The following is a 41894-nucleotide window of genomic DNA, read 5'->3' on the forward strand; positions in this document are numbered from 1 at the left end:
TTTTTACGTAGCAGGGCTTTCCCCGAATGATCCTGACAATGGACATGAAAGGAATGCTTGCCGAGATCGATACCAATCAGTGCGATAGTGTTCATGATGATAACCGCTTAAAAAAATAAATCACACGCTGTCAATATATCGCAAACAGGGTGAGGGCGACCATCTTGTATTTATAGATTACTTTCATCGTTTTCTTGATGCCAAAGAGTCTGCGGAATCATTTTTGAACACATTTAAAATATAAATAAGATTTCATAATACCGATACAGTAGGTCTATTCGATTGATTATCTCAAAAGGGCCACTCTGACGTCTGATGAACCGCTTTGTGCTATGCATACCGCAACCCTTACTGTGTAAGGTGTTGGCAAGGTGTATCACTATTTTGAAAAGTTATTTATCAGCCAGTAAAAATAGTAATCTCCGATTTACCGTGGTTTATCGATGATAAAAATCGCCCTCTTGAGCAATACGATGCTTTAAGCCCAGATGATCCGCCATTCTGGTTACGTTAAAAAAGATCCCGGCCAGTGTGAACTGACCTCATAAAGTTGGATAGGTTACATTTAGCGACTAATCATACCTGAGTCCAGAACTACCGGATTCAAGCCATTTAACCTTGGACGCATTAGCCGCAGAACTGGCGGCGCTAACAGTGGAGCTAATGTCTGGGAAATCGTGATCCTCTTCAATTACCTGCATTCCATGAGTGTTTGCAATCTGACCAGAGGGCTTCAAGAAGCCAATAAGCCGGGCACCTCTACCGAAGCCATCTGGAACAAATACGGGGCACTGAGCGCTGTACAACGGGCAGAAATGTTGTCTGACTGTGCCGGGAGTGGTGGGTTATGTACGCTAACCTACCAAGCTGAAATGGAAGGGGGGATAAAAACAGCCGATGCCGTTAGTGGCCTGAGATGGATGTTTAGCTTGTCGGAAGAAGATGCTCATCGTCTTAGCCAGTTTGTGACGACAGAAAACCAGAACGATTTAGGGCTGTTATATAATTCATTGCCCGCCTGGGAAAAAGGTGCCCTGATAGCCAAAGAAGCGGTAGAATCTGCCGGTATTGTTGGTGCAGTTGGTAGTAAGGTTTCAGTTGCTTCGATTGTTGAAAGGAATAAGTCAACTACTAACATAGGGAAAGGAAATAATGTACGCATTAATAATGAATCATCTGTAAGATCAAATAATCAAGTCACTATTTCTGAGTCTCGAGTTGGACATATTTTCCGCAAAGCGGAAGGGCATATTGCTGATACTTCTGAAAATAGAAAATTAATATTGGATGTTGCAAATGATAAAGCGGCTATTTTAGGTGGTGATCGTTATGGTAACAGCTGGTCTGCACGTATGTTACCGGATGGAACTCAAGCTTGGGTTCAAACTCGTGGGGATACAGTGATAAATGCTGGGATAAATAACCCACCTAAATCATATGATCCTCAGACGGGATTATCTTCACTGAAGCCAAGAGGTGATAAAAATGGAAAATAAGATGATTACAATAGAACAAGCTTACAAAGCTATGTTTTATTTTTTGGAGCATGAATACGAACTGACAAAGTCGGATGATATAGGTTGCTTATTGGGATCAATGGATTGGACGATCTGGGATGATTTATCCGGCCCAGCAGATCCAGCTATGTGGGAAGATTGGCTGATCGCTGTCAAACGGACTTTATAATAGATTAGATCCCGACCAGAAAGTCGGGATTTCCCCCTTTGGCTGTCAGTTCATCTCAGCCAGTTTGTGACGACAGAAAACCAGAACGATTTAGGACTGTTATATAACGCCCTGACCGCCTTGGAAAAAGGTGCACTGATAGCCAAAGAAGAGGTAGAATCTGCCGGTATTGGTGGTAAAGTTTCGGTTGCTTCGATTGTTGGGAAGTATTCATCGACGACGTTATCCTTCGCTTATTTTACATTTACCTGTCCTGCCATAACCATTTAAAAGCACAAAAACAGATGTATTAAAGATTTTATATAAAAGACGGATTTAACTATAAGTACAGTTTTCTAGATGACATTAGCCATTAACAGAAAACTTAAAATAAATCAGCGAGAAAAAGAATATTATCTGAAAAAACATAATGGGGTATCTTTATACTACCAAGCTATTTACGAGTTTATTTATGAAGATAAAACAGAGGATGGTAACTTATAAAAGCTGATCAGAATTGCCAGTAAAACAGCTTCAATAAAGATAAAGCGAATATGGTTAACATTGATTAAACGTAAAAAACAATATACCATAATGATTAAACTTAATAAAAAACAAGTGTTAAAAACAGTAAAAACAACGGTTAAAACCTTATTACACCAATTAAAACCAGAGGTTAAAAACCTACTCATCATAAATCTATCAGTGAAAACGAGGAAAATCATTATATTTATTAATGCTTATATACCCTGCAAAAAGACACATAAGAATATATAATGGGTTATTCAGACAATATATTTAAAAAAGAACCGGATTTAATCACGCTTTCAATCTTAAAATTGATTATTTATCAAAAAGTTATATAATTATTCGTAAAAAATAAGAATAACAAAATCCTAAAATAAATGATTTAATCGAATCCGCCTTGCATTTATTGTGTGAATCCGTCCACTTTAAAAATCCTTAATAAATTATTTTTACCTTTAATGATTAAAGTTTTCACCTGTTTTTTTCATGATGCGCTTGCCATTTTTTTCAGATTTTAAAACCACGCTGACAGACAAAACAATAGCTTTTCTTAACGGCTATTTTATCACTTTCAGATAAAGCGTATTTAATCTTACCTTACTAAATACTCAGCAGTGATAGTCGAGGTGCTAAAAGGTCAGCAATCTGAGATACAGAGCAATGCTGTGTTTGCTAATTTCATATGTTATCCTACAGTTATTCACTAACTCACACTGAATAATACCCATGTTTGCCAAGTTACTGCGTTCTGCTTTTTTGGGATTACTTGTAGCTGTAATTTTGCTGATTACCGTTCCATCGCTGCGCCCTAACGGGCTGGTATCTGCAATAATCAGCAACAATAATGATGAAATTCCATTCAGCTTTAATCAAGGTGTCCGCAAAGCAGCACCCGCAGTGGTTAACGTCTATAGCAGTAACATGGGTAGTTTTTCTCATGAAGGCAGAGAAAATCATACCCTCGGTTCCGGTGTCATCATGAGTGATAAGGGTTATATTCTCACCAATAAACATGTCATCAACAATGCAGGACAAATTATTGTTGCACTGCAAAATGGTCATTTTTATGAAGCCCTGGTTATCGGCTCTGATAGCTTAACGGATCTTGCTGTCCTGAAAATTGATGCCGAGAACCTGCCTGTCATTACTATTAACCCAAATAGAGTTGCTCATGTGGGAGATGTCGTTCTCGCCATTGGTAACCCTTACAATTTAGGGCAAACCATTACCCAAGGGATTATTAGCGCTACTGGTCGCGTTGGATTAAGCCCCACCCGACGCCAAAACTTTCTCCAGACCGATGCTTCGATTAATCAAGGTAATTCTGGCGGGGCGTTGATTAATACCCTTGGTGAACTGATAGGTATCAACACATTATCATTTGATAAAAGTGAAAACGGTGAAACACCAGAAGGGCTGGGTTTTGCTATTCCTACCGAACTCGCCACAAAGATTATGCAGAAACTTATTCGTGACGGACGGGTTATCCGGGGCTTTATCGGCATAACATCACAGGAACTTCCACATATTCGCTCTTATAACGGCAATATTAATCAAATTCAGGGGTTACGGATATTCCAAGTTACTCCAAATGGGCCCGCTCAAAAAGCCGGTATTAAGATCGATGATATCATTATCAGTGTAAATAATAAGCCGGCTATTTCTGCGGCTGAAACAATGGATCAAGTGGCTGAAATACGCCCCGGCAGCGTTGTTCCTATCACTTTATTGCGCAATGGGAAAATATTATCACTGCAAGTGACCGTTGAAGAGTTTGAAAGTTAACAGTAATCTATAATGCTTCAGTGAATTACCATTCAATTAAAGAAAATGTTTGTGGACCATATCCAGGTGAAGTTATAGATGGAAAGCTTTCAACCAGTTTATCTTGCTGGATAAAATTGTGAGTGGTGGGAGCAAGTCACATGAGAATTATTTTTAGCGCGCGGGCAAATATGTGTCAAAAACATCCGCATTTGACACTGTATATAGGAACGTCTTTAGCATTAAAGGAAATAAGAAAATTGGCGATTACCGCAGCTACTCGATCACAACCTCTATTTCTTATTTCCAAATTAAGAAAGCAAAATCACTTTTCCGCTTATTTCACGCGTTCAATATCCGCACCAAGCCCACGCAGTTTATCTTCAATATGCTCATAACCACGGTCAATATGATAGATGCGGTCAACAACAGTCACACCTTCCGCAATACAACCCGCCAGAACCAAGCTTGCTGATGCGCGTAAATCAGTCGCCATGACCTGAGCACCAGAAAGCTTTTTAACACCGTGACAAAGCACCGTATTGCTTTCAATTTCAGCATGAGCACCCATACGAATTAATTCAGGGATATGCATGAAACGGTTTTCGAAAATAGTTTCGGTGATCATCCCAACCCCTTCTGCAACCAAATTCAGTAAACTGAACTGTGCTTGCATATCTGTCGGGAAACCGGGATGTGGCGCAGTACGCAATGTCACAGCCTTGGGTCGTTTACCGTGCATATCAAGGCTTATCCAGTCTTTACCAATTTCAATATCAGCCCCCGCCTCACGCAATTTAGCCAATACGGCATCCAGTGTATCCGGTTGAGCATGACGGCAAACAACCTTACCACCGGATATCGCAGCCGCAACAAGAAAGGTACCTGTCTCAATCCGATCGGGTAATACCCGGTATACACCACCACCAAGGCGTTCTACGCCTTCAATGATGATATGGTCAGTACCTGCACCTGTAATTTTTGCGCCCAGAGTATTGAGAAAATTGGCGGTATCTTCAATTTCAGGTTCGCGTGCCGCATTCTCAATAACCGTTGTCCCTTCAGCCAGTGTTGCCGCAGTCATAATCGTGACTGTCGCCCCAACGCTGACTTTATCCATCACAATGCAAGCCCCTTTCAGACGCCCATTAACGGAAGCTTTAACGTAGCCCTCTTCCAGCACAATTTCAGCCCCTAACTGTTCCAGGCCACTGATATGCAGATCAACCGGACGTGCGCCAATCGCACAACCACCCGGTAAAGAAACTTGCCCCTGACCAAAACGCGCGACCAGCGGACCTAACGCCCAAATAGAGGCACGCATCGTTTTTACCAGATCGTAAGGCGCACAATATTGATTTACACCGCGGGCATCTACAAAGACAGAACCATTACGCTCAATTTTGGTGCCAAGGCGATTCAATAATTTGATAGTGGTATCAATGTCTTTCAGTTCTGGAACATTTTGCAACTCAACAGGCTCTTCAGCCAACAACGCGGCGAACAGGATTGGCAGTGCAGCATTTTTTGCCCCGGAAATAGAAACCTCACCCGACAGACGAGTTGGCCCCTTCACACGAAATTTATCCATCTGTGATGACTCTCTTTATATAATTTGCTGTTCGCGGCGAGGCAAACAGCATTAAAAACCGTTGAGTTTACGATCCCGTTTCCAATCATCCGGTGTATAGGCTTTGATTGATAAGGCATGAATACGATTGTCAGCAATGTATTCCATCAAAGGCGCATAAACGGCTTGCTGCTGTTTTACCCGGCTCATGCCAGCAAACACTTCACCAACCACAATAACCTGGAAATGGCTGCCATCTCCGTTAACGATGACTTCATCCAGTGCTAATTTATCCATCAGCACTTGTTTAATCTCATTGGTATCCATAATTGCTCAATTCTGTAGTTAGAAATAATAGACCATCGTCTATCCTAATAGAATCCGACTGACTCTTAAACGATGAAAACGCCCTTGTCACATTTCTGCTTACAAGGGCGCTGATTATACAGATAATTACTGAGATTATCGGCTAGCTATCAATGATAATTTCTTGCAGATCGTAAAGCGTAATCAAGGTGCCAAGCCGTTCACTGACGCCGGAAAAGAGCAGTTTAACCCCTTCTTTTCGCATATGATGTTTAAAACGGATTAAAAGAGCCAACCCAGTAGAATCCACATGCTCAAGCTGTGACACATTGACGCCGTTGATACCGGCCAGTAATTTTTCTTTTTGCTGCCAGAGAGGCCGCAAAGTGTCACGATCCAAAATACCTTTGAGGATCAATATTTGCCCTGTTTTTTCCCAGCTCAGTCTCTCATTCATGTTACTTTTTCTCTTCCAGAGTAATGGGCTGCCGGGCACTGATTTCAAGTTGTTTAGTCAAACCATCAATACCTTGCCGACGTAAGATAGAAGCCCATTCACTCTGCTTAGTTGTAATCATACTGACGCCTTCAGCAATCATATCGTATGCCTGCCAATGACCCGTTTTGCTGTTTTTACGCCACTGAAAATCAAGGCGAACTGGCGGGCGACCATTCGAATCAATGATAGTGACACGAATCGCAACAATATCGTTGTCTCCCAATGGTTTTTCAGGATCAATTTGATAAGTTTGATCGTGATACATTGCCAGAGCCTGCCCATAAACCTGCTCAAGGTAAGATTCAAATGCAGTAAAATAAGCCTCGCGTTGTGCTGGCGTCGAATCTTTATAATAGCTCCCCAGAACTAATGCCCCAGCATATTTGATATGTACATAGGGCAGTAATTCTTCTTTCACCACCTGGCGCAAATAATCTGGATTTTGACTAATCTGTGCCTGACTATTCTTCAAGCGGGTAAACGTCTTTTCTGCCGCATCCTGCATCAATTTGTAAGGGTTCGTCTGATCAACTGCGCTAGCAAATGGCGCAACCACCAACAGCGCCACCATTAATAATCTCTTCAACATAATTGGTTCCTCTTAATGATATTCAATTGTGGGTTGGTGCTGGAGTCTGTTCTGCCCCACTCTGGGCGTTATCGCCCCCCTTATACAAGAATTGACCAATCAGATCCTCAAGTACCATCGCTGATTTGGTATCCTGCACACGGTCTCCCTCTTTCAAGATACGGGTTCCCATATCGGGATCTTCAAACCCCATATTCAGAGCAATATATTGTTCACCCAATAGACCAGAAGTGCGGATGGAAAGAGAACTGGTATCAGGAATGCGGTCATATTGCTCCATGATATCCAGTGCCACCTGGGGTGTATAAGTTTTTTCATCAAGAGAGATAGTTGCAACACGACCAATCACCACACCCCCAATTTTTACCGGTGAGCGCACTTTAAGACCGCCGATATTGTCAAAAGTTGCGTATAAACGGTAAGTCGGTTGGTTACCAACCGATTTAATATCTGCCACTTTCAGGCATAAAAAGACGATTGCAGCCAGTGCAATCAAGACAAAAAACCCAACCCAAATTTCAATTTTCTTGCTTTGCATTGACTTAATTCCCAAACATGAGTGCTGTCAGCACAAAATCCAAACCTAAAACGGCTAACGACGCATGAACTACCGTTCTGGTCGTTGCTCGACTGATCCCTTCTGAGGTGGGGATCGCATCATAACCATTAAATAAAGCAATCCAGGTCACAGTAATGGCAAAAACGACACTTTTAATAAAACAATTAAGTAAATCTTTCTGCCACTCGATAGCAGACTGCATTGCAGACCAGAAGAAACCGCTGTCGATCCCCTTCCAATCAACACCAACCACTGCGCCACCCCAAATGCCTACAGCTACAAAAATCAAGGATAATAACGGCATACTGATAAACCCGGCCCAGAAACGAGGTGCTATCACACGTCGTAATGGATCTACCGCCATCATCTCCAGACTGGAAATTTGTTCCGTGGCTTTCATCAAACCGATTTCTGCGGTTAGCGCTGATCCTGCACGGCCAGCAAACAGCAATGCAGTGACAACCGGCCCCAGCTCACGTAGCAGAGACAGCGCCACCATCATACCAAGGCTGGCTTCTGCGCTGTATGTTGTCAGTATCAGATACCCCTGTAAGCCAAGTACCATGCCAATAAATAACCCTGAAACCATGATAATCAACAATGACCGAACACCTACGCTGTAAAGCTGTTGTCGAAGTAATGGCCATTGTCTGGCAGGTTCTGGCTTGCCAATTATCGCGCTAAACAGCATAAGACCTGCACGGCCAAAAGAGGCGAATACCTCAATAGCTCGCCTGCCAAGCGCCACCAGCGCCTGTGTTAATATCAACATTCCACTATCCTAATAACTCAGTTTTATAATCCCCTGCCGGGAAACGGAAAGGTACCGGCCCGTCAGCAATGCCATCAAGAAATTGCCGTACCCGCTGATCAGCATTAGACTGCAACTGTTGAGCGGTACCCTCGGCAATAATCTGTTGTTCAGCCATAATATAAGCATAATCTGCAATGCTCAGAACTTCCGGCACATCGTGGGAAACAACCACACAGGTCACACCAAGCGCCTTATTCAGTTCGTCAATGAGTTTCACCAAAACCCCCATCGTAATCGGGTCCTGACCAACAAAAGGCTCATCAAACATAATCAGATCAGGATCAAGGGCAATGGCGCGAGCCAGAGCAGCACGCCTTGCCATACCACCGGAAAGTTCAGAAGGCATCAAATTCGCAGCACCACGTAACCCAACAGCTTCCAATTTCATCATGACAGTCGTCTGTATAATTTCTTCAGGCAGATTCGTATGTTCACGCAACGGAAAAGCGATGTTCTCAAAGACATTTAGATCAGTGAATAATGCCCCAGACTGAAACAACATACTCATCTTCTTACGGGCAGCATACAAGCGAGAACGGGATAAAGCAGGAATATTATCACCATCAAACCAGATTTCTCCCTGTTCAGGACGCAACTGCCCGCCAATCAACCGTAATAGTGTTGTTTTCCCTATCCCAGAAGGCCCCATGATTGCAGTGACTTTTCCTTTGGGCACCGCCAGATTAATATCAGCAAAAATCGGACGGTTACCACGGGTAAAATACATGCCACGGATCTCGATGAGATTTGCTGTTTGTTGACTCATTATTGATAGACCTTAACGGTTAATAAATTGGCTTTATATTTGGTTCATATATTAATCATACATACTACAAAAAAGCGGGAGAATTTTCGCCACTAAAGTTGTGACAAATTTTACTTTTCCATCCTCCGCCGTCAGAATATACCCCATCTCACTGAACAAACAATTTTTGTTTAAGAAATCAACCAACGTTAATATTAAATTCGGAATATACCTTACAAGGGACGCTCCATGCTTCTGACCTTTTTACTCTTAATTACCGGGTTGATTTTACTGGTATATGGTTCCGATAGATTAGTATATGGTGCTGCAATTTTTGCCCGTACTCTGGGACTGCCTCCCTTTATTATTGGCACTACCATTGTTGGCATCGGAACGTCTCTGCCCGAATTAATGGTTTCAGCTACTGCCATGCTAGACGGCCAACCTGATATGGCTGTCGGTAATGTTATTGGCTCCAACATTACCAATCTGCTGCTGATAACCGGCGCTGCTGCACTTATTCGCCCACTGGAAGTAAAATCAGAAATGCTGCGGCAAGAACTGCCTTTAATGCTGCTGATCACTGCTTTCTGTGGTTATTTGATGAGTGATAACTATCTCAGCCGGATGGACGGGTTAGTATTACTGGTTTCTGGCATTGCGTATATATTACTGATGATAAAAATGGCTGCTCTGCCACGCTGTGCCGAAGCTGATATTTACACACAAGAGCAGGTTTCTGAATTACCGCTGGAAGGCAATAAACGCATTGCCCTGCTTTGGATACTCTTAGGGTTGATTATTTTACCTATGGCAACCCGTATGGTTATTGATAATGCAACGGTTATTGCCCGCATTTATGGTATTAGTGAATTAGTTATCGGGCTTACTGTGCTTGCAGTCGGCACCAGTCTGCCAGAATTAGCGACCTCTATTGCAGCCGCGTTCAAAGGGGAAGATGATATTGCATTCGGGAATATTATAGGGTCGAATATATTCAATATATCAATTGTTTTGGGCCTTCCCGCATTACTCTCACCAGCAACCATTTCACCTGAATCTTTCCACCGTGATTTTTGGGTGATGATGGTAGCCAGCACAATATTTGCTGCATTTTGTCTGGGTCGTAAACACCGGTTAAACCGATTTAAAGGTGTCCTGTTATTAAGCTGCTTTATCGCTTATTTTATCGTGCTGTTTATTTGCAATTACAGTACTGAATAAACACAAATTAGTAGGAAAAAGAAATGCCTAAGATTGATTTTCAGCAAGCGGGTAAGAAAGTTTTACAGGTAGAACGTGATGGGTTGGCAGAACTTGAACAATATATCAATGAAGATTTTGCCCGCACCTGTGAACTGATATTCAACTGTGAAGGTAAGGTTATTGTCATGGGGATGGGCAAATCCGGCCACATCGGGTGTAAAATTGCCGCAACTTTCGCCAGTACGGGTACACCCTCCTTTTTCGTTCATCCGGGAGAAGCCAGTCACGGTGATCTCGGTATGGTTACACCTAAAGATATCGTTTTGGCCATCTCAAATTCGGGTGAATCCAATGAAATTCTGTCATTGATCCCCGCATTGAAACGCCAAAAAATTCCGCTTATCTGCATGACTAACAATTACAACAGCAATATGGGAAAAGCGGCGGATATCCACCTGTGTATCAAAGTCCCACAGGAAGCCTGTCCGTTAGGTTTAGCGCCAACAACCAGCACAACAGCAACATTGGTTATGGGTGATGCTTTAGCGGTTGCATTGCTCCAGGCTCGCGGCTTCACTGCTGAAGACTTCGCACTATCACACCCAGGCGGTACACTTGGACGCAAACTTCTGCTGTTGGTGAGTGATTTAATGAATACAGGTGATGATATCCCAAGAGTGAATCGCGATGCCTCTTTACGTGAAGCACTGGTCGAAATCACCCGCCAAAAACTGGGTATGACCGTCGTTTGCGATGAAAATATGTATATTGATGGTATTTTTACCGATGGTGACTTGCGGCGAGTGTTTGATATGGGAATTGATTTGTACAATGTCAAAATTTCAGCTGTTATGACCGCTGGCGGTATCCGTATCAAACCAAATGCCCTTGCCGTTGATGCATTAAACTTAATGCAGTCACACCATATCACTTCCTTACTGGTTACCGAGGAAAATAAATTACTTGGTGTATTACATATGCATGACCTGTTACAAGCTGGCGTAGTTTAACCCGAGAGAACATCTTAATGAGCCAATTAGTTTATCTGGATACCTGTTATGGTCCAGTTAATAAAGACATTATTGAAAAAGCCGGTAGAATCCGTCTGCTGATTTGCGACGTTGACGGTGTGATGTCTGATGGCCTGATATATATGGGCAATAACGGCGAAGAATTGAAAACGTTTAACGTTCGTGATGGTTACGGGATTCGCTGCTTGATTACTTCAGGAATCGAAGTCGCTATTATTACCGGCCGTAAGGCAAAATTGCTGGAAGATCGAGCAAACACACTGGGCATTACACATCTTTACCAAGGACAAAGTGATAAGGTTTTGGCGTATAGAGAACTGTTAGATAAACTGGGGCTAACACCAGAACAAGTTGCTTACATCGGTGATGATCTGATTGACTGGCCAGTCATGGAACAAGTGGGCTTATCTGTCGCTGTGGCAGACGCGCATCCACTGCTATTACCAAAAGCACATTATGTCACCCGGATTGCTGGGGGTCGCGGTGCGGTAAGAGAGCTTTGTGATTTGGTGCTTTTCGCTCAGAATAAGCTGGAAGAAGCCAAAGGATTATCAATATAGTAGGTTGAAACGAAACGAGAATGGATAAAATCAAATCCTGGCTGGTCATAATACTGGCGTTAATCACCCTGGCGTTAATTGGCTGGAACTTATCTGATTCAGACGAGACTAACTCATCTTCTGTTACAGATAACAGTCAGCCAACATACCAAAGTCAGGAAACCATAACCTTTGTTTATGATCCTACGGGTAAGCTGACGTATAAACTGGTCGCTGATGACGTCCAGAATTATGCTGAGTCAAAACTTACCTGGTTTACCAAGCCGGTATTAACGACATATGACTCAAACGCCATTGCTACATGGACAGTTCGTGCGAACAAAGCCAAACTGACCAACGACAAAATGCTCTATCTTTACGGAGATGTGCAGGTTGACAGCCTGACTGATACGGCACAATTACAGCGTATTACCACAGAAAATGCTATCGTCAATCTGGTAACTCAGGATGTTTCATCCGACGATCAAGTCACACTGATTGGCGTAGGATTGAAGTCCGTCGGTATGAAAATGCGTGGCAATCTGCGGAACAAAACCGCTGAACTGATTGAAAAGGTTAACACCTACTATGAGATCCAACATGAACAACAAAATCCGTAATGCTGTTATTGCCAGTGCCATTTTCACTGCCAGCCTTCCCGCTCTGGCGCTGAAAGATGATACACAGAAACCGATTTCTATTGCTTCTGTTAAACAATCTCTTGACATAACAAGGAACACTTCTACATTTACCGAAAATGTGATCATTAAACAGGGTTCTATTGATATCCACGCTGACAAAGTTGTTGTAACCCAACCAGACGGTGATTCGAAGAAAATGATTGTTGAGGCATTTGGTAATCCGGTAACTTTCTATCAGCTACAAGATAACGGTAAACCAATCAAAGGCCACGGTTCTAAAATGCGTTACGAAATGGATAAAGAGTTGGTTACACTGACCGGCAACGCTTACCTTGAACAGTTAGACAGCAATATAAAAGCCGACCGTATCACCTATCTGGTCCCAACCCAGCAAATGGAAGCGTTCAGTGACAAAGGTAAACGAGTGACAACCATTCTGTTACCTTCTCAGTTACAACAAGAAGAAGACCCTGCGGTTAACAACAAGAGTAAATAACGAGATATGGCAATACTAAACGCAGAAAATCTGGCAAAAACTTATAAAGGCCGTAAGGTCGTTGAAAATGTCAGCTTAAACGTGAACTCCGGTGAAATTGTTGGCCTGCTTGGCCCTAACGGTGCAGGGAAAACCACGACTTTTTATATGGTCGTAGGCATTGTTTCACGGGATGCCGGGACTATTACCATTGATGGCGAAGATATCAGTCTGCTGCCACTTCACGAACGGGCGCGCCGTGGTATTGGCTACTTGCCTCAGGAAGCTTCTATTTTCCGCCGTCTGAGCGTCTTCGACAATCTGATGGCCGTATTGGAGATCCGTCAGGATCTGACTCAGGAGCAACGGAAGGAACGTGCCGAAGAGCTGATGGAGGAGTTCCATATCAGCCACCTGCGAGACAATCTCGGTCAATCACTTTCCGGTGGTGAGCGTCGCCGCGTAGAGATTGCCCGTGCGCTGGCAGCCAACCCTAAATTTATTTTGCTGGATGAACCTTTCGCCGGCGTAGATCCAATCTCAGTTATCGATATCAAAAAGATTATTCAACATTTGAGAGATTATGGGTTAGGCGTCCTGATCACAGATCATAACGTCCGTGAAACATTGGATGTATGTGAGCGTGCTTATATTGTCAGCCAAGGGCAGCTGATTGCTCATGGCACACCGAATGATATCCTTAATAATGAACAGGTTAAACGCGTTTATTTAGGCGAAGGTTTCCGGCTCTAATTCAGCCAGGAGAATTGATTTAACGCTATGAAGCAAAGTTTGCAACTCAGGCTCAGTCAGCAACTGGCTATGACACCACAGCTCCAACAAGCCATTCGTTTGTTGCAACTTTCTACGCTTGAACTTCAACAGGAAATACAACAAGCGTTAGAAATGAACCCTTTGCTTGAGCAGGATGAAGATCATCAAGAAATTAATAATCAGGAATCTCCTGACAACGAAACTGACGTTATGGATACACTTGATGCCCTGCAACAAAAGGATATGCCAGATGAGTTGCCACTGGATGCCAGCTGGGATGAAATTTATACAGCGGGTACACCTTCCGGTACACGTAATGACTATAGTGATGACGACCTGCCGCTTTACCAAGGTGAAACAGTCCAAACCCTGCAAGACTATTTGATGTGGCAGGCAGGACTGACCCCTTTCACAGAAACAGACGCGGCAATTGCCACATCAATCATTGATGCCGTAGATGATACAGGCTACCTTACTGTACCACTAGAGGATATCCTTGCCAGTATTGGCGACGATCAACTGACTCTGACAGAAGTGGAAACCGTGCTCAAACGAGTGCAACATTTCGATCCTATCGGTGTCGCTGCCCGTAATCTGAAAGATTGTCTACTGATCCAGCTATCAATGTTCCCACCGGAAACACCTTATCTGAAAGAGGCGAAACTGATCGTCTGCGAACATCTGGAGTTACTGGGTAATCGGGATTTCCGCAATTTAATCCGCTTAAGTCGCTTAAAAGAAGATACACTGAAAGAGGTAATTGATTTAATTCAGTCACTTGAACCAAGACCTGGCTTGGCGGTAAACACAGGTGAATCAGAGTATGTCATCCCTGATGTGCTGGTTCGAAAAGAGAGTGAGCACTGGCAAGTAGAATTGAATACAGATAGTATTCCGCGTTTACACATTAATCAGCATTATGCAGAACTTGGGCAACATACACACAATGAAAGTGACAGCCAGTTTATCCGCAATAACCTACAGGAAGCTAAGTGGCTTATCAAAAGCCTGAAAAGCCGAAATGACACTCTGCTGAAAGTGACGCGCTGCATTGTAGAACAGCAACAGGAATTTTTTGAACATGGTGAAGAATATATGAAGCCCATGGTTTTGGCAGACATTGCCTTCCAGGTTGATATGCATGAATCTACCATTTCCAGGGTGACTACCCAGAAATTCCTACACAGCCCACGTGGCATTTTTGAATTGAAGTATTTTTTCTCCAGCCATGTTAATACAGAAAGTGGAGGCGAAGCCTCTTCAACTGCAATACGGGCTTTGGTGAAAAAACTGGTAGCAGCGGAGAACTCCGCCAAACCATTAAGTGACAGCAAACTGACGAGCATGCTAGCCGATCAAGGCATTATGGTTGCCCGACGGACTGTCGCAAAATATCGAGAGTCGTTATCCATTCCGCCATCAAACCAACGTAAGCGTCTGGTTTGAAATGAACAGAGAAGGAAGACAATATGCAACTCAAAATAACTGGCCACAATATTGAAATTACTGATGCATTACGCGACATTATCACTGCAAAATGCAGCAAGCTGGATCAATATTTCGATAGGATCAACCTGACTCAGGTAATCCTCCGTGTGGAAAAGGTACAACAAATCGCCGAAGCCACGGTACATATTAACGGAGGCGAGTTGCACGCATCCTCAGAACATGAAGATATGTATGCAGCAATTGATGGACTGGTCGATAAACTGGCTCGTCAGTTAACCAAACATAAAGATAAACTGAGACAACATTAACAGTTATTTAACAATGGCTGTAGTAAAAACAGCGGAGTTTTGCTGTAAAACAGTGCACAAATACCGGATGCCACAGCTAACCTATGACATCCGGTATCAATTAAGCACCTAAGCGAATAGAAGAATGAATAACCAAGCAGATTTACTACTAAGCTCTGTACTTTCCCTCGAGTGTACGCGCAATAATGTACATTGCTCGAGCAAAAAACGGGCTTTAGAGATTATCAGTGAGCTGGCATCTAAACGGCTTAAATTACCCGAGAATATCGTATTCGAAGCAATATTGACCCGAGAAAAAGTAGGCACTACTGGAATTGGCAGTGGTATTGCTATCCCTCACGGTAAGCTGGATGAAGAAAGCTCAGATCAAGCTGTTGGCGTTTTCCTCAATCTGGAACAACCCATTGCTTTCGATGCCATTGATAATCAACCAGTTGATTTGCTGTTTGCTTTACTGGTTCCAAACGATCAATGCCAGACACACTTACACACATTGTCATTAATTGCCAAACGCCTTGCAGACAAAAATCTCTGCCGTCGTTTAAGATCGGCACAAAGTGATGAAGAACTTTATGCAATTATCACTGAATAGCTGTTGCAATGAATGGAGAGCAACAGATAACAGTGGCTCATAATAATAACCACTGAGAAATTAAGGGGAGTCGTCTCATGGTGCTGATGATAGTCAGTGGCCGTTCCGGTTCGGGTAAATCCGTTGCCTTACGCGCACTGGAAGATATGGGTTTTTATTGTGTAGACAACTTGCCGGTAGTGTTGCTGCCGGAATTAGCCAATACGCTGGCTGACCGAGATATTTCCGCTGCTGTCAGTATTGATGTAAGAAACATGCCGGAATCCCCCGAAGTTTTCGAAGAAGCCCTGACTAAACTACCAGCCAGTTTCTCACCGCAATTACTGTTTCTTGATGCTGACCGTAATACACTAATCCGCCGTTATAGTGATACCCGCCGTCTGCATCCACTATCAAGCAAAAACCTTTCTCTGGAAAGCGCGATTGATCAAGAAAGCGATCTGCTGGAGCCACTTCGTTCAAGAGCTGATCTAATTATCGACACTTCCGAAATGTCAGTCCATGAACTGGCTGAGATGCTAAGGACCCGTCTGCTGGGCAAACGGGAACGTGAGCTGACAATGGTCTTTGAATCTTTCGGCTTCAAGCATGGCATTCCAATTGATGCCGACTATGTTTTTGATGTACGTTTCCTGCCAAACCCACACTGGGACCCAAAGCTGCGGCCAATGACGGGTCTTGATCGTCCCGTAGCCGCTTTTCTCGACCGCCATACAGAAGTGCATAACTTCATCTATCAGACCCGCAGTTATCTTGAACTTTGGCTGCCCATGCTTGAAACCAATAACCGCAGTTATCTGACCGTGGCTATTGGCTGCACCGGCGGTAAACACCGTTCTGTTTATGTGGCAGAGCAGCTGGCTGACTATTTCCGCTCCCGTGGCAAAAACGTACAGTCACGCCACCGTACTCTTGAAAAGCGGAAATAATGACTGTCAAGCAGAAACTTGAAATCAAAAACCGGCTGGGAATGCACGCCCGGCCAGCAATGAAGCTGTATGATCTGGTACAGCTCTTTGAATCTCATGTTGTCTTGCGCAATGATAGCCATGTTGAAGCTGAAGCCAGCAGCGTGATTGCCATGCTGATGCTGGATTCGGAAAAAGGCAGCTATATTGAAGTTGAAGTCAGTGGCCCAGATGAAGCACAGGCTCTTGCCGCTATCATTAATCTATTTGATGCAGGATTTGACGAAGAATAACCTCCCCCTCCCCTCTGGCTTATCATGTTCTTAACTGCTTTCATTAGCAACACAAAACAGTTCGTGATCATGATCTCTTTCTTTTCCAGTAAGAACAGCCTACTATCAGGTTAATCATTTTAAATAACACCCCCCTCCTCACGGTGCGGGGTGTTATTTTGTGTTGGATTCCATTTGGAGTGTGGTATGACTAAACCAGCAATTATCATCAACGAATTAGACGCAGAACGTTTAGATTCCCTGTTGGAACAGCCAGCGTTTGCAGATACTAGTATCGCTGACGCTTTGAATGAGGAGCTGGATCGTGCAGAGATTGTACCTCCAGCAGAAATTCCATCAGATGTTGTGACTATGAATAGCCGGGTTCGCTTCCTTGATCTGACAAGCAGTGAAGAGCGGGTGCGCACTCTGGTTTACCCTGCGTCACTGCAAGACAGTTCAGACCAGCTTTCTGTTATGGCGCCTCTGGGAGCAGCATTATTGGGCCTTCGTATTGGCGACGAAATCAGTTGGAAATTGCCAAACGGCGAAGAAACCCGGGTCAAAGTATTAGAATTACTTTACCAACCAGAAGCTGCCGGTGAGCTCCACCGTTAATTCAGCCAGCCCATTTCAACAGGGCTGGCCACGGTAACCGAATCTGAGTATCCCTTATTGACCAGCGATACTCATTTCCGGCAGTAATACTGAACCACATTGGATATTACTGCGAGTTTCAATATCATTCCCAATAGTGACCATATTGGCCCACATATCTTTCAGATTACCCGCAATAGTAATCTCACTGACAGGATACTGAATCTCACCATTTTCTACCCAAAAACCGGCGGCACCACGGGAATAGTCACCCGTTATTACACTGACTCCCTGCCCCATCAGTTCAGTAACCACTAATCCCGTTCCCATCTGACGCAGTAAACCAGCAAAATCTTCACCTTGCCCTGCAATGCACCAGTTATGGATCCCACCAGCATGGCCTGTACTTGCCATTCCCAATTTACGGGCAGAATAATTTGTCAAAAGCCAAGTCTGTAATACGCCATCTTTAATAATATCCCTGTCACTAGTGCACACACCTTCGCTATCAAATGGAGAGGATGCCAGCCCTGCCAACAAATGTGGACGCTCTTCAATCGTCAGCCATGATGGCAGGATTTGTTTGCCCAGATGATCAAGCAGGAAAGAGGACTTACGGTAAATACTGCTACCACTAATAGCACCAACCAAATGACCGAAAAGACCCGTTGCAACTTCCGCAGCAAACAGCACAGGTGCTCTCATAGTCGGTAATTTACGTGGAGATAAACGGGATAACACACGGCGAGCACACTCATGCCCAACCCACTCCGGCGATTTTAAATCTTCAATACGACGACTAATGGTATACGCATAATCCCGTTCCATATCGCCATTAAATTCAGCAATCACACAACTCGACATCGAATGACGGCTAGAGCAATAGCTTTGCAACATACCGTGACTGTTGCCAAACACCCGGATACCATAATGGCTATTAAAACTACCGCCCTCAGTATTGGTAATACGTTTATCTACCTGTAATGCTGTTTGTTCCGCGCGGGCAGCCAGTTCAATTGCTTTATCAGTATCCAATTCTGTTGGGTGGAACAAATCAAGATCTGGCGCATCAAACGCCAGTAACTCTTTATCCGCCGGACCAGCACAGGGATCCTGAGAAGTATAACGGGCAATATCAATCGCAGCCTGAACAGTACGGGCAATAGCATCCGAACTTAAATCTGTTGATGATGCACTGCCTTTACGTTGCTGATGATATACAGTGATCCCTAGCGCACCATCACTATTAAATTCTACATTTTCTATTTCGCCAAAGCGGGTACTGACACCAATACCCGTTGTTTTATTAACAGCAACTTCCGCAGCATCACAACCCGCTGTTGCCAGTTCTAATGCCTGTGAAACTGCATTTTCCAGTTGTTTGCGTTGTTCCGCGATTTGATCAGTGATTTTCATTAATTACCCGTAATTTGATGAATAAAGGGAAAATCTGTCAGGAAAACAGAACCATTTTATCTACACAGTCAATGCCGAGTGGTAATCAGGTGTTTTTCCCAGTTACAATACCCAATATTAGGATGTTAACACCCACCGGGCTACAGGTCATGCTCCAAAAATCAACCTGCCAGATCCGGCCTTTTTAAAAGGAAAACCACCATGGCAAAGCAGCCTGAAGATTGGCTCAATGATTATCCTGCTGAAGAGGAAGAAGAAGAAATAATTTGGGTCAGTAAAAGCGAAATTAAACGTGATGCCGAGGCATTGAAAAAGCTAGGTGCAGAATTGGTTGATCTCAGCAAAAATGCGCTTGAACGCATTCCGTTGGATGAAGATCTGCTGGCAGCCATTGAACTTGCACAGAAGATAAAAAGAGAAGGGCGCCGTCGCCAATTACAATTAATTGGTAAAATGCTGCGTGCCCGGGATGTCGAACCAATTACCATTGCACTCGATAAACTGAAAAATCGTCACAATCAGCAAACCGCTCTGTTCCATAAGTTGGAAGAATTACGTAATAAATTGATTGATGGCAATGATGATGTTATTGATGAAGTTGTGGAATTATTCCCACAAACCGATCGCCAGCAATTGCGTACGCTGATCCGCAATGCTAAAAAAGAAAAGGCGGCTAATAAGCCACCTAAATCTTATCGTCAGATTTTCCAGTATCTTAAAGATATGGCCGAATCAGCCTAACTACCTAAAACATACAAGACGCTCATTCTGTTAGGGGAAAATATTAACGCCAAGTTCCCCTTCCAGTTACTCTTCTGCGTCTTCAAACAAGAGTATTAATCAGCCAAAAATCAGGCAGTTCCTCCAACGGTCAAGTTGTTCAGCTTCAAAGTAGGCTGACCAACACCAACAGGAACGCTCTGGCCCTCTTTGCCACAAACCCCAACACCTTTATCCAGTTCAAGATCGTTTCCTACCATAGAGATCTGCTTCATCGCCTCAATACCGGAACCGATAAGGGTCGCACCTTTCACTGGCTTGGTAATCTTGCCGTTCTCAATCAGATAAGCTTCAGATGTCGAGAACACGAATTTACCGGAAGTAATATCCACTTGGCCGCCACCAAAATTTGGCGCATATAAACCATTTTCTACACTAGCGATGATCTCTTCCGGTGTGGAATGACCCGCCAGTAAATAGGTGTTAGTCATACGAGGCATAGGCAGATGGGCATACGATTCACGGCGGCCATTGCCCGTCGGCGCAACCCCCATCAAACGTGCATTCATTTTGTCCTGCATGTAACCTTTAAGAATGCCATTCTCAATCAATACATTGTATTGCCCAGGAACACCTTCATCATCAATTGCCAATGAGCCACGACGACCTTTTATCGTGCCATCGTCAACCACCGTACAAAGTTCAGAAGCCACTTTCTCACCAATCTGCCCCGAGAATACGGAGGTACCACGGCGGTTAAAATCGCCTTCCAGCCCATGACCAACAGCTTCATGCAGTAGTACTCCCGGCCAGCCAGCTCCCAGAACAACTGGCATTGTACCCGCCGGTGCGGCAACAGCGGAAAGGTTCACCAGCGCCATACGAACCGCTTCACGCGCAAATTGTTCTGCGCGGATCTGACCATTCATCATGTCCAGAAAATATTCATAACCGTAACGACCACCACCACCGCTAGTACCGTGTTCACGTTTACCGTTATCTTCCACCAATACAGAAACAGATAAGCGCACCAGCGGACGAATATCGGCAGCCAAGGTGCCATCAGTTGCTGCAACCAATACCCGCTCGTAGACCCCTGTCAGGCTGGCATTGACTTCTTGCACTCTTGGATCTTCAGCACGAGCGACCTGATCCACACGATGCAATAACGCAATCTTTTCTTCACGGGAAAAACTTTGCAACGGATCAATTGCCGCATAAAGTTGGGAATAGGCCACTTCTCCAAGAGTATGGACTTTGCCACTTCCTTTTTCATGGACGATGCTACGGGCAGCTTGTGCGCTTTGTTGCAACGCATTCAATGTGATCTGGTCTGCATAAGCAAACCCCGTTTTCTCACCACTGATGGCCCTAACGCCAACACCCTGATCAATATTATAGGAACCATCCTTAATAATCCGATCTTCCAGCACCCAAGATTCATGATAGCTGGACTGAAAATAGAGATCGGCATAATCCAGCCGACGTTCAGCCAGTTGACCAAGTACTGAAAACAGATCTTGATGGCTTAATTTATTTGCAACCAGTAAATGCTCACTGACAGAAGTTAAACTCATAATTGATACTCTTTAATTTGCTGTATTCTTTTCAATCAGGGAAGTCAATTGCGGCCGGAAGCGATTATGTTTCACCACTCTCATCTGCTCACGCATAATCTTCAGGCTATCCACCCTGACATTCAGTTGTAATGCACTGACTGCATCTGGGTTTTTCTTAATGACTTTCCCCCAGCCGTCTACCACCATTGAGTGGCCCCATGTCTGACGGGTTCCGTGGACACCAACCTGAGCAGGTGCCAACAGAATACACTGGTTTTCAATAGCGCGGGCCCGTAACAATGGCTCCCAATGTGCTCTTCCTGTTAAACGGGTAAATGCGGCAGGAACAGATATCAACTCAGCACCTTGCTCACGCAAAGCCTGAAACAACCCGGGGAAACGCAGATCATAGCATATGGTCATACCAAGACGACCAACCGGTGTATCCACGACAGTAATACGTTCTCCGCGCTGGAAAATAGACGATTCGTTATATGAGCCATGTTCATCATCAATATTGACGTCAAACATGTGGATTTTGTCGTAACGAGCACGGATTTCACCCTGATCATCAAACAACAGACTGCTACTGGTGATCCGTTCAGGATTTTCACGACTGATAAGCGGCATAGAACCGATCAATAACCAGACACCATAACGACATGCAATCTCACTGACGGCCTGCTGCAAAGGCCCTTTTCCTTGCTGTTCTGCATGATGACGATAGCTGGCAGCATTCGCAAACAACAATGCGTTTTCCGGGGTCATCACAAGCTTAATAGTATCCGGCAACGGCTTAATTTGTTGTTCAATTTGCGCCAAATTATGTTTGATATTCTCACCGCTACATAACTGCAAGAGTGCAACATTGACGTTTCTCATGTTCCTCTATTCTCCTTAAGCTGACGCAGGACTTCATCAATTTTCGGTTGTTCAAGATTACCCGTAATCCGGTAACGAATAACCGATATCTTATGCCATAACGGCCCCAAAACCTTAGTTGCTGCGAATAATGCAGCACCGGCTACCGGATTGATAACAAAAGCCGTTGCTACACCGACAGTAGCAGAAATTTCTGGCGTGACGATGGCTTCTATATTGATCTGTTGGCGAACAAGATCAATCTCTCCTTTCGTTATCACATCAGCAATCAGTCCATCGATCCGTAAATTTTTAGTCTTGAGTATCCCATTATTTACTGAAATATCACCACGGAGTGAATCAAATTCAAAATCCTGGCTAAAAGTATCACTAAAATCGAGCTGCAATTTACGCAACAAAGCATCAAAACTGACCAATTTTAGTAACTGACCAGCACTTCCTCCTCCCAGTTTCTCAATAGCACCTTTACCTAAATCGCTTTTAAGATGGCCATTCAGTGTCTGTAAATCGGGTTTCCACGGTGTATCCCGCCAGTTAAAATCAAAACGGAAAGTAAACGGTGACTTCACAATCGGCACGACGATACCAAGGTAAGATGCCATCTCATCAAATTTTTCACCGGAGAATTGCCCCATAAGATGAGTATTACTCCCTACAGCACTTTCTTGCCAACGACCGGCCAAATTCAGTTTACTGGCGCTGTTTTCCACCATTCCATCTCTTAATATAAGCGAATTACCTTCGGGTATCAGGGAACCAGACACTTTCCCAAGTTTCAACCCCATAATCCAACACTCAGAGCAGACAATATCTAATGAAGGCCATTGGTTCAGCGAATAACGCTGAGTTGTACCTGTTTGAGATTGCTTAGATAAATCTGATTCAGGTTGCTGAGGGCTATATTGCAGAGGGTTATAGTAAAGATGGCTCAAATTCAGCTGCCACGGGCCACTATTACGCATATTAAGCTTACCGTTGATTTCCTGACCATCAGCACTAACCTGTGTTCCCCAGGGCTGTTGTTCTATATCTAACGATAACTGATTCCAACGCTGTCCCCCCACATCCAATGACGGAAGCGACACACGCAGATGTTGTGGCAATATTGCCCTTCCTGCAAATGAAGAACTTGAAGTCAGAGGCGCAATTAGCCCTAACCACTCTTCACCCTCAATTGCCGGAAGATTCAATGCCAATAACGATTTTTCAGGTAAGTCAGGAATTTTGTCACTGTTACTTTGTAAAATTCCCCGTGACAGTTGAGTACTTTTCTCTGCCAAACTCCATTGAGTATTAAACGCATACTGCTTACCTAACGTCCCTTTTACCCGCAGCTGAGCCATATCACCATCAGCCAGAATATGAAGCACTTTCAGTTTACGCAGTTCATCTGCTCTCAAGACAGATAAATAGCTATCTACTTGTGACAAATCAGCATCGATTTTCACATCATATTGGACCTTACCCTGAAACGGTAAACTAACGCCTACTTTCCCGACCCAGTCAACGGAACCAGAAAGCGTTTTAGCAACTGCTGGTGGTAGTTCAGGTAATTTTGCCACAGCCCAATGGGCATTCAGACCAACATTTACCCGATAATTTTTTGATAAGTTCCCAGTAGAAAAATCAACAATAACAGGCTGTCCAAACCATTGCACTGATAATTTGTCACTTTGTAAATTACCATTATCAAAGCGGAACCGGCCACTGACATTTTTCATTTCACTGCCCAGCGGCTTAATCAACAAATGGTTATCTTTTAAAGTGACCTCACCACTGGCATTCACATTGCCACCATTGAGTGGAATATCCAAATGCAAATTACCCGCAACCTGACCACCAATCTGTAATGTATTAAGCGTTTCACCAACAGAATCCGCTAACGGGCTACGGGTAAAATATTCATGAATATCTTTACCATCCCCCAGAATATCGGCATCGATTAACAATTTCTTTCTACTATAATCAGAAATTACCGCTGAAACATTATTGGCTTTCACTTTACCAAGCGCAGTTTGCGCAGCCAGCATCCACAAACCGTTATTATGGAAATTAAGATCAATATTAAGATCCAGCAGCGCAGGCCAATTTGGTTGATATTGGAAAGTAGCATGACGCAGGGGAGCAAAAACCTGAAACTGACCATCATTCTTTACAAATGGGAAACCTTTGGGATTACCTTGAAAAACAAAAGTTGCGTTTTCTATTTGCCCTTTAATAATTGAAGCGGTCAGATAGTCAGTCAGAGATGTCCCCATCAAAGGCTCAGGAAAATATCTCCAGGCATCACCCGCATCATAAACCCGTACTCCCGCCAGAATACTCAGCGCCGGAGGCTGCTCTTTTGGTTGTTGATAACGAAAATCACCACTGACCCACAATGATTTCGCCTGCAAATCCAACCCCTGACTCCAAAGCTGTAAACCTCGCTTATCCTGCCGCCAAAATATTTCTCCATGACTTTGGGATATCTCAAACGGTGCCAGGAACACATCGCGATAATCAGCTACGCTATCTTTCAAAGCAAAGTTAAGTTCGCCTTGCTGCAAGCTACCGTTGAGAGAACCAGAGAAATTATCAATAGAAGGCAGCCCCTGCCAGCGCTGCCAACTCACATCCTGCCATTGCATACTCATTTGGAAATCATCTGCAATTTCCGGTGTTATATCGAGAGCGAGATGATTTACCAATCCTTGCGGCTGGCGACGCTCCCAATCTCTGACAACATCAGGGGTCAAAAAAGAGAAAGTGGGTAAAATGTTGCTCAACCGTTCAAGTTGAATATTTTCTGCCCGGATACGCCAATGATCTTTACCATCGTATTTCTTGGTTTCTGGCAAATAGAGCACAGATGCCTTGCCTGATGGCCATTGCTGACCGTCAGTAGCCAGGCTTGCCAATTCAGGTGCATCAAACAACCAACCATCATCCTGGCGGCGCATCCGTAACACCAGATCACTGACAGAAAGACGGTGAAATTTGTCAGCAACCTTCCAGTTAGCTTCTCCCTGCCGTAGTTGCAGTTGACCACCATCAATTCGCCCATCTTTGAGCGTAATCCAGCTAGATAAACTAAATTCAGCATCTTTCAGCCCAGTATTATCCTGCAACCAATGGCTCAACCACGGATGCATATCAACATTATCGGCCTGTAAATAAATAGTACCGTTATCCAATACGCCATGAGTGTCACGTAAATCAAATTTAACCTGTACATTTCCATGCTGATTATTAATAGAAGAAAGGCTAATTTCCCCTTGAGCACGGTGGCGGTTATTTTTATTCAGCCAGGTTAATTGTGGTAATAGCAGATCAGCCCGTTCACCGGAGGGGGTAAGAAAAGTAATGCGGCTATCTTGCAGATTAAAATGATCAAATTGTTCGAGAAACAGATTAGAAAACGTATCTGATTGGGAAAACATATTACCGCGTTGATCATCAAGCAACGGTTGATGGTAATCCACCTGTAATTGATAAAAAGTCAGATCGCGAAAATTCCAGCGCATTCTCAACAAAGATAACCAGATATCCAATGCCACCGTGATTTTTTTTGCCTTCACATCTGCACTGGCCGTTTTCACATCGATATCACGTAATTCAAGAACAGGCCCAAAAGATTCCCATTTTCCTGCAATATATCCAACATCAACAGGTACACCGACAATTGACTCAACTGTAGCAAGCAATTGCGGACGATAACCATTAATATGCGGCAGCAGAAAACGTAACCCACTAACAAGCAAAGCCATAATAATAATGACTATTGCGGCTGTCGCTAATAATACTCCCGGCAGTCGCCTCACACGCATCTCCTTGGTTGCCAACGCTGTTATATGCCAGCAAACCAGACAATTACATCATAACTACGTCAAACTGCTCCTGACTGTAGAGCTGTTCTGTCTGAACTTTTACCTGCTTACCAACAAAAATTTCCACTTCCGCCAGTGCATGAGATTCCTCCCCTTTCAGCGCTTCAACCACTGCCGGTGAAGCATAAATAAGGAAACGATCTGCATCAACTGCCCGGTGAACACGCACAATTTCACGCATAATTTCATAACAGACAGTTTCAACAGATTTTACCGTCCCCCTTCCATGGCAGGTAGGACAGTCGTCGCAGAGTATATGCTCAATACTTTCACGGGTCCGCTTACGCGTCATTTCCACCAGCCCGAGTTGTGAAAAACCATTAATCGTTGTTTTAACACGATCTTTACTCAGAGCCTGTTCAAGAGAAGCTAATACCCGTCGGCGATGATCTTCACTATTCATATCGATAAAATCAATAATGATAATACCACCCAAATTACGCAGCCTTAATTGCCTGGCAATAGCCTGCGTCGCTTCAATATTAGTATTAAAGATAGTTTCTTCCAGATTACGGTGCCCGACAAATGCGCCAGTATTAATATCAATTGTGGTCATCGCTTCTGTTTGGTCAATAATCAGATAACCACCTGATTTCAATTCAACTTTACGATCGAGTGCCCGTTGGATCTCATTTTCTACATCAAACAGATCGAAAATAGGTTGATTACCACTATAAAGTTCCAATCTGGCTGTCATTTTAGGAATATATTCACTAATAAATTCCTGTAACTGATTAAACGTCAGACGAGAATCCACACGAATACGATCAAGGGCTGCTCCGGCGAAATCGCGCAAAATACGATGGGCCAGAGCCAATTCGCCATAAAGTTTATTTTTAGTGATATTACGCTTTTTACGCTCTATCACCTTACTCCACAATCGTTTCAAGAAAGCCGCATCCTGAGCTAACTCTTCGTCGCCAACTCCCTCGGCAGCAGTTCTGATAATAAAACCACCATGCTCATCACAATAGTCAGCAACAATATTTTTCAGGCGATTACGCTCTTCTTCACTTTCGATACGTTGTGAAACCCCAACATGAGAAGCGCCGGGCATAAATACCAGATAGCGGGAAGGTAAGGTAATATCCGTAGTTAACCGGGCTCCTTTGGTGCCAAGTGGATCTTTCACCACCTGAACCATCAAATCCTGCCCCTGGCGAACCAATTCAGCAATATCTCTGACATGGAAGTTCTTGCGTTCTTCGCCGGCAATACATTCCGTGTGGGGCATAATGTCTGAAGCGTGAAGAAAAGCCGCTTTTTCCAGCCCAATATCAACAAAGGCCGCCTGCATCCCGGGTAACACCCGGCTGACACGACCTTTGTAAATATTGCCGACAATGCCCCTTTTGGCTTCCCTTTCGACATGGATTTCCTGCAAAATCCCACCATCAATGTAGGCAACGCGCGTTTCTGATGGTGTTATATTGACTAATAACTCTGCTGTCATGTGTTCCTCTTTCCATCAACCAACGCGAAAAACTTTGTGATTAATTCATGCGTTTCCACTAATGGCAAACCAACAACTGAGTGATAACTACCCTTCAGCGTTTTGACAAAGCAACCTGCTTTTCCCTGAATACCATAAGCACCCGCTTTATCCATTGGCTCACCAGTCGCTACATAATCCAAAATTTCCTGCGTGGATAATTGGCGAAAGGTCACATCTGTAACGACTATATCACTTAAAGTACTCTGACTATCTGATAAAGCAATAGCTGTAATTACCTGATGACACTGACCGGAAAGTGCGTTGAGCATTTCAACGGCATGTTGTTCACTACGAGGTTTTTCCAAAATCTTATCATTCAATATAACAATAGTATCCGCTCCCAACACGGGAAAATCCTCTGGCGCAATAACAACCCCCGCCAGAGATTTATCTTTTGCTAATCGGCTGACATATTGACGCGGAGTTTCACCCTCTTGCCATTGCTCCTTTACCTGAGGAGAAAGAATTTCAAATTTAAAGTCCAATAATTCAACCAGCTCACGCCGCCTCGGTGAACCGGAAGCCAGATAAAGGGTTTTCATGATGATATTGTCCTTACTACTTATCTCATTAGGGCTTTTTAACCATTCTTTACAATAAAGAACTCAAACAAAAGCAATCGCTTTTGAACGCACTTTAGTGCGACCCGAAGGGTGAGCAAAACGAGTTATCCTCACGTGCTCTATATCCGTCCGGATTATGTACTCTGCCCGTATCCACGATCTATTGGTGAGAATGGCCTGCATCAATAACGTCTACCGGAATAAGCTCTTTGCCAAGACATCAAAAACCGCGATCCGACCACTAATGCACATTAAATTGACGACGGATTTTTCGCATTAATAGGAATAACCACGGCCAAAGAATACCGTTGACCAAACTGTTCCAGAATATTTCTGGATGAAAAGCAACATTTGATAACAAAAACTCTGCCCAAAAAACACTGAGATCCATCAGCACCGATAAAGCAACAACGACTAAAGCCTGCTGCCAAAGTGCCATATTACGGAATAATTGAAACTTAAATGACACCAAATAGCTAACAAGGCTATAAGCCAAGGCGTTAACACCCAGTGTTGCCCCCTGAATCAGGTCTATGATTATTCCCAATAAAAAGCCCGTACCAACACTGACTCTATGAGGTAATGCCATCACCCAATAAATGAGTAATAGTGCTGACCAGGTAGGCCGGTACATATAAATTTGTTCCGGCCACGGCATAATTTGCAACACCATTGCAATCAAGAAAGATAACCAAATGATCCAACGCCCATGACTCCGGTATTGATTCATTAACGATTTCTCGCATTTATAAATTTAGCAGACGTTACTAGTGGCTCAGAATTTTCCACCCTTCCTGTCGTTTTGGTTATTTCATTAGAAACAGAAGACGGCGCTGGCGGCCCAATTTCATTTGCATGTGGTAATACCTGAGGCATCATCTGCATTAAGCGCTCATTAGCTACACGATAAACTTCTGATGGAGGCAATGGTTCGGATGGGTTATTATCTGCCCCCCACAATAACAGCAAATAACGCAAACGCTGTAATTCTGCGGTTGGCCGAGCCTGAATCACCGTATAGGCCCGCTGATTATCGACTTTAACCGACGATACCACCGCTACCGGATACCCTTCAGGAAAACGCCCACCTAAGCCAGAAGTGACCAGCACATCCCCAACCCGAATATCGGTATTACTTGGTAATGACTCAAATTGCAAATCATCAGCACAGCCTGCACCCGCAACAATAGCCCTGATATCATTACGTAAAACCTGGATTGGCAAAGCATGGGTCGTATCACAAATCAGTAATACCCGGCTGGTAAACTGACTGACAGCAACAACCTGACCAACAATGCCTTTATCACTGATAACCGGTTGCCCTTCATAAACGCCTTCTCTTGATCCCTTATCAATGACCACCTGATCACTATAAGGATTAGCCTTACCGGAAATCACCTGTGTCACCATCATGTGTTCATCCTGACGCAAAGGAGATCCTAACAGTTCACGCAAGCGGGAATTTTCCTGCTTAAGTTGCCCTAACAACAGCATCTCACTGTTTTTAATCAATAACTCTTGGCGTAAGGCGCGATTTTCCAATTGCAGTTGTTCACGGGAGGCAAGCGTTTCTGACACACCATCAAGTACTTGACGCGGGCCATTGGCAAGAAAATAAAATGGACTGACCACTGTATCCATATAGTTACGGACTTTACTGAGAGCATCAAGGCGGCTGTCTGCCACAACCAGAGTAATGGCAACAATAACAGCAAAGAAAAGTCGTAATTGCAGGGAAGGCCCCCTGCTAAAAATTGGCTTCATAAGCTGCGCTATTCCAAACTGTGCTGTTTCATAAACAATGGAATTCCCAGACAGCAATAGCAAGGAGGTCTGATCTACCCATCATCCCTTCCTCACTTGCAAGTTAATACTCACTCCTCACTGAAGAGCTCACCACCATGCATGTCGATCATTTCAAGCGCTTTTCCACCACCACGGGCAACACAGGTCAACGGATCCTCCGCAACAATGACCGGAATACCGGTTTCCTCTATCAGTAAGCGATCAAGATTACGCAATAGTGCACCACCACCGGTCAGGATCATACCACGTTCTGAAATATCGGAAGCCAACTCTGGCGGACACTGTTCAAGAGCGACCATGACAGCACTGACAATACCCGTTAACGGCTCTTGCAAAGCTTCAAGAATTTCGTTGGAGTTAAGGGTAAAACCACGCGGTACGCCTTCCGCCAAATTACGACCACGCACTTCAATCTCCAGCATTTCATCGCCAGGATAGGCTGAACCGATAGTATGTTTAATTCGTTCAGCCGTTGCTTCACCAATTAGCGCACCATAATTACGGCGGACATAGTTGATAATAGCCTCATCAAACCGGTCACCACCAATGCGCACAGATGATGAATAAACAACGCCATTCAGAGAGATAACCGCGACTTCTGTAGTACCGCCGCCGATATCCACGACCATTGAACCTGTTGCTTCAGAAACAGGCAGGCCAGCACCGATAGCCGCCGCCATAGGCTCTTCAATCAAAAACACTTCGCGGGCTCCGGCACTGAGCGCCGATTCACGGATGGCCCGGCGTTCAACCTGAGTTGCGCCGACTGGCACACAAACCAAAACTCGCGGGCTTGGGCGCATAAAACTGTTGCTATGAACTTGTTTAATAAAATGTTGCAGCATTTTCTCTGTAACATAAAAATCGGCAATGACACCATCTTTCATCGGACGAATCGCCGCGATATTACCCGGTGTACGACCCAGCATTTGCTTTGCTTCCTGCCCAACGGCAGCAACACTTTTCGATGAACCTGCACGATCCTGACGGATTGCGACGACAGAAGGTTCATTCAATACAATACCCTGGCCTTTGACATAAATAAGGGTATTGGCGGTACCCAAGTCAATAGACAAGTCGTTGGAAAACATGCCACGAAATTTTTTAAACATAGCGAAAGGATAATCCTGCAAGCTGGGGACGGAATAAAACCCGTCTACTCTACCAACCACATGAAGCAGCGACAAGGCGCATAAGCACCTGCTTCAATAAAAAAGTGGCTACGTTATTCATATCAACAAAGCAATATTCTACGTTACTTTTTCCAAACGGAGCAGAAAAAAACTGCATAAAAATGGGTTAATTTTACCAATTGTTCCATAACGAAGTGCAGGAACCACCCGGTTTTGCATAATTCAGCGTTACAGTGCCACCGTTACCGTCGCAACCGATCTGCTTATCTCTATTTCGACCAGTATCTATTGCTGTAAGTTCACATACGATCGACACTTCTGCTCACTATTTCCGATAGTTAACTGTAAGTATCAGTCTGTGTAGTGAACAAGTTAATAATGTAATAAATTATAGCTAAAATACAGTATTTTCTGCTATAAAATAATAAAAAACAGAACTTTCTGAAATAACTTACAATATACTGATACTGAAACCTAACACTGACATCACAGGAAAAATGCGAACAGATTCTGTTTTATAATCCATCAACACTTTATTTTTTCTTATATTCTTTATGTAAACTGCCAATTTTTATCTATTCTTATTTAATAACAAAATGACTTACAGAGAACGGAACCATCTAATGAAAGCTCTGCTACTTAAGCAACAACAGAATCAACTATCAGCGTCCATAGAAGAAGTTGATGCTTCTCACCTTCCCGTGGGAGACGTTACCGTCGATATTCACTGGTCAACCCTAAACTATAAAGATGCATTAGCAATCACAGGTAAAGGGAAAATTGTCCGCCAATTCCCAATGATACCGGGTATCGACTTCTCTGGAATTGTACACAGTACAGAAGATCCTCGTTTTCATATCGGTCAGCATGTACTATTAACTGGCTGGGGTGTAGGCGAAAATCATTGGGGTGGCCTGGCAGAACAAGCCAGAGTTTCAGGAGAATGGCTGACCCCCTTACCAACCGGCTTGAATAGCAGGCAAGCAATGATCCTTGGTACTGCCGGTTTTACCGCGATGCTGTGTGTTATCGCGCTGGAACAAGGCGGCGTTAAACCAGAAAGTGGTGATGTTATTGTAACCGGTGCCAGCGGGGGTGTAGGAAGTACTGCAATAGCGCTCCTTTCACAACTTGGCTATTCTGTTGTTGCCATTAGCGGCAGACAGGAAAATCACGAATATTTGTTATCCCTTGGGGCAAAAAAAGTTCTGCCACGTAATGAATTTAGCCAACCACCTCGCCCATTAGAAAAGCAGCTTTGGGCTGGAGCAATTGATACGGTAGGCGGTAATGTACTGGCAACAATACTGGCCCAAACTCACTATAACGGTACCATTGCAGCCTGTGGGCTCGCTGGTAGTGCAGATCTGCCAACAACAGTCATGCCATTTATTTTACGGAACGTACGTCTGCAAGGCGTAGAATCTGTCACGGTTCCATCCACCAAACGATCTGCTGTGTGGCAACGCTTGCAAAAACTGCTACCCGCTTCTTTTTATCAACAGTCAACGACTGAGATAACACTGGACCAAGCCGTGGAATACGCAAATAAATTGATAACTAACCAAGTGACAGGACGTACATTGGTAAGAGTTCGTTAAGAATTGTGACTAGCCTCTAAAGTACAGTGGCTTTATTCTTGACATTTTTTCTGATAAGACCAGTATTTAGCTGCTAAATGCTACGATATCATTATAATGTCGGGCTTTATCGCCGAAATGAACTTGTGGCTGTTTTAAAAAGATGACAAATCGTTAATATAGGATTATGTTGGGCAATTGTTGACAAATTGCCGGAGATACCAGCACAATGGCAGACAAGTTTCACATTTTACTCCTTAATGGGCCTAACCTGAATATGTTAGGAACCCGGGAGCCTGATATCTATGGCAACTTAACGCTCGACGATATCGTCAGCAAATTGTCTGAAGAAGCCCATCAATTAGGGGTTAAATTCAGTCACCTGCAATCCAACGCAGAGTTTGAGCTGATAAATAGCATTCATTCTGCACAGGGTAATACTGATTTTATTTTAATTAACCCTGCTGCACTCACGCATACCAGCGTGGCACTGCGTGATGCATTGCTGACTGTGAAGATCCCATTTATTGAGATCCACCTCTCCAATGTTCACGCGCGCGAGCCATTTCGTCATCACTCATATCTTTCAGATCTTGCTGTTGGTGTAATCTGCGGTTTAGGGGTGGATGGCTATAGCTTTGCATTACAGGCAGCGGTAAACCGCTTGTCAAAAGTCAACTAAATGAAACAGAAGAGTACGGAATCACACTCATGGATATTCGTAAGATAAAAAAACTGATCGAGCTGGTTGAAGAATCTGGCATTTCTGAACTGGAAATTTCTGAAGGGGAAGAGTCAGTGCGCATCAGCCGCGCATTAGCCCCCCAGAGTTTTCCGGCAGCTCAACAATACATTCCCGCCCAGGCACAACAACCTGCACTGGCTAACGCGGTTGAACCTTCTCAGGCACTGCCTGAAATCAGTGATAGATCGGCTGCGTTCAGTGGTCACATTGTTCGTTCTCCACTGGTAGGGACTTTCTATCGTACACCTAGCCCGGATGCGAAACCGTTTATCGAGATCGGCCAACGTGTCAATGTAGGTGATACCCTCTGCATCGTTGAATCAATGAAAATGATGAACCAAATCGAAGCCGACAAAGCCGGTGTGGTTAAAGCGATTCTTGTGGAAAACGGTCACGCCGTTGAATTTGACGAGCCATTGGTCGTCATCGAATAACGAGGCGCTCCCATGCTTGATAAAATTGTAATTGCTAACCGTGGTGAAATTGCCCTGCGTATCCTGCGAGCTTGTAAAGAGTTGGGGATCAAAACCGTTGCGGTACATTCCTCTGCGGATCGTGACTTAAAACACGTCCTGTTGGCAGACGAAACAATCTGTATTGGCCCGGCAACTTCTGCAAAAAGTTATCTTAATATCCCTGCGATTATTTCTGCGGCAGAAATTGCTGGCGCAGTCGCCATTCACCCTGGCTACGGTTTTCTGTCCGAAAATGCAGATTTTGCTGAACAGGTTGAACGTTCTGGCTTTATTTTTATCGGCCCAAAAGCAGAAACGATCCGCCTGATGGGTGATAAGGTTTCTGCTATCAATGCGATGAAAAAAGCTGGCGTTCCTTGTGTACCTGGCTCTGATGGCTCATTGTCTGATGACACAGAGAAAAACAAAACCATTGCTAAACGCATCGGCTATCCTGTCATCATCAAGGCATCCGGTGGCGGTGGCGGTCGCGGTATGCGCGTCGTCCGCAGTGATAAAGATCTGGAACAATCAATCAATATGACCCGTGCGGAAGCAAAAGCCGCTTTCAATAACGATATGGTTTATATGGAAAAATTCCTTGAGAATCCACGTCATATTGAGATCCAGGTATTGGCCGACGGTCAAGGTCAAGCCATTTATCTGGCTGAACGTGATTGCTCTATGCAACGCCGTCACCAGAAAGTTGTCGAAGAAGCCCCTGCACCCGGTATCACGCCAGAAATGCGTCGCAGTATTGGTGAACGTTGTGCTAACGCATGTATCGAAATTAGCTATCGTGGTGCCGGTACTTTCGAATTCCTGTATGAAAATGGCGAATTCTATTTCATTGAGATGAACACCCGTATTCAGGTCGAACATCCAGTGACAGAAATGATTACCGGTGTTGATCTGATTAAAGAACAATTGCGGATTGCCGCCGGTATGCCACTTTCAATTAAACAGAAAGATGTTGTTATTCGTGGTCATGCTATTGAGTGTCGTATCAACGCCGAAGATCCGAATTCGTTCCTGCCAAGCCCAGGTAAAATTACCCGCTTCCACTCGCCAGGTGGATTTGGTGTACGTTGGGAATCGCATATTTATGCTGGCTACACCGTACCACCTTACTATGATTCAATGATTGGTAAGCTGATTACTTACGGTGAAAATCGTGATAACGCCATTGCCCGTATGAAAAACGCGTTGGCAGAATTGATTATTGATGGCATCAAGACGAATGTCGAGCTTCAACAGACAATTATGAATGATGAAAACTTCCAGAATGGTGGCACCAATATCCACTATCTGGAGAAAAAACTGGGATTACAGGAAACTTAAAACCGGTTTAATGACATCAGTATCTTTGAAGGGGCGTTTAAACGCCCCTTTAACTTACTGATAAAATACGACTTTTTAACCAAGTGGCAAAATGACCGTGTTAACGAAGAATATGAGATTTTATCAAAACATTTAACAGGATTAATAACATTAAAAAAAATCATTAAAATAAAAGATTTTGCATGACTGAAAGAAGTTTACGAAAAATGAAAAATAATCGTTAAAAAGCCGGGAAGCTTTTAGATTAACCGGATTAATAGAGAGGAAAGAATAAAAACGTTTAGCAATATTAAAAACGATTAAAGGAATAGGCTTTGATTTTAATATCATTGTAATATATGTTACCCTCTGGTTTTAAACCTGAAAAATCAAATAAAGGAAAAAGAAAAAGAAAAAGAAAAGGTATTAAAGCTTTTGGCTTTTTTATCAAGATCGGATTTAACTCGGTAAATGCGAGTTTTTAGCGGGGGATTTAATGGCATTTAAGCGAAAATGATTAACCGTTAAAAGAGAGTTGAAAAGAAATCCACATATAAAAGAATATTATCCGAAAGGAATAGGTATTAAAGCGTTTTATCGATGGTTGTTTTACGGATAAAACTCTAAAAGTAATGTAATAAAAAAGGGATAAAACGGTTAATGTGGCAGGATTTAAACTCTGAAAAAAATCCCGTATTAAAAGGGGTGAAAACGAGGATTAAAATTTTATGCGCGATTTATTTTACATTTACCTAACCTGCCATGAGTATTTAAAAATGCAAGTGAAAAGGTATTAAAGCTTTTGGCTTTTTTATCAAGGTCGGATTTAACTCGGTAAATGCGAGTTTTTAGCTGCGGATTTAATGGTATTTAATCGGAAATGATTAACCGTTAAAAGAGAGTTGAAAAGAAATTCACATATAAAAGAATATTATCCGAAAGGAACAGATATTAAAGCGTTTTATCAACGGTTATTTTACGGATAAAACCTTAAAAACAATGCAATAAAAAAGGGATAAAACGGTTAATGTGGCAGGATTTAAGTGCTGAAAAAGACGGGTAAAACAGCGTTGGTAAAGATAAAAAGTGGAGGTGTTTAGGGGTTGTTAAATGTAAAAAATGATATTTTATGGTGATTAAATGTAATAAAAATCCCGTATTAAAAGGGGTGAAAACGAGGATTGAAATTTTATGCGCGATTTATTTTACATTTACCTAACCTGTCATGAGTATTTAAAAATGCAAGTGAAAAGGTATTAAAGCTTTTGGTTTTTTTATCAAGATCGGATTTAACTCGGTAAATGCAACTTTTTATCTGCGGATTTAATGGTATTTAATCGTAAATGATTAACCGTTAAAAGAGAGTTGAAAAGAAATCTGCATATAAAAGAATATTATCCGAACGGAATAGGTATTAAAGCGTTTTATCGACGGTTGTTTTACGGATAAAACCTTAAAAACAATGCAATAAAAAAGGGATAAAACGGTTAATGTGGCAGGATTTAAGTTCTGAAAAATGCGGCTAAAACAGCGTTGGTAAAGATAAAAAGTGGAGGTATTTAGGGTTTGTTAAACGTAAAACATGATAGCGGATGATGATTAAACTTAATAAAAAGCAGGCGTTAAAAGGGGTAAAAAAACGGTTAAAACTTTATACCGATTAAAATCATCAGTTAAAAAAATGACGTTTAATAACAACTTAAAGCCTGCCTTGTGTTTTGTGGGTATTTTAATTAATGGCTTTGGAGTTTGATCTTTATGACCGTACCTTTAATCGACAGGCTCCGGTCGGGCAACCACAATTAACAAGGTGTCCCGCCAGTGCAACAGGTATTCCCTGTATATTGAACAAGTTAGAACCTTCCGCAATAGCACCGGTTTGTTTACAGGCGGGACAAAATACCGGGTCACCTTTACGGGCAACCTCCAGTTGTTGGTTGACTAAATCGGAACCATTTAAAACGTTTCCTCCGGTTGTCGTGGTATCACCGTTAAGGATAATTTGTCTTCCTTCTACTACACTTCGCATTATATTGACTCCTCTCTATTTTCTGCTTCCCGGATCAGATGCCATACGGTTGTGCCCGGTTCTGCTCCCTGAATATCAAAGGCAGTTGCGCCCTGAACAAAGAAATATTGTTTGTCAGGCTGGCTGTCAGTTCGCCAGAATCCGCTGACAAGCATCGGTTCGCCGGCTCTCACCGGGGTGACATGCAGAGGGCCACAGTCATAGCGGGCATACCAGGCCAGCGTGGAAGTTGAATTAAAATGTCCTTCACCATAAAAATGCAGAGAATGGCCTTCACGAGGAATAACCCGTATCGGGCGTATCAGCTGGTTAATGGCAAAATAACTCGTCGGGACATTGCCCGGTAGTGGTGTTAGATCCGGGTATTGACCGGCCCGGATCATCAGACCATTGGGGTAAGAGCTAATCACCACATCCGAATAACGAGCCAGCGTCTTGCGTATCCAATGTTCCCCACCCAGTCGGTTAACAAAGCGTTTGGACAGCAGGGTGATCCAGTTAATGCCCCGGATGGAATGTTCATACTGTAATTTAGCTGTGTGCACTGCGGAGTTCACTTGCAGGGAAGGATAGCGCTGTGCTAACTGGTACTCCAAGGGAAAGTAATCATGGTAATCTCTGGGCAGGACCAGACAGTAACCACAGTCCCCACTGTCAGGCTCAAGCTGTTCACACAGAAAGTCCAGCCAGGCCATAAAGCGAGCCATACCCTCTTGTTCTTTTAGATAATCCCAAGGAAGTGTCAGGCTTAGGTAAGAGCTACTGTCATCACCATCGTCCTCGTCGGAATCTAGATAACGCATCAGATAGCGGGGAGCTTCATAGAGATTTTTGGCGTCACTGACTACCCAACTAGAGGGCTGATTCTTTTTCTGATTAAGAATACCTTCTTCCACTTTAGCAATATTTTCTGGTGAATATTTTTTTAGCCCTTTCAATGCATGACGGTGAAAACGCAGGTGAGTGCTGAACTCTTCGCGAAAGCGGCAATAACAGGCCAGAATGCGTTGCTTTTTCTCCTGAGTGTAACCCTGTTTAAAAAACAGGGTTATCGAGATACCCAGACGGGAAACAGTCAGCCCATCGCCATTGAGGAAAGTAAACGCAGCCAGTTGTGATCTTAACTGGGAAAAATAATCCAAAGTTTCCATCTTCTCTCCTTTCATGATGAGGCGGTGGATAATCCGTTATTCCCACATATTCGCCGCTTCCCGTATCAGATGCCATACGGTTGTGCCCGATGCTGCGCCCTGAGTATCGAAGGCTGTAGCCCCCTGAGCAAAAAAGTACTGCTCGCCCGGCAAGCTATCGGTTCGCCAGATCCCGCTGACCAGGGCGGGTTCGCCGCCTCTAATCGGTGTTATATGCAGAGGGCCACGGTCATAGCGGGCATACCAAGCTTGTGTGGAAATATCATTAAAATGACCCGCGCCGTGAAAGTGCAGGGAATCACCTTCTCCCGGCACAAAACGTATCGGGCGTATCAGTTGGTTAATGGCAAAATAACTCGCCGGGACACTGCCCGGTAGTGGTGTCAGATCCGGGTATTTGCCTGCGCGGATCATCAGACCATTGGAGTAAGGGCTAATCACCACATCCGGGTAGCGTGCCAGTGTTTTACGTATCCAGATTTCCCCGCCCAATCGTGCGACAAACCGTCTGGACAGCAGGGTGATCCAGTTCATGCTCCGTATAGAATCGGCATAATCATCCAGTGTGGTATGAACCGTAGAGTTGACTTGCAGGGTGGGGTAGCGCAGGGTCAATTGGTACTCTAAGGGAAAATAATCATGATAATCTCTGGGCAAGACCAGACAATAACCACAGTCTCCCCAGTCAGGTTCAAGTTGTTTGCAAAGAAAGTCCAGCCAGGTTATAAAACGAACCATGCCATTTTGCTCTTTCAGATAATCCCAGGGCAGTGTCAGGCTTAGGTAAGAGCTACTATCGTCACCATCAATTTCTCGGGAATCCATGTAGCGCATCAGATAGTGAGGAGCTTCATAGAGATTTTTAGCATCACTGACTACCCAGCTAGAGAGCTGATTCTTTTTCTGATTAAGAATACTTTCTTCCACCTTTGCAATATTTTCGGGTGAATATTTTCTTAACCCCTTCAGCTCATGACGATGAAAACGCAGCTGAGTGCCAAACTCTTCGCGAAAGCGGCGATAACAGGCCAGAATGTGTTGCTTTTTCTCCTGGGTGTAGCCCTGTTTAAAAAACAGGGTAATTGAGAGTCCCAGGCGGGAAACGGTCAATTCATCACCATTGATAAAAAGGAAAGAGGGCAGCTGTGATCTCAACTGGGCAAAGTAATCTAATGTTTCCATCATTTTCTCCGTGAATTATGAGGCGGTGGCAAATGTCACACTCGCCAATATTGCCAGGACGGCAGCTAACGCGGCGGCGCTGACCGCAGCAGCAGCGGCTAAAATTTCCACCAGTGCAATCAGCGCAGCAGCGACAGCAAGGGTGACGAGGATAACAACGGCAACACCGGCAATAATTACCACGACTTCCAGAATGCCTTCACCCACTTTTTTCAATATTTGCATCCAGCTAATACTTTTTAGCTCTTCCAAGGTGATATCCGAACCCTGTTGCACGGTCTGCCATTGGGCTTTTATCTCACTCTCAGTCCAGGTCACGATTTTTCCCGTTTGTTCACTGACCCAGGAAAAAGCGTAGCTGACCTGATGGGTTATCGGGTCAATAATCTCTTCACATACCCACTTGCCGGCTTCACTAAGCCATACGCCAAACTGGGCAAGGAGTTCACGGGTACTGTTACGGATATAATCTATCCCTTGTTCTGTCAAGCTAGCCACCTCCTGTCCGAGGATAACCCAGTCTTCATAGCTGGGAAAAAAAGACCAGGAAGAGGTACTGACAAGCGGCAGGTTTTTTGTCAAGGGTTGAGGGATAGTCCCCGGCACGCCCTCTTCGGGTGGTGTGGGGGCATCATCAGAAGGTGAACCGGGCGGTAGGGGAGCTAGCGGTATTGGATTTTTATAGTGTTGTGAACCGGGTTGGTAATGTTTTCGCCACGCTTCATCATACTGTTTTTGTTCCTCGGTGCGGTTATCGATAACACGCATCACACCGAAACGATCACGGGTAGCAATCTGGATATAATCTTTTTCCTGTCCATCAGAGAGCTCATCCCCCGGAAATTTTACTTCAATCAACATTTTTAGGTTATCAGGGTGTACAGAACCATCGAAGTAGGTGGCATTTCTGCCCGGCCAGCGGAGAGCCTCATCTTTAACCAGAATAATATCGGGACGGCGGATACCAACAACCCCAAATTTCTCCGCATCAACAGCAGAAGGCCGGGCAAACGGATTACTGGATTGCGGTAAATTATCACCATAACGCTGCTTAGAGATTTGACTGGTCGCCAGCATAGGCAGAGGAGCGTCCTTTTTCCCTCTGATAGCAAACACCACTTCTGCTTTATAAGGCCACAGGAAATCGTGCTTATACTCTTCAACTTTGATTAATCCGCTCATGACAATCTGTTTAAGAAAGCGAATCGCCCCCAGTTTAGTGATAATCATTGCTGGCAGCCGCTGGGCATATTCGGCTTTTTCCGCCAGATAGCAGGGATCTTCATCAGCGGGAAAAACCCCTATTTCCATCGTGCAATTAATTGAGGTCACGGCTGGACACATCTTGCCTTTGTTAGATATTGCCATACTTATTTCTCCTTAAACTCCATCACATATTCTACCGGTGTGTTACCACTGAACCGGTATAAGGTTTGCTTCGGTTTCGGCGGGGCTTCTGGTGAATCCAGTTGCAGATTTTCTTCTTCCTCACTTTGTATGGTGACGGTTCTGCCCAGCGCATCGGTTTTACCAAAGGTAATCTGACCGCTGTTGTTGGTGATGGTATAGAGAGTATTCACCAGCGGCTTACCGCTCTGCTCACTGAGCAGGGTATAGCGGGCAGAATAGTCAAACAGCGCATCGGCGGATTTCTTCCCGGTGAGATGGTCAGTCATGGTGATACTGACCCCTTCGATACGAATATTCCCCATCGGGTCAATCACTATCTGGCCGCCAGCGTTCCCAATAGTGATTTGTCCGCTTTCAGAGTGCACAGTGATATGTTTACCCACGGTAATTTGCTGATTATCGGCAACGTTCAATTGATGGCTTTTACCAATTGAAATGGCTTGCTGGCCTTTAATGGTCACCGTTTGATTTTTGCTAACTGCCAGCGTCTGGAAGCCCTGCACAGCTTCGTCATCATCGTGTTTAATTATCACCGTGCGGTTATGCTCAACGTCTGTTTTCTGGTCATGGTTTATTTGCGTGGTTTTATCCCGGAGAACCTGCGTATTCATATCCCGTTGTGCATGAATAAACACTTCCTCGCTGCCGTTTTCATCCTCAAAACGCAATTCGTTAAAGCCATTTCCTTTGTGGGTTTTGGTTCTGAATGTGGTACGGGTCTTTTCCGCCGGTAAATTCAACGGCGGAC

The 41894-nt window shown here is 43.9% G+C and carries 43 protein-coding genes; 21 read left to right on the plus strand and 22 right to left on the minus strand.

Annotated features, from left to right (window positions below):
* A partial coding sequence (locus tag C5471_RS24475; RefSeq protein ID WP_166295733.1) for an IS110 family transposase occupies window positions 1-95 on the minus strand: 95 nt, incomplete at its 3' end.
* 582 nt (window positions 96-677) lie between these two features.
* Here C5471_RS24475 and C5471_RS24480 point away from each other — a divergent pair.
* The 4 genes from C5471_RS24480 (at window position 678) to degS (ending at window position 3978) form a co-directional block, all read left to right on the plus strand.
* Window positions 678-1496, plus strand: coding sequence for a hypothetical protein (locus C5471_RS24480; protein WP_242688757.1), 819 nt, complete (start codon window positions 678-680; stop codon window positions 1494-1496).
* Window positions 1486-1686, plus strand: a complete 201-nt coding sequence (locus C5471_RS17055; protein ID WP_133815566.1) for a hypothetical protein — start codon at window positions 1486-1488, stop codon at window positions 1684-1686. Before C5471_RS24480 ends, C5471_RS17055 begins: the two co-directional genes overlap by 11 nt.
* Window positions 1687-1752: 66 nt before the next feature.
* Window positions 1753-1956 carry a hypothetical protein gene (locus tag C5471_RS17060; RefSeq protein ID WP_133815567.1) on the plus strand — a complete coding sequence of 68 codons (204 nt, stop codon included), beginning with the start codon at window positions 1753-1755 and terminating at the stop codon, window positions 1954-1956.
* Between the two features lie 963 nt (window positions 1957-2919).
* A complete protein-coding gene (degS, locus tag C5471_RS17065; RefSeq protein WP_133815568.1) occupies window positions 2920-3978 on the plus strand; it encodes an outer membrane-stress sensor serine endopeptidase DegS in 1059 nt (352 codons plus the stop codon).
* Between the two features lie 316 nt (window positions 3979-4294).
* On the opposite strand, the gene murA is transcribed toward degS, so the two are convergent.
* From murA to mlaF, 7 genes are all read right to left on the minus strand, one after another.
* The gene (gene murA / locus C5471_RS17070) at window positions 4295-5548 is read right to left on the minus strand and encodes a UDP-N-acetylglucosamine 1-carboxyvinyltransferase (protein ID WP_133815569.1); all 1254 of its coding nucleotides are present in this window, start codon (window positions 5546-5548) and stop codon (window positions 4295-4297) included.
* A 51-nt stretch (window positions 5549-5599) separates the two neighbouring features.
* A complete protein-coding gene (gene ibaG / locus C5471_RS17075) occupies window positions 5600-5854 on the minus strand; it encodes a BolA family iron metabolism protein IbaG (protein WP_133815570.1) in 255 nt (84 codons plus the stop codon).
* Window positions 5855-5996: 142 nt separating this feature from the next.
* Window positions 5997-6290: a lipid asymmetry maintenance protein MlaB gene (mlaB, locus tag C5471_RS17080; RefSeq protein ID WP_133815571.1), complete on the minus strand. Its 294-nt coding sequence runs from the start codon at window positions 6288-6290 to the stop codon at window positions 5997-5999.
* A 1-nt stretch (window position 6291) separates the two neighbouring features.
* On the minus strand, window positions 6292-6921 hold the full coding sequence (gene mlaC, locus C5471_RS17085; RefSeq protein WP_133815572.1) for a phospholipid-binding protein MlaC: 630 nt from the start codon (window positions 6919-6921) through the stop codon (window positions 6292-6294).
* A 22-nt stretch (window positions 6922-6943) separates the two neighbouring features.
* The gene (gene mlaD / locus C5471_RS17090) at window positions 6944-7459 is read right to left on the minus strand and encodes an outer membrane lipid asymmetry maintenance protein MlaD (RefSeq protein WP_133815573.1); all 516 of its coding nucleotides are present in this window, start codon (window positions 7457-7459) and stop codon (window positions 6944-6946) included.
* 4 nt (window positions 7460-7463) lie between these two features.
* On the minus strand, window positions 7464-8246 hold the full coding sequence (gene mlaE / locus C5471_RS17095; protein ID WP_133815698.1) for a lipid asymmetry maintenance ABC transporter permease subunit MlaE: 783 nt from the start codon (window positions 8244-8246) through the stop codon (window positions 7464-7466).
* 10 nt (window positions 8247-8256) lie between these two features.
* The gene (gene mlaF, locus C5471_RS17100) at window positions 8257-9060 is read right to left on the minus strand and encodes a phospholipid ABC transporter ATP-binding protein MlaF (protein ID WP_133815574.1); all 804 of its coding nucleotides are present in this window, start codon (window positions 9058-9060) and stop codon (window positions 8257-8259) included.
* 228 nt (window positions 9061-9288) lie between these two features.
* Between mlaF and C5471_RS17105 the strand changes: the two genes are divergently transcribed.
* The 12 genes from C5471_RS17105 to rnk all read left to right on the plus strand — a co-directional run bounded on the left by C5471_RS17105 (window position 9289) and on the right by rnk (window position 17852).
* A complete protein-coding gene (locus C5471_RS17105) occupies window positions 9289-10263 on the plus strand; it encodes a calcium/sodium antiporter (RefSeq protein WP_133815575.1) in 975 nt (324 codons plus the stop codon).
* Between the two features lie 23 nt (window positions 10264-10286).
* On the plus strand, window positions 10287-11255 hold the full coding sequence (gene kdsD / locus C5471_RS17110; RefSeq protein WP_133815576.1) for an arabinose-5-phosphate isomerase KdsD: 969 nt from the start codon (window positions 10287-10289) through the stop codon (window positions 11253-11255).
* 17 nt (window positions 11256-11272) lie between these two features.
* Entirely contained in the window at window positions 11273-11836 is a 564-nt protein-coding gene (kdsC, locus tag C5471_RS17115; protein ID WP_133815577.1) for a 3-deoxy-manno-octulosonate-8-phosphatase KdsC, read from the plus strand.
* A 20-nt stretch (window positions 11837-11856) separates the two neighbouring features.
* Window positions 11857-12435 (plus strand): LPS export ABC transporter periplasmic protein LptC, encoded by a 579-nt coding sequence (lptC, locus tag C5471_RS17120; RefSeq protein WP_133815578.1) that lies wholly within the window; start codon window positions 11857-11859, stop codon window positions 12433-12435.
* On the plus strand, window positions 12416-12952 hold the full coding sequence (lptA, locus tag C5471_RS17125) for a lipopolysaccharide ABC transporter substrate-binding protein LptA (RefSeq protein WP_133815579.1): 537 nt from the start codon (window positions 12416-12418) through the stop codon (window positions 12950-12952). Before lptC ends, lptA begins: the two co-directional genes overlap by 20 nt.
* A 6-nt stretch (window positions 12953-12958) precedes the next feature.
* Window positions 12959-13684 (plus strand): LPS export ABC transporter ATP-binding protein, encoded by a 726-nt coding sequence (lptB, locus tag C5471_RS17130; RefSeq protein ID WP_133815580.1) that lies wholly within the window; start codon window positions 12959-12961, stop codon window positions 13682-13684.
* Window positions 13685-13711: 27 nt separating this feature from the next.
* Window positions 13712-15151, plus strand: coding sequence for an RNA polymerase factor sigma-54 (gene rpoN / locus C5471_RS17135; protein WP_133815581.1), 1440 nt, complete (start codon window positions 13712-13714; stop codon window positions 15149-15151).
* A 23-nt stretch (window positions 15152-15174) separates the two neighbouring features.
* On the plus strand, window positions 15175-15462 hold the full coding sequence (gene hpf, locus C5471_RS17140; protein ID WP_015835763.1) for a ribosome hibernation promoting factor: 288 nt from the start codon (window positions 15175-15177) through the stop codon (window positions 15460-15462).
* A gap of 124 nt (window positions 15463-15586) precedes the next feature.
* Window positions 15587-16054 carry a PTS IIA-like nitrogen regulatory protein PtsN gene (gene ptsN / locus C5471_RS17145; RefSeq protein ID WP_036837490.1) on the plus strand — a complete coding sequence of 156 codons (468 nt, stop codon included), beginning with the start codon at window positions 15587-15589 and terminating at the stop codon, window positions 16052-16054.
* Window positions 16055-16131: 77 nt separating this feature from the next.
* On the plus strand, window positions 16132-16983 hold the full coding sequence (gene rapZ / locus C5471_RS17150) for an RNase adapter RapZ (RefSeq protein WP_021323560.1): 852 nt from the start codon (window positions 16132-16134) through the stop codon (window positions 16981-16983).
* Window positions 16983-17255, plus strand: a complete 273-nt coding sequence (npr, locus tag C5471_RS17155; protein WP_133815582.1) for a PTS phosphocarrier protein NPr — start codon at window positions 16983-16985, stop codon at window positions 17253-17255. The genes rapZ and npr overlap by 1 nt, the downstream gene beginning before the upstream one ends.
* 186 nt (window positions 17256-17441) lie before the next feature.
* A complete protein-coding gene (gene rnk / locus C5471_RS17160) occupies window positions 17442-17852 on the plus strand; it encodes a nucleoside diphosphate kinase regulator (RefSeq protein WP_021323558.1) in 411 nt (136 codons plus the stop codon).
* Window positions 17853-17906: 54 nt separating this feature from the next.
* Here the strand turns inward: rnk and pmbA are convergent, their stop codons facing one another.
* On the minus strand, window positions 17907-19247 hold the full coding sequence (gene pmbA / locus C5471_RS17165; RefSeq protein WP_133815583.1) for a metalloprotease PmbA: 1341 nt from the start codon (window positions 19245-19247) through the stop codon (window positions 17907-17909).
* A 201-nt stretch (window positions 19248-19448) separates the two neighbouring features.
* On the opposite strand from pmbA, the gene yjgA reads away from it, so the two are divergent.
* Window positions 19449-19988: a ribosome biogenesis factor YjgA gene (yjgA, locus tag C5471_RS17170; protein WP_133815584.1), complete on the plus strand. Its 540-nt coding sequence runs from the start codon at window positions 19449-19451 to the stop codon at window positions 19986-19988.
* A gap of 110 nt (window positions 19989-20098) precedes the next feature.
* Here yjgA and tldD read toward each other — a convergent pair whose 3' ends face one another.
* The 8 genes from tldD to mreB form a co-directional block, all read right to left on the minus strand.
* The gene (gene tldD / locus C5471_RS17175; protein WP_133815585.1) at window positions 20099-21544 is read right to left on the minus strand and encodes a metalloprotease TldD; all 1446 of its coding nucleotides are present in this window, start codon (window positions 21542-21544) and stop codon (window positions 20099-20101) included.
* A 12-nt stretch (window positions 21545-21556) separates the two neighbouring features.
* The gene (nit1, locus tag C5471_RS17180; protein ID WP_133815586.1) at window positions 21557-22408 is read right to left on the minus strand and encodes a deaminated glutathione amidase; all 852 of its coding nucleotides are present in this window, start codon (window positions 22406-22408) and stop codon (window positions 21557-21559) included.
* Complete coding sequence (gene yhdP, locus C5471_RS17185) at window positions 22405-26211, minus strand: AsmA2 domain-containing protein YhdP (protein WP_166296201.1); 3807 nt, start codon at window positions 26209-26211, stop codon at window positions 22405-22407. Before yhdP ends, nit1 begins: the two co-directional genes overlap by 4 nt.
* A 49-nt stretch (window positions 26212-26260) precedes the next feature.
* Entirely contained in the window at window positions 26261-27730 is a 1470-nt protein-coding gene (rng, locus tag C5471_RS17190; protein ID WP_133815588.1) for a ribonuclease G, read from the minus strand.
* The gene (locus C5471_RS17195; RefSeq protein WP_133815589.1) at window positions 27727-28314 is read right to left on the minus strand and encodes a Maf family protein; all 588 of its coding nucleotides are present in this window, start codon (window positions 28312-28314) and stop codon (window positions 27727-27729) included. Before C5471_RS17195 ends, rng begins: the two co-directional genes overlap by 4 nt.
* Window positions 28315-28576: 262 nt before the next feature.
* Window positions 28577-29065: a rod shape-determining protein MreD gene (gene mreD / locus C5471_RS17200; RefSeq protein ID WP_133815590.1), complete on the minus strand. Its 489-nt coding sequence runs from the start codon at window positions 29063-29065 to the stop codon at window positions 28577-28579.
* Complete coding sequence (gene mreC / locus C5471_RS17205) at window positions 29065-30099, minus strand: rod shape-determining protein MreC (RefSeq protein ID WP_166296204.1); 1035 nt, start codon at window positions 30097-30099, stop codon at window positions 29065-29067. Before mreC ends, mreD begins: the two co-directional genes overlap by 1 nt.
* Window positions 30100-30209: 110 nt before the next feature.
* On the minus strand, window positions 30210-31253 hold the full coding sequence (mreB, locus tag C5471_RS17210; RefSeq protein WP_021323550.1) for a rod shape-determining protein MreB: 1044 nt from the start codon (window positions 31251-31253) through the stop codon (window positions 30210-30212).
* A gap of 644 nt (window positions 31254-31897) precedes the next feature.
* On the opposite strand from mreB, the gene acuI reads away from it, so the two are divergent.
* The 4 genes from acuI to accC all read left to right on the plus strand — a co-directional run bounded on the left by acuI (window position 31898) and on the right by accC (window position 35395).
* Window positions 31898-32875, plus strand: coding sequence for an acrylyl-CoA reductase (NADPH) (acuI, locus tag C5471_RS17215; RefSeq protein WP_133815591.1), 978 nt, complete (start codon window positions 31898-31900; stop codon window positions 32873-32875).
* Between the two features lie 208 nt (window positions 32876-33083).
* Window positions 33084-33536 (plus strand): type II 3-dehydroquinate dehydratase, encoded by a 453-nt coding sequence (gene aroQ, locus C5471_RS17220; RefSeq protein WP_133815592.1) that lies wholly within the window; start codon window positions 33084-33086, stop codon window positions 33534-33536.
* A 29-nt stretch (window positions 33537-33565) separates the two neighbouring features.
* Complete coding sequence (gene accB / locus C5471_RS17225) at window positions 33566-34033, plus strand: acetyl-CoA carboxylase biotin carboxyl carrier protein (protein WP_133815593.1); 468 nt, start codon at window positions 33566-33568, stop codon at window positions 34031-34033.
* 12 nt (window positions 34034-34045) lie between these two features.
* Window positions 34046-35395 (plus strand): acetyl-CoA carboxylase biotin carboxylase subunit, encoded by a 1350-nt coding sequence (gene accC / locus C5471_RS17230; RefSeq protein WP_133815594.1) that lies wholly within the window; start codon window positions 34046-34048, stop codon window positions 35393-35395.
* A gap of 1735 nt (window positions 35396-37130) precedes the next feature.
* On the opposite strand, the gene C5471_RS17235 is transcribed toward accC, so the two are convergent.
* The 5 genes from C5471_RS17235 to C5471_RS17255 all read right to left on the minus strand — a co-directional run.
* Window positions 37131-37403 (minus strand): PAAR domain-containing protein, encoded by a 273-nt coding sequence (locus tag C5471_RS17235; RefSeq protein WP_133813395.1) that lies wholly within the window; start codon window positions 37401-37403, stop codon window positions 37131-37133.
* A complete protein-coding gene (locus tag C5471_RS17240; protein WP_133815595.1) occupies window positions 37403-38554 on the minus strand; it encodes a DUF3396 domain-containing protein in 1152 nt (383 codons plus the stop codon). Before C5471_RS17240 ends, C5471_RS17235 begins: the two co-directional genes overlap by 1 nt.
* A 36-nt stretch (window positions 38555-38590) precedes the next feature.
* Window positions 38591-39736 (minus strand): DUF3396 domain-containing protein, encoded by a 1146-nt coding sequence (locus tag C5471_RS17245; RefSeq protein ID WP_133815699.1) that lies wholly within the window; start codon window positions 39734-39736, stop codon window positions 38591-38593.
* A gap of 15 nt (window positions 39737-39751) precedes the next feature.
* Window positions 39752-41104 carry a VRR-NUC domain-containing protein gene (locus tag C5471_RS17250; RefSeq protein ID WP_166296207.1) on the minus strand — a complete coding sequence of 451 codons (1353 nt, stop codon included), beginning with the start codon at window positions 41102-41104 and terminating at the stop codon, window positions 39752-39754.
* Window positions 41105-41106: 2 nt separating this feature from the next.
* Window positions 41107-41894: bacteriophage T4 gp5 trimerisation domain-containing protein (locus C5471_RS17255; RefSeq protein WP_422630928.1), on the minus strand; the 788-nt coding region annotated here is incomplete at its 5' end.

The organism is Photorhabdus tasmaniensis, assembly GCF_011189505.1.
Taxonomy (GTDB): domain Bacteria; phylum Pseudomonadota; class Gammaproteobacteria; order Enterobacterales; family Enterobacteriaceae; genus Photorhabdus; species Photorhabdus tasmaniensis.

Excerpts from the sequence above, each read along its gene's own strand:
- degS (WP_133815568.1), top strand. The coding sequence starts at position 2,920 with ATGTTTGCCAAGTTACTGCGTTCTGCTTTTTTGGGATTACTTGTAGCT.
- accB (WP_133815593.1), top strand. The coding sequence starts at position 33,566 with ATGGATATTCGTAAGATAAAAAAACTGATCGAGCTGGTTGAAGAATCT.
- C5471_RS17055 (WP_133815566.1), top strand. The coding sequence starts at position 1,486 with ATGGAAAATAAGATGATTACAATAGAACAAGCTTACAAAGCTATGTTT.
- lptC (WP_133815578.1), top strand. The coding sequence starts at position 11,857 with ATGGATAAAATCAAATCCTGGCTGGTCATAATACTGGCGTTAATCACC.
- acuI (WP_133815591.1), top strand. The coding sequence starts at position 31,898 with ATGAAAGCTCTGCTACTTAAGCAACAACAGAATCAACTATCAGCGTCC.
- ptsN (WP_036837490.1), top strand. The coding sequence starts at position 15,587 with ATGAATAACCAAGCAGATTTACTACTAAGCTCTGTACTTTCCCTCGAG.
- hpf (WP_015835763.1), top strand. The coding sequence starts at position 15,175 with ATGCAACTCAAAATAACTGGCCACAATATTGAAATTACTGATGCATTA.
- mreD (WP_133815590.1), bottom strand. The coding sequence starts at position 29,065 with ATGAATCAATACCGGAGTCATGGGCGTTGGATCATTTGGTTATCTTTC.
- lptA (WP_133815579.1), top strand. The coding sequence starts at position 12,416 with ATGAACAACAAAATCCGTAATGCTGTTATTGCCAGTGCCATTTTCACT.
- C5471_RS17195 (WP_133815589.1), bottom strand. The coding sequence starts at position 28,314 with ATGAAAACCCTTTATCTGGCTTCCGGTTCACCGAGGCGGCGTGAGCTG.
- aroQ (WP_133815592.1), top strand. The coding sequence starts at position 33,084 with ATGGCAGACAAGTTTCACATTTTACTCCTTAATGGGCCTAACCTGAAT.
- kdsD (WP_133815576.1), top strand. The coding sequence starts at position 10,287 with ATGCCTAAGATTGATTTTCAGCAAGCGGGTAAGAAAGTTTTACAGGTA.
- rnk (WP_021323558.1), top strand. The coding sequence starts at position 17,442 with ATGACTAAACCAGCAATTATCATCAACGAATTAGACGCAGAACGTTTA.
- C5471_RS17235 (WP_133813395.1), bottom strand. The coding sequence starts at position 37,403 with ATGCGAAGTGTAGTAGAAGGAAGACAAATTATCCTTAACGGTGATACC.
- C5471_RS17105 (WP_133815575.1), top strand. The coding sequence starts at position 9,289 with ATGCTTCTGACCTTTTTACTCTTAATTACCGGGTTGATTTTACTGGTA.
- yjgA (WP_133815584.1), top strand. The coding sequence starts at position 19,449 with ATGGCAAAGCAGCCTGAAGATTGGCTCAATGATTATCCTGCTGAAGAG.
- C5471_RS17245 (WP_133815699.1), bottom strand. The coding sequence starts at position 39,736 with ATGGAAACATTAGATTACTTTGCCCAGTTGAGATCACAGCTGCCCTCT.
- C5471_RS17250 (WP_166296207.1), bottom strand. The coding sequence starts at position 41,104 with ATGGCAATATCTAACAAAGGCAAGATGTGTCCAGCCGTGACCTCAATT.
- mlaF (WP_133815574.1), bottom strand. The coding sequence starts at position 9,060 with ATGAGTCAACAAACAGCAAATCTCATCGAGATCCGTGGCATGTATTTT.
- mlaC (WP_133815572.1), bottom strand. The coding sequence starts at position 6,921 with ATGTTGAAGAGATTATTAATGGTGGCGCTGTTGGTGGTTGCGCCATTT.
- rapZ (WP_021323560.1), top strand. The coding sequence starts at position 16,132 with ATGGTGCTGATGATAGTCAGTGGCCGTTCCGGTTCGGGTAAATCCGTT.
- C5471_RS17240 (WP_133815595.1), bottom strand. The coding sequence starts at position 38,554 with ATGGAAACTTTGGATTATTTTTCCCAGTTAAGATCACAACTGGCTGCG.
- mlaB (WP_133815571.1), bottom strand. The coding sequence starts at position 6,290 with ATGAATGAGAGACTGAGCTGGGAAAAAACAGGGCAAATATTGATCCTC.
- pmbA (WP_133815583.1), bottom strand. The coding sequence starts at position 19,247 with ATGAAAATCACTGATCAAATCGCGGAACAACGCAAACAACTGGAAAAT.
- tldD (WP_133815585.1), bottom strand. The coding sequence starts at position 21,544 with ATGAGTTTAACTTCTGTCAGTGAGCATTTACTGGTTGCAAATAAATTA.
- rpoN (WP_133815581.1), top strand. The coding sequence starts at position 13,712 with ATGAAGCAAAGTTTGCAACTCAGGCTCAGTCAGCAACTGGCTATGACA.
- kdsC (WP_133815577.1), top strand. The coding sequence starts at position 11,273 with ATGAGCCAATTAGTTTATCTGGATACCTGTTATGGTCCAGTTAATAAA.
- murA (WP_133815569.1), bottom strand. The coding sequence starts at position 5,548 with ATGGATAAATTTCGTGTGAAGGGGCCAACTCGTCTGTCGGGTGAGGTT.
- accC (WP_133815594.1), top strand. The coding sequence starts at position 34,046 with ATGCTTGATAAAATTGTAATTGCTAACCGTGGTGAAATTGCCCTGCGT.
- npr (WP_133815582.1), top strand. The coding sequence starts at position 16,983 with ATGACTGTCAAGCAGAAACTTGAAATCAAAAACCGGCTGGGAATGCAC.
- lptB (WP_133815580.1), top strand. The coding sequence starts at position 12,959 with ATGGCAATACTAAACGCAGAAAATCTGGCAAAAACTTATAAAGGCCGT.
- ibaG (WP_133815570.1), bottom strand. The coding sequence starts at position 5,854 with ATGGATACCAATGAGATTAAACAAGTGCTGATGGATAAATTAGCACTG.
- nit1 (WP_133815586.1), bottom strand. The coding sequence starts at position 22,408 with ATGAGAAACGTCAATGTTGCACTCTTGCAGTTATGTAGCGGTGAGAAT.
- rng (WP_133815588.1), bottom strand. The coding sequence starts at position 27,730 with ATGACAGCAGAGTTATTAGTCAATATAACACCATCAGAAACGCGCGTT.
- mreC (WP_166296204.1), bottom strand. The coding sequence starts at position 30,099 with ATGAAGCCAATTTTTAGCAGGGGGCCTTCCCTGCAATTACGACTTTTC.
- mlaD (WP_133815573.1), bottom strand. The coding sequence starts at position 7,459 with ATGCAAAGCAAGAAAATTGAAATTTGGGTTGGGTTTTTTGTCTTGATT.
- mreB (WP_021323550.1), bottom strand. The coding sequence starts at position 31,253 with ATGTTTAAAAAATTTCGTGGCATGTTTTCCAACGACTTGTCTATTGAC.